Consider the following 45,629-nt stretch of genomic DNA (forward strand, 5'->3'; position numbering starts at 1 on the left):
CGCTGCAACGTCATCTACGCCATGCTCCGCGACGGCACCTACTACCAGCCACCGACAACCGCCCCTACCCCCGAGCCGACCGCTCTCGCGGCTTGACTCGAAACATAGGGACACCCCCCGGACAGCGTCCCAGGAAGGACCGATCGTGGACTCCTCCATCGTCCCCAAACTCGTCATTCCCACGCCTCCTGCCATGGCGAAGGCCATGGAGGACGGCATGTACGCCAAGGCCACCAAGCCGATCGGCGAGCTGTTCTGGCTCGCGCTGACCGGCGGCGCCTACATCGCCCTCGGCTTCATCTTCTTCGTCACCACCCAGCAGGGGGTCGGCCCCACGTCCGGCCTGCCGATCGGCGTCACGAAGCTCATCGGCGGCCTGGTGTTCTCCACCGGCCTGATGCTCGTGGTGATGTCCGGTTCGGACCTGTTCACCGGCACCACCATCTCCCTCATGCCGACGCTGTCGAAGCGCCTCAGCTGGGGGATGATGGCCCGCCACTGGGCCGTGTCCTACATCGGCAACCTGGTGGGCGCCCTCATCGTGGTGGCGATCATCGCACTGGCGAAGACTCCGCTGAGCAACGGCGGCGCCTGGGGCCTCGTCGTCGTGAACACGACCCAGGGCAAGCTGAGCCTCGGCTTCGTCCAGGCGATCGCCCTGGGCGTGATGGCGAACCTCGCCGTGTGCCTCGCTGTGTGGATGGCGTTCGCCGGCCGCTCCGCCACGGACAAGATGCTGGGCATCGCCGGCCCGATCGCATTCTTCGTCGCCACCGGGTTCGAGCACTCCGTGGCGAACATGTTCATGCTGCCGATGGGCTGGGTGATCACCCACGTGTTCGGTGCCGACTTCTGGGGCAGTGACGCCGTGCAGGCCGCGGGCGTGACCCAGGCGGACTTCTCCTCCGTCACGATCAGCAACATCGTGCTGCACAACCTGCTGCCGGTGACGATCGGCAACATCATCGGCGGTGCCCTGTTCGTGGGCGGGTACTTCTGGGTCGCGTACCGGCGGAAGGCGCTCGCTGAGGAGCGCGCTGCCGCACAGGCCGCGGCCGCTCCGGCGGAGAAGGCCGACGGAGTCGACCGCACCGACGGCGGCTCCCTCTCGGCACGCTGAGCCGCGTCCCACCGCCTCACGCGGAACCCTATCCGCACCGAGCGCCGGCCCCACGGGGTCGGCGCTCGGCTGTGCCGGGGCCGCCGGGGCTACCGGGAACCATGACAGCTGTCATGGCGGATCAGTGACACCGCCCCTGCACACCGCCCCTCCCCCAGCGGGATTCTGGTGCCATGAACGAGAACACACCCGCCATCAGCCTCGACGAGGTGCATCAGAGAGTCGGCCCCGGCGGCCGCGTCCACGCCGTCCGCGGCGTCTCCGCCACGATCCGCCCCGGTGAGATCGTCGCCCTTCTCGGCCCCAACGGTGCCGGCAAGACCACCCTCATGGACATGGTCCTCGGCCTCACCCGTCCCGCTCAGGGCCGCGTCAGCGTGCTCGGGCAGACGCCCCGGGCCGCGGTGAGAGCGGGGCGCGTCGGCGCGGAGCTGCAGACCGGCGGCCTCCTGCCGGACCTCACCGTCCGCGACACCATCCGAATGATCGCCGCGGCCTACCGGGACCCGGCGCCCGTCGGCCAGGTCCTCGAGGACGCGCAGCTGACCCAGATCGCGAACCGCCGCGTGAAGGCCTGCTCCGGCGGTGAGCAGCAGCGGATCCGGTTCGCGCTCGCGATCCTGCCGCAGCCGGACCTGCTGGTTCTGGATGAGCCCACAACGGGGATGGACCCGTCGGCCCGCAGGCGCTTCTGGAACGCGATGGCGTCGCAGGCCGAACGCGGGCGCACCATCCTGTTCGCCACGCACTACCTCGAGGAGGCGGAGAGCTTCGCCGAGCGGATCATCATGATGGGCGCCGGCCGGATCCTCGCGGACGGGCCGGTCGACGAGGTGCGCTCCCTCGCGCAGTTCGCACACGTCTCCTGCCGCCTCCCGGCGGGGATGGGGGCCGACGGGGCCCGCTGTCTCGTCGAGGCCCTCCCCGAAGCCCGGGAGGTGCACGTGGACACAGGCCGGCTCTCCCTCGCCACCGCCCACTCCGATGAGACAGCGCGGGTGCTCCTCGCGCACGACGGTGTGCACGATCTGCAGATCCGGCAGGCGTCGCTCGATGACGCGTTCGCCGCCCTCACCGATTCGGCCGCGGAACCCGTCGGCCCCTCATCCTCCACCACCGAGTCCAGGAGCGCAGCCGCATGAACCGCCTGACCTTCATCGCCCTCACCCTGAAGCGCCTCACCGCCGACTGGGTCGGGCTGTTCTTCACGATCGTTCTGCCCGTGGGCATGTTCATCATGTTCGGGGCCCTGCAGCCCTACGGGGAGATGCAGGCGGGGCACGGAAACGTCTCCGCGCACACGATGGTGTCGATGGCGCTGTACGGCGGCGCGACAGCCGCTGTCGCTGCCGCCGGAATGACCGTGGTGGAGCGCAGCTCCGGGTGGGGCCGCCAGCTGGCCCTCACGCCGCTCAGCGGTGGTGACCTTCTGCTGGCGCGCGGCGCGGACATCCTGGTGCGGGTGCTGCTGCCGGTCATCGCGGTGAACATCGCGGGCCTGGTGACCAACGCGGACATGCCGCTGGATCGCTGGCTCGCCGCTGCCGTTTTGTGCGCAGCGGCGGCGATCCCGTTCGGATTCTTCGGGATGATCTTCGGTCTGCTGTTCCGGTCGGATTCGGCGGTGTCGGTGGCGGCGACATCGCTGGTGATCCTCGCGTTCGCCTCCAACATGTTCATGCCGCTGAGCGAGGATCTGCTCGCGTTCGCACGCTTCACCCCGCTGTACGGCCCGAGCGTGCTTGCGCACTTCCCGCTGTCGGAGGGGGTGCAGCCGACCAACGGGGGCGCCCTGCACGAGGAGTCGCTCGGGTTCGCGCTGGTGATGACGCTCGTGTGGTTCGGGGTGTTCGCCGGCATATGCTGGGCGCTGGAGCACCGGCAGAAGGGACGCGCATGACAGGAGAGCGCACCGCCCCGGCGGCTGACGCGGACCGGCCCGGCACGGCTTCGGCCAGCGCCGCTCGGCCGGGGATCCGCGGCCCGCTGCACCTGCCTGTGATGGGGATGGCCGGGATCTGGCTGCTGTATGTCGCGTTCCCGCTGATCGCGCTCTTCACCACCTACCCCGACCCGGCGCGGCGCGGCATCGGCCTCGCCATTCTCACTGTGTTCGCGGTGGTGTACCTTCTCGGTTTCGGCCGTTCCCCTCACTGGGCGGAGGGCAACCGACGGGATCTCCTGTGGCTGTGGACCGCCCTGCTGACCGCGCTGATGATCGCGCTGTATCCGCTGCTGTTCGCGATCGCGTTTTCCCTGCTGACGTTCGTGGTGGCGTCGATCGCCTTCCCACACCCGCCGCGGATCGCCCTGCCAGTGGGCGGTGCAGTGGCGCTGGTCGGGACGGCGGCTGCGCTGCTGCTGGCGCCGGAGATGCCGAAGCCGGCGGTGCTGGGCTTCACCCTCGCCGGGTCGTCTTTCGTCCTGATCACGGCGGCGATGACGGCACGGATGGAGGCGGAGGCGGAGCTGCGGCACCAACTGGCGACCGCGCAGGACAGGGAGCGGATCGCCCGAGACGTGCACGATGTCCTCGGCCATTCCCTCACGGTGATCAACCTGAAGGCGGAGCTGGCCTCGCGTCTGGTGGCGGCGGACCCGTCGGCCGCGCAGGCGGAGATGCAGCAGGTGGCGGAGCTGTCGCGGGAGGCGCTGGCGCAGGCGCGCACCACGGTGATGCGGGGCCGCGAGTCGAGCCTGTCCGAGGAGCTGGCGGCGGCGCAGCGGGCGCTGACGGCGGCGGGTGTCGCGGTGGATGCACCGGACCCGTCGGCCGCTGAGCCTGCGGCGGGGCGTGACGCGGACCTGTTCGCCGCGGTGCTCCGGGAGGCGGTGACGAACACTGTGCGGCACGCGGAGGCGTCCCGGTGCACGATCACCGTGGCACCGGGACGGCTGCAGGTCGTCGATGATGGCCGGGGCCGCGGGGAGGCGGCCGACGGGAACGGGCTGCGCGGTCTGCGCCGCCGCGTCACCGAGGCCGGCGGCCGGGTGACGGTGGAGTCAGCGCCTGGTGAGGGGACGGCAGTGACGGTGAGGATGCGATGAGCGCCACCACGACCGCGGGCGCGGGTGCGGGCGCAGCCCCGATCCGGGTGGTCATCGCGGAGGACCAGGACCTGGTGCGGGCGGCGCTGACCGCCCTGCTGAACCTGCAGGCCGGGGTGGAGGTGATCAGCGGGGTGGGCCGCGGCGACGAGGTGCTCGCGGCTGTCCGCGACCTGCGCCCGGACGTGCTGCTGCTGGACATCGAGATGCCCGGCATGAACGGCCTGGATGCGGCGGCCGCGGTGCGGGCCGAGGCGCCGGGCACGCGGGTGCTGATCGTGACGACGTTCGGCCGGCCCGGCTACGTGAAGCGCGCGATCGCGGCGGGTGCCAGCGGCTTCGTTGTGAAGGACACGCCGCCGGAGCAGCTGAGCGACGCGATCCGCCGAGTGCACGCCGGCCTCAGGGTCATCGATCCGACACTCGCGGCGGATTCCCTTATGGCGCCGGACAATCCGCTGTCGGAGCGGGAGGTCGAGGTGTGCCGCGCCGCCGCGGACGGCTCGGGGCCCGCTGCGATCGCTGCGGCGCTGCACCTCTCGGACGGCACGGTCCGCAACCATCTCTCCAGCGCGATCCGCAAGACGGGGGCGTCGAACCGCTACGAGGCGGTGCGGATCGCCACCGACAACGGCTGGCTCTAGCCGACCCGGGCCCCCGTCGGCTTCCTGGGCCCCAACGGCCGCCCCTCCGCGGCGCCGCGCAGAGGAGGGGCGACGGTCAGCCGGTGTTCTTCAGACCGGCCGCGACACCGTTGATGGTGGTCAGCAGCGCCCGCTTCTCCATCTCGGACACGTCCTCACCGCGCGCCTGTGCTTCGCGGACGCGGCGCAGCATCGCCACCTGCATGTGGTTGATCGGGTCGAGGTAGCGGTCGCGCACGGACAGGGTGCGCTTGAGGACGGGATTGTTGTCCAGCAGCTCGACCACGTCGGTCAGGCGCTCCACTTCGGCGACCGTGAGGTCGTATTCGGCGCGGATCGCGTCGAACAGGTGGTGCAGGTGCTCGGGGACGAGGGCGTGCACGTACTGGGCGGCGATGTTCATGTCGGTCTTCGCGAGGGTCATCTCCACGTTGGAGATGACGGTGCGGAAGAAGTGCCACTGCTCGTACATGTCGCGCAGGTCCGCCCCGAGTCCGGCTTCGCGCGCGGCCTTGAGGCCGGAGCCGGCGCCGAACCAGCCGGGCACGATCTGGCGGGACTGGGTCCAGCCGAACACCCACGGGATGGCGCGCAGGCCGTCCAGGCCCTTCTCGCTGGTGGTGCGCTTCGAGGGGCGGGAACCGATGTTCAGTTCGCCGAGCTGCTCCACCGGGGTGGAGGCGACGAAGTACTCGGGGAGGTTCTCGTCGTCGATGAGGGTGCGGTAGCGGGCGAAGGCGGCATCGGACACCTGCTGCATGACGTCACCGAAGTGGGCGAGGCGGTCCTTGGGGGTGCGGGGTTCGCGGTGCAGCGCGGAGCCCTGCATGACGGCGGCGAGGGACAGGTCGAGGTTCTCCCGCGCCAGCACCGGCAGAGTGTACTTGTCGGAGATGACCTCGCCCTGTTCGGTGAACTTGATCTCGCCTTCGAGGACGCCGTTGGGCTGGGCGAGGATCGCGTCGTAGGTGGGGCCGCCGCCGCGGCCGACGGATCCGCCACGGCCGTGGAAGAGGCGCAGCGTCACGCCGTGCTTCGCGGCGACGTCGCGCAGGCGCCGCTGCGCCTGGTGGATCTCCCACTGGCTGGTCATCACGCCGGACTCCTTGTTGGAGTCGGAGTAGCCGAGCATGACCTCGTGGCGGTCGCCGCGCAGGCGCACGATCTCGCGGTAGTGCTCGTTGCTGAGGAGTTCGTCGAGGATGCGGCCGGCGCCGCGGAGTTCGTCCACGGTCTCCAGCAGCGGGGTGAAGCCGATATCGGCGCGGGGGTGCTGGCCGCGCAGATCCACGAGGCCGGCTTCTCGGGCGAGGAGGGCGACGGCCAGGAGGTCGTCGGCGCCGCGGGTCATGGAGACGATGTACGTCTGGATCGCGTCGGTGCCGTAGGTGCGGTGGGCGTCGCGGATCGCGGTGAACACGGAGAACACGGCGGCAGCGGAGTCGCTCAGCGGGGAGTCGTCGGTGCCGACCAGGGCGCCGGCGATGGGGCGGCCCCTGCCGAGCTCGCGGCCGAGGAGGTCGGTGCGCTGCTCACGGGTGAGGTCGGCGTAGGAGGCGCCGGAGCCGTCGAGGTCGTCTTCGCCCATCAGGGCGTACAGCTCGGTGAGGAGATCGTGGTGCTTCTCGGCGTGTTCGCGGACATCCAGGATGGCGAGGGTGAGCCCCACTCCTGCGAGGACGCTCTGGGCGATGGCGAGCTCACCGTCGGCAACGCGGTTCCCGCGGTGGGCGCGGAGGGAGTCGCGGACTTCGTCGAAGTCGGCCTGGATCTCGTCGCCGGAGGCATAGTCGACTCCCGGCTGGTGCGCGGAGCCGCTGCGGATCCGGTCGCGGGTGCGGTCCACTTTCACGCGCATGGCGACGAGCTTCAGGCGGTACTGCTCGCGTTCGAACAGGTCGCGGCGGACCGTGTCGCCGATGGCGGGGTTGGCGGCGAAGTCGGCGTCGACGGAGTCGCCGATCTCTTCGTCGACGCCGACGATGGTGGAGGACACAGAGATCGACTGGATGAGGCGGGTGAGGACCCCGCGGGTGATGTCGAGGGCGGTCTCGGCCTGCATGGCGAGGACATCGCGGGTGACGTCAGCGGTGACGTAGGGGTTGCCGTCGCGGTCGCCGCCGATCCAGGAGCCGAAGCGGAGGGGGACGCGGCCGACGGGGACATCAGCGCCGTGGCGCCGGGCCTCGTCGCGCAGGTCCTCGATGAAGCCCGGCATGGTGATCTCGTAGATCTGCTGCAGGTAGTACAGGGCGTTGCGCGCCTCGTCCTGCGGGGTGGGCTGGAAGTCGCGCAGTTCGTCGGTCTGCCAGATCAGTTCGATGATCTCGGCGAGGTGGCGGTCCTGCTTTTCGCGTTCCCGCGTGCCTTCGGCGGTGTCGATGTCGAGGAGGTCGGAAATGCGGCGCAGCTTCGTGAGGACGGCGCGGCGGGAGGCCTCCGTCGGGTGCGCGGTGAAGACGAGGCGGGTGTCGAGGGAGTCGATGGTCTCCTGCAGCGCCTCGGGTCCGAGTTCGTCGGCGATCTGGCCGATGGTGGTGGGGATCCACTGCTTGTCGGTGTCGGTGTCCTTGATGGCGCGGACGCGGTACACCTGTTCGGCGGCGTTGGCGAGCAGGAAGTACTGGGTGAACGCGCGGGTGAGCGCGGTGGCCTGTTCGATGGGGAGGTCGGCGAGACGCTGCTGGATGGTCTCGGCGCGGCGGGTGCTGTCGTCACCGTCGGCGGAGGAGGCGTGCTTGGACAGCTGGCGGACCTCTTCGACGAGGTCGAGCAGCTCCTGGCCGTGCTGGTCGGCGAGGGTCTGTCCCAGCATCGTGGACAGGCGGCGCACGGTGGCGCGCAGCGGGGCGTCGATGTGGGGGTCGTCGCCGACCACGGGGAACTCTGCCGTCAGGGTGGGCAGGTGCATGTTCTCAGGCATCCGGTCTCCTCGGTGCGCGCCGACGGGGTGCGCGCTCTAGCGGGCTGCCGGGGCCGTGCCGGGTGCGTTCGGATTCCCACAGCGGGGGCGGCGAAGCGGCCGGCTCAGCTCCGAACGGACGGTCCCCACTGTAGCCGGTCGTCCACCAGTTGGGGGTCGCGGTTCACATCATGAGCCTGCCCGGTTCGCGCGGGGCAGCTCCTGCACCGGCAGCTCCTTCAGCGGAGGATCTGGACGGCGATCACGCAGGATGCGAAAAAGTGCCGCTGATCCAGCGGTTCTGCTGGTCAGCGGCACTTCTTCGCGGCGGAGACGAGAGGATTTGAACCTCCGAGGCGGATCAACACCACCTACTCCCTTAGCAGGGGAGCGCATTCGGCCGCTCTGCCACGTCTCCTTGTACGGTTCGCACTGTGGGCGGTGGCCGCCGCACGCGCTGTCCGTACCGAGTCACCTTATCGGACGTCGGGCCCTGCGCACAAAGCAGGCGGACCGCTGTCACACCATTCACCCGTCGGCCCCTCGCGTGCCGTCCCCCGGAGGGATCCCGCAGCGGGGGTGGCCGGGCTCACGCGTGATCTGGTCAATGGTCTGATTCGCTCGGGCCGCCCCCACCGCATAATGGAGCGCATGTCGTCCAGCCGCACCGCCACCAGCCCCGTCCAGCCGACCCCACGCGCCATTGCCGGCGCCTGGGCCGTCCATGCGCTGACCCTGTCGGGGCTGCTGTGGGCGCTGCTGGCGCTGAAGTCGCTGTCCGATGGGAACATCGCCGCGATGTGGGGATGGCTCGGCGTCGCGCTCATCGTCGACGGGCTCGACGGCTCCCTCGCCCGCCGCGCCCGAGTGCGGGAGGTCATCCCCTGGTTCGACGGCACCACCCTCGACAACCTCGTGGACTACCTGACCTGGACGTTCATCCCGGCCCTGTTCATCGCCACCCACATCGACCTCGGCGGAGACACCTGGGCGTGGGCGGCGGCCGCCCTGATCTGCATCTCCTCTATGTTCTGCTACTGCAACACGGGGGTGAAGTCCTTCGACTTCTTCTTCGTCGGGTTCCCCGCTGCATGGAACGTGGTCGGCGTGGCCCTGTGGATCCTGCAGCTGCCCGCCTGGGGCGCCGGCGCCGCCATCGTCATCCTCGCGGCCCTCACCCTCGTCCCGTGGACGTACCTGCACCCGTTCCGGGTGCGCCGCCTCATGCCGTTCAACATCGTCGCAGTCACCATCTGGATCGCCACCACCGGCATCCTCGTGGCGGACCACCCGCACCGCTCGGCGGGCCTGCTGGCCCTGTGGTGGATCAGCGGGTTGTGGTTCCTGCTGGTGAGCGCACTGCGGACGGTGCAGGGCGGGTCCGCCCCAGCGGCGCCGACGGCTCCCGCAGCCGCCGACTGAGCCGCGCTGTCCGCACATACTTGGTGACCTCCAGCGCCACCCCGGACGCGATCAGCAGCACCACCACGACGATCACCGTGGGCGGATACTGCCTGCCGTGGAACCAGAAGTAGACGTACGGCGCCACGAACGTCCCCACCGTGACGGCGAGGCCCGCGATGCGCTGGCGGCGGCTCGTGCCGGACACGGCCGTGATCACGCCCCACGTGTAGGGGAACGCGGTGATCAGGTCGATCGCCCACAGAGTGAGGAGGGAGCCGTGGAACTCCTTCACCAGGGACACCGGCAGGGCGCGCAGCGCTGAGTAGACGAACACGATCGTGTACGCGATGACGGTGGCGGAGCGGGACCAGCGCTCCCACCGGCTGCGGTGACGGACCCGCACACCCGAGTCGGCGAGGTCGCGGGAGAGACCCACCGGCACTTTCAGGGTGTCGATGCCGTCCAGCCATCCGCGCAGCAGGGCGCGCTGCTCCTCACCGGCGCTGAGGAGGTGGCGGACGATCGCGGTGGGCGCCATGCCGACGACCAGCGCGCTGTCGGCGGAGGAGTGGTCGGTGAGGTCGCGCATCAGCGGCGCGAGGTCCGATGCCTGCCACGCTGCGTGCTCCTCAGGGGTGAGGGCGGTGACCCACAGCAGGACCCCGTCGGCCAGCGCGACACGCAGAGCGTTGCCGAGAGCGGTGAGCGTGTGGGGCTCGCCCCCGTCAGCCCCCGCGGTGCCCGCACTGCCGACGTCGGCCCCTGCGGAGTCGGCGCCGGCCAGCACAGCCGGGATTGCGCCGACGAGCGGCTCCTCGCGGACGGTGCGCGAGTTCAGCGACAGCAGCATGGGTACGCCAGCGGCTTCCCGCACGGCCGACGGGTCCACCGCGGCGTCGCGCAGGAGGGGGATGTCCGCGATCGACCCCATGCGTCAGAGGGCGAGCTTCTCGCGCAGGACAGCGATGTGCTTCGGGGTGCCGACACGGTACTTCACGAACGTGAGGCGGCCTTCGGCGTCGATCGCGAAGGTGGAGCGGATAGTGCCCTCCACCTGGCGGCCGTACATGTTCTTCATGCCCCACGCGCCGTACGCGGCCATCACCTCGTGGGACTCGTCGCCCGCCATGGTGAACGGCAGGTTCTGCTTCTCAACGAACGTCTCGATGTCCTCGATCGGGTCCGGGGAGATGCCGACGATGCGGTACCCGGCGTCGGTGAACATGTCGTAGTTGTCGCGCAGGTCGCACGCCTGCGTGGTGCACAGGGGCGTGTTCGCGGCAGGGTAGAACCAGATCAGGGCGGGGGCGCCGGCGAGGTCGGCCAGCGAGATGCGACCACCGCCCGCAGCGGGCAGGTCGAAGTCGGGGGCCATCTGGCCCACTTCCAGCTTCACATTCTGCGCGGACATCACTGTCTCCTTCATTCAGGGCGGTTGTGGGCGGCGGGGCCGACGCGGCGGGCGGTGTCAGGGCTCATGGGCTGAGCGTACTCGCGGGGGAATGAGAACGTCCCCGCGCCGCGCCCCTGCGGCGGGACGGACGGGGGACGTTCTCGGTGCGTGGTCCGCGGAGAGTAAGGGATTTGAACCCTTGGTACGGGGTTACCGCACAGCGGTTTTCAAGACCGCCACCTTCGGCCGCTCGGTCAACTCTCCTTGCACGTCAGCGGTGCCGACATGAATGTCAGCGGTGCCAACGGCGCCGCAACAGTCTACCAGCGGGCGCGATGCCCGCGGACTGTCAGCTTCCGTCGGCCACCAGCATCCGTTGGCCGCCAGCATCCGTTGGCGCATAGCGGCGCACCAGTGCCCTACGCGGATCGGCTTGCCTGCATACGCCGACGCGTGCGCGCGCCAGGGGCGACCGGGCCAGAGCGGCACGGGCGACCGGGCCAGAGCGTCAGCGCCGGGCACCCAGGTGGCGGAGCCGGCGCCCCTACGCTGGTGGCATGCGCACCTTCGGAATCTCCGACCGCTCCCTCCATCTGATCGACGCCCCCGAACCGACCCCGGCCGCAGGCGAAGTCCTCGTGGACGTCCACACCATCGGTGTGAACCGCGCCGACGTCGCCGAAGTCGCCGGCGCCTACCCGCCCCCGCCGTTCCTCACCCCGCTGAGGACCGCCGACGGCGCCGAGTTCTGCGCGCCTGGCGTGGAGATCGCCGGCACCCGGCGCGACACCGGCGAGGAGGTCGTCGCCCTGGTGGCCGGCAACGGGTACGCCGAGGTGGTCGCAGTGGAGGAGTCGGCGCTGCTGCCCCTCCCCCAGCAGCCCACCACCCCGGCCGACGGGATCGCAGACGGCGACGGGCCGGCCGACGGGAACCCTGAGGCGACGGGCACCGCGTCCGACCGCTTCGCGTTCGCGGCGTCCGTGCTCGAAGCCGCCGCCACGGTCGTCTCGAACCTGCACCTCGAGACGCAGGTCCGCGCCGGCGAACGGGTCCTGATCCATGGGGCGACGGGATCCGTCGGCCTCACCGCAGTCCAGTTCGCGAAGGCGCGCGGCGCCCACGTCACCGCGATCGCCGGCAGCGACACCAACGCGGCCCTCCTCCGCCGCATCGGTGCGGACGTGGCCTTCAACCGGCACGACGGCGACGTGTTCGAGCAGATCGCCGCCGGCGACGGGCCGCGCAACTTCGACGTCATCCTGGACGTCCTCGGCGGCGGTGACGCGCTCGAGAAGAACGTCGGCGCCCTCAGCGAATACGGCCGGCTCGTCATCATCGCCGTGCTCGCCGGCGCGACAGGCACCCTGCCGGTGATGCAGGTGATGCTGAAGAAGGCGCACATCATCGGCACCACCCTGCGGTCCCGCCGCGGCGAGGCGAAGGCCCGAGTGATGGAGGCGGTGCGCTCCCAGATGTGGCCGCTGATCCAGAGCGGGCAGATCCGCGTCCCGATCCGGGCGGAGGTGCCGTTCGAGGACGCTGCCGCAGCGCACCAGATCCTGCGGGACGGCGGGCACCTCGGGAAGGTCGTGCTGCGCCTTCGGTGAGGACGGACCGTAGCGTGCTGGACAGTCCGCCCGGCCGCCCGGCGCCCCTATGACCGAACGCGGTCACCGGAAGCGGTCAGCGGACGTAGCCAGAGGAGGCGGTCAGCGGAACCGGACGTACCCGCGCACGTCCGCGGCGTGCATCTCCGTGAAGCCGAGGGACTCGTAGAACGCCGCCTGCCGCGCCTCCGTATCAGTCATCAGCACGTTCTGCCGCACCGAGCGGTGCGGTTCGAACGCGGCGTCCACGAGCGCCGCCCCGAGCCCCCGACGATGGTGGTCCGGGTGCACGAGGACGTCCTGCAGGTACGCGATGGAGACGCCGTCGGAGATGACGCGCGCGAGGCCCACCAGGCCGCCCCTCCCATCGCGCGCTGTCACCACGGTGGTGGAGCCGGCGAGCGCGGACATGAGGACGTCCGGCTGCTGCGTGTAGGCCGCCCAGCCGACGGAGTCGTACAGCGCAAGGGTCTCCGCCCTCTCGGGCAGCACGCCGAGCGTCAGCGTGCAGCCGTGGCCGCTCACGGGTCGGTGACGTCAGCGATATCGGCGCTGACGAACTCGAGCATCTGCGCGCCGTTGACGAACACGGCGCGGCCGTGCTCCCCCGCACCCATCGAGATGCGGCCCCGGCCGACGGTCTCATCCGCCACCACGGGCAGCCCCGCACCGAACGGGGTGATGGTGCCGCGCTCGAACCCGGTCACCTCGAGGGCCTCCTCAGCACTCGGCATCGCCGCCCGGTTCGTCCCCAGGTGTGCGCGCAGCTTCTTCCACGAGATGGCGCGGTCACCGGGCACCAGCACGATCACGAACCGGTGCTCATCGGTGCCGGGCGCGGCCTGCGGGTACCGGTAGCGCACCACCATCGACTTCACCAGGTCATGCGGGTCGATGCCGCGCAGGTGCGCCGCCTCCTCGAGGGACGAAGCGCGCTGCGTCTCAGTGACGTCGTAGTCGATGCCGGAGGCCGCCAGCGCCGCGAGCGCCCGGTTGCCGTCGGCCCCGGAAGCGGAAGCGGAAGCGGGCTGCCCGGCCTGCTCAGCCAACGTGCACCCACTCCCCCACGCTGCCGGCCGACGGGTCCTGCGCGAACTCAGTGCCGGCCAGCAGCTCGTTGAGGACCGCGGCGGCGCCGTCCTCCTCGATCGGGCCGGTGACCGCATCCGCGGCGTCCTTCACGTTCCGGTTCGCCTGCCCCATCGCCACGCCGAGGTTCGCCCAGCGGAGCATGTCGATGTCGTTGGAGCCGTCGCCGATCGCGAGCACGTTCCGGGCACCGAGCAGGTCGATGGTGCGCGCCAGCGCAGTCGCCTTCGTGACGCCCGGCGCGGACATGTCCAGCCAGGACGAATACCCGACCGCGTACTCCACACCGTGCAGCCCGGCCTTCTGGACGATCCGGCGGAACTCCTCCCGCGGCATGTCCGGCTTCGTGACGACCACGCGGATCACGTCCTCGTGGTCGCACAGCTCCTCGAACGACACGACCTCCGCGTGGATGCCGAACTCCGCATCCTCGAACGACTCCGTGGCGAAGAAGTCACCCGCAGCGGTCTCCACCGCGTACCGGCCCTCCGGCACCACCTCGCGCATGCGGCGCAGCGCCTCATCGGGGTCGAAGGTGCGGGTGTCGATGATCTCCGCGTCGCCGCCCTGGATCCGGGCGGTGATGGCGCCGTTTGCGGCGACGGCGTACCCGTCGGCCACCTGGGCTGCGCGCACCACCGGCAGGGTCTTCGACAGGCCGCGGCCGGTCGCGATCACGGTGTGGTGCTGCGAGCGGGACAGGCGGGCGAGGACGTCCGCGATCGCGGGCGACATCCGCATCCGGTGATCCAGCAGGGTGCCGTCCACATCCAGGCCCACCACGGCGGGCTCGGACCGCAGCAGGTCCATCAGGCTGCGCGGCATCCCGGCGGGGTCAGGCAGGGCGCCCTGCACTCACTTCACCTCGAAGATCTCGCGGCCCCCGAGGTACGGACGCAGACCCTCGGGCACCACCACGGACCCGTCGGCCTGCTGGTGGTTCTCCAGCACCGCCACGATGAAGCGGGTGGTGCCGAGCGTGCCGTTGAGGGTGGCGGCGGGGCGCAGCTGACCGTCGTGGCGCTCCCGGATGTTGAGGCGGCGCGCCTGGAACTGGGTGCAGTTCGAGGTGGAGGTCAGTTCGCGGTACGTGTTCTGGCTGGGGATCCACGCCTCGCAGTCGAACTTGCGGGCGGCGGAGGTGCCGAGGTCGCCGGCGGCGGTGTCGATGACGCGGTAGGGGACATCGATCCGCTCCATCATCTCCCGCTCCCACTGCAGCAGGCGCTGGTGCTCCTCGTAGGACTCCTCCACCTTGCAGTACGAGAACATCTCCACCTTGTGGAACTGGTGGACGCGGATGATGCCGCGGGTGTCCTTGCCGTACGAGCCGGCTTCGCGGCGGTAGCAGGCGGACCAGCCAGCGTAGCGGATCGGGCCGCCGTCCAGGTCGAGCACCTCGTCGCGGTGGTAACCGGCGAGGGCCGCCTCCGAGGTGCCGACGAGGTACAGGTCGTCGCCCTTGTCGAGGTGGTAGACCTCGTCGGCGTGCTCACCGAGGAAGCCGGTGCCCTCCATCGTCTCCGGCAGCACGAGGGTCGGGGTGATCATCGGGGTGAAGCCGGCCTTCGTTGCCTGGTCCAGCGCTGCATTGAGGATCGCCATCTCCAGCTGCGCGCCCACACCGCGCAGGAAGTAGAACCGTGCACCGGACACCTTCGCGCCGCGCTGCATATCGATCGCCTGCAGCTTCTCGCCGATCTCCAGGTGGTCGCGCACCTCGAAGTCGAAGGTGGGGATGGTGCCGTTCTCCTCGAGGGTCTCGAAGTCCTCCTCCAGTCCCTCCGGTGCGCCCTCCGCGATGTTGGGAATGGCGCGCAGGGCGCTGTTGCGGGCGGCGAGCGCCTCGTCGGCTTCAGCGTCCAGGCGCTTGACATCAGCCGACATCTGCTTGCCCTTCTCCAGCAGCGCCGGCTTCTCCTCAGCGGAGGCCTTCCCGATCTGCTTGGAGAAGGACTTCTGCTCGGCGCGCAGGTCCTCGAAGGCGCGGGTCTTCTCGCGCCAGGCGGCGTCCGCCTCCAGCACGGCGTCCACCGTGGCGGGGTCGCGGCGGCGCGCCTTCTGTGCCTCACGGACGATGTCGGGGTTCTCACGGAGCTGGCGAAGATCAATCATGCGCTCATTGTATGTTGGCCCTGTGAACCACGTATCAAAGCCCACGAACATCGCCGTGGTCGTCAACCCGTCGAAGTTCGATGACCCCTCGGAGTTCACCGAGGAGGTCGCAGAGCTGTTCGCCGAGCACGGACTGCCGAAGCCGGTCTTCATCGAGACGACGGTGGAGGACGCCGGCACCGGGCAGGCGGAGCGGGCGCTGGCCGACGGGGCGGACATGGTGGTCGCCGCCGGCGGTGACGGCACCGTCCGCATGGTCGCCGGCGCACTCGCCGGAACCTCCACCGAATTCGGCATCATCCCCGTGGGCACCGGCAACCTCATGGCCCGCAACCTCGAGATCCCCGTGGATGATCTCGACGGGGCCGTGGCGGTGCTGGCCGACGGCGCCCGGGAGACCATTGACCTGGGCTGGCTGAGCATCGACCGCGGCCGCACCGAGGAGGACGAGCCCGCAGACACCGACGAGGAGCATCCGTTCCTCGTCATCTCCGGTGTCGGGTTCGATGCCGAAGTCATGGCGGACACCAAGTCCCGCCTGAAGAAGGTGGTGGGCGTGGCCGCCTACGTGCTGGCGGGCGCAACGCGCGTGCTCGGCAAGGCGATGCGGGTGTCCCTCACCCTGGACGGCCGCCGGGAGATGTCGATGCGGGCCCGCACCGTCATGATCGGCAACGTGGGCCGCCTGCCCGGCGGCGTCACGCTGATGCCCGGTGCGGACGCCACCAACGGGTCGCTGGAGATCCTCGCGCTGAACTGGCGCGGACCGGCCGGGTTCGCGCAGATCGCCACGGAGCTGGTGCTGCCGGACGCGCCGGAGCTCGCCCAGATCTCGTCCTCGCGGACCTTCCAGGCGCGCCGCGTCACCGTCAGCAGCCGCAAGTCGATGCCGGTGCAGGTGGACGGCGACACCCTCGGCCGCGCCACCGCGGTGTCCGCGCGGGTGCAGCCGCGGGCGCTCGCCGTGCGGATCCCCCGCGATCAGGCCTGACCCGCCGGGTACCTGACCTGCCGGGCGCCTGACCGGCGTCAGTCGGCGATCTGTGCGCGCAGGTGGGCGGTGAACTCCTGCGCCTCATCGAACGTGGTGTCGGAGACGGCGTCGTCCACGGTCGGTTCGGCGCCGTCGGCCCGCTGGTAGGAGCCGAGGAACACCAGGCGGGAGCAGATGCGATGCAGACTCTGCAGCGCTGCCTCCACGCGCCGGTCCTCCAGGTGCCCCTCCATGTCGATGGAGAAGGAGTAGCGGCCGAGCGCGTCCCCGAGGGGCCGCGATTCGATGCGGGAGAGGTCCACGCCGTAGGCGGAGAAGATCTCCAGGATCTCCAGCAGCGACCCGGACCGGTTGTGCGCCAGGTGCGCCACGATGGTGGTCTTGTCGGTGCCGGTGCGGGGAGGGATCTTCCCGTCACGGGCCACGAGCACGAAGCGGGTCTGGGCGCCGATGTTGTCCTCGACCCCGTCGGCCAGCACGTGCAGGCCGAAGCTCTCCGCCGCGAGCGGGGAGCAGAGCGCGGCGCTGGTGCGGGCGGCCGGGTCCGACGGGTCCATCTCCGCGATCGTGCGGGCCGCTTCCGCGGTGGACAGCGCGGGGATGGGGGCGGCGCCGGGCAGGTTGATGCGGACGAAGTCGGCGCACTGCGCCTGCGCGTGCGTGTGGGAGGCGACCGTGCGGATCTCGGAGAGCTCCACGGCTTCGCGGGCGGCGAGGACGAACGTGATGGGGACGATCTCCTCGGCGATGATGGTGAGGCCGGTGGTGGCGGCGAGGACGTCCAGGGTGCCGGAGACGCCGCCCTCCACGGAGTTCTCGATCGGTGCCATGAGAGCGTCGATGTCACCGGCCACGAGGTCGCCGGCGGCACCGGCCACGTTCGGGTAGGCGATCAGCTCCTGCCCGGTGGTCCTCAGCGCGTCCTGCAGCAGCGGCTGCTTCAGGACCTGAAGAAGTGCCTGATGTGTGAAGGTCCGTTCGGGACCGAGGAATCCAAAGCGCATGGCGCAACCCTATGCCCTACCATCGGGGCATGCGCCGCCTGCTCCACCTGATGGTCCTGTTCACTGCGGTCCTGCTGGTGGGCCCCGCCGCGGCGGCCGTCGGCGCCGCCCCGGTGGGCGCGGTGGGCGCCCTGGGCTCCTCGGGGCAGGGGGCCGACGGGGACCACGAACAGCTGGAGGCGCTCTACATCACCAGCGGCCTCACCTGGCCGGACATCACCGAGGCCGACGCCCCGAACCTCACCTGCTTCGCCCGCTCCTCCTCCGCCGGCACCGTCGCACTCACCTCGGACAGTGTCATGACCACGAAGCGGCAGGGCTGGACGTCGCTCGCAACAGGCAGGCGCGCACCCGTCGGCCCGCAGCCCTCCCCCACCCCGCAGCAGACGAAGGCCGGTGTGCCGATCCGCGACCTCGGCTCGGTCGCGAACGGACCGGGCGTGACGGACGCGCAGCGGCGGGCATCGATCCGCGCGATCGATGCCGAATTCGAGAAGCAGGCCGGCCGCTGCGGCGGCATCACCACCACGACCCCGCCCCATCGACCCGCGATCGCGGTGGCGAGCATCGGCATGACCGACCCGCCCGCCGACCGGGCCGACGCCGCCGAGGAGCAGCGCGACACGTTCAACCTGGAGGTGCCGCTGAACCTGCAGGTCGTGATGGACTCCCGCTGGGCCACGAACCGCTCCCTCACCTCCACGTCCACGCGTCAGCAGGGCCTCGTCACGAACCTCGACCTCGCCGAGGACTCGGTGCGGGCGGTGGAGCCGCTCGGCACGGACAGTTCCCGCGACCATGCCGAGGCGCTGACGCTGACGGCCCGCGCAATGGATGACCTGACGCCGATCCTGGTCGTGGTGATCGGCGTGATCGCCCTGGTCGGGGCGGTGCTCGCGGCGCTGGGCCGCACCACCGCAGTGCTGACGTTCGGTCTGCTCGCGGTGGCGGCCGGCCTGACCACGTCCACGGTTCCGTGGCCGCTGTCGCCGTGGCCGGCCGCGACGGTGCTCGGGTACATCCTCGTGGTGGCGACCGTCGGCCTGGTCGTGGTGGAGGTCTCAGTGCGGCGCCTCCTGCCGCGCCTCGCGTCCGCGCAGGGCCGGGGCCGACGGGTGCTGACGGTGCGCGGGCTCGACGCCGCGGCCGCCGGCGCCGTCCTCGCGGGCGTCATCCTGCTGGATTCGCTGACGGGGTCGCGGCTGCAGCTGGCGTCCCTGCTGGGGAATCAGCCGCTGTACGGCGGCCGGTTCTACGGGATGTCGAATCATCTGACGGCGTTCGTGCTCGCCGGGTGGGCGATGGGCCTGATCGCGCTGCTGCACGCCGCACCGCAGCTGTCGCGCCTGGTCCGCACCCTGGTCGTGGGTGTCAGCGGTCTGGTGGTGCTGGTGGTGTCCGCGGCGCCGCAGTTCGGCGCCGACGCCGGCAGCTCCCTGATCTTCGGACCGGTGCTGCTCCTCGCTGTGATGGCGGCGTGGGGTGTGCGGCTGCGGCCCGTGCACGTGCTGGTCGCGGGCGCTGCGGGTGCTGTTCTGCTCGCGGCGGTGGCGGCGCTGGATGCGTCGCGCGGTGCCGGTGCCCGCACGCACCTGGGGGACTTTGCGGCGCTGCTGGTGGAGGATCCGTCGGCCGCAGCCTCGATGGTGGTGAGCCGGACGGTGCGGATGCTGGAGCCGCTGTGGCTGTATCCGGTCGTGGCGGTGCCGGGCATGCTGATCATCGTCGCGCTGACGGTGCTCGCGGTCACTTCGCGGCGTGTGAGTGCCTGGGATGCACAGGCGCCGCTCGGTCGGGCGCTCAGGACCATTGCCGTGTTGGGTGCGTGGATCGGTGCGCTGACGAACGATACGGGCCTGGCGCTGCTCGCCGCGGCCTTTGCCGTCGGCACGCTCGTCCAGCTCGCGCTTCTGCCGCGTGTCAGCGGGAAAGGCCGCTAGTCCGTCTCGTCGGCCTGGTCGCCGACGGGCTCCTCCAGCGGGTCGTTCGGCGACAGGTGGCGGCGGGAGCGCAGCGCCCGCATCACGTCCCGCAGCTGCGCCGCACGGTGCAGCTGCGAGCGCATGTCGCGGCCCGTGGCGCGGTGGGAGAGCTCCGCGGGGATCTCCTTCACCCAGAAGCCCTTGTCCAGCGCGTCGATCGTCAGTCCCGTCTCCACACCCCAGCCCGGGGCGAGCGGCTGCACCGCGTCCCACGTCTCCCGGGTGATGCAGCGCGTGCCCGACAGCGGCTGCTCCGCCACGAAACCGGTCGCGCGCTCAATGCCGTTGCGGGCCGTGCGGACCACCAGGCCCATCCCCGCGGCACCCTCCTGCGGCGGCAGGGTCGCAATCGCCATGTCCACGCCGTCATCCAGAACCGCGTCGATCAGCGGGGCGGCGTTCGCCGCAGAGTCCTGCATGTCGCCGTCGATGAACAGGATCGGCCGCGCCAGCACCGGCGCGTCCTCCCCGTCCTCCAGCACCACGGGCAGTTCACCCGTGTGGCCCGGCACCGGCTCCTCAATGTGCTCGGTATTGTCCCCGGACCCGTCGGCCCGGTCGGCGTTCTCCCGCATCGCAATCAGGCGCGCACCGGTCGCCATCGCGGCCGCCTTGCCCTGGTTGACGCGGTGACGCACCACGAGGGCGCCCGCCCCCTGCGCGATCGCGGCAGTGGCATCGGTCGAGCCATCATCCACCACGACCACGAGGTCCACCCGCGGAATGGAGAACGCCGCCTGGACGGTCGCCTCGATGCGGGCGGCCTCGTCCTTCGCCGGGATCACCACTGCCGCGTGCTGCACGCGGGCCCCCTCGATGCCGGTCATCGCAGCGTGACCTGCCGGCTCAGGACGCCGCCGCGGGCGCGGCGCTCCGCACCCGTCAGCGGCTCATCAGTGTTCAGCGCCTCCAGGAACCGCTTCGAGAACTCCTCCGCGTGCTCGGCGACCCCGTCGGCCCCGAAGCCCTTCGGCAGGTCCCACACGGGGATGGTGAGGCCGTCGGCGCGGAAGGAGCCGACGAACTTCGTGCCGTCGGTGATCGCGGACTCGCGGCGGGCGTGCAGGCGGGCGATCGCGTCGATGACCCTGTCCTCGGGGGCGTCGAACACCCAGCGCAGGTGCTCCTTCGGGCCCGCGTCCACCCAGAAGCCGTGGTCGAGGCCGTCCACGGCGCGGGTGATCATAATGGCGTCGTTCGCCTGCTTCAGGCCCTCATCGAGCTCATCGGTGCGCTCCGCGCCCGCATCGATCCAGAACTCGAAGTCATCGTGGATCTCCAGGGGGCCGAAGCCTTCGGGGTCGAGGAGGTCCTGCAGGCGCGGCGACTCCTCCGTCATCTCCACCTGCGCGAACGACGTGCCCGGATCCGCCTCCAGCGCCGACAGCAGCGCCTGGCCGAGGCCGCGGGACACGTCCGACCCCGGAACGGTGGCCTGCATGCCGAGCAGCACGGTGCCGTCCTCACGCTTGCAGGACGGCCAGTTCATCGGCAGGATCGTCGCGATCTCCACCTCCTGGGCGCCGTGCTCGGCGGTGGTGCGCGCGGTCATGGTGGCCGACGGGATCAGCTGCCGCATCGCGACGAGGTCGCGCTCGACCGGCAGGCTGTGGAAGGGGCGGTTGACGAATTCAGAGCTGGAAGCCATGGGGTCATCCTACCGGCGGGAACCGCCCGAAACGGTCAGGACTGGGAACGGGGGCGGCGGCCTACTCGGCGCGGGGGCGCCGCTTGGGCGGCGGGGGCGGCACTTCCTTCACCGCGGTGATGATCGGCCGCGGAATCCGCGCGAAGCCCCGCTTCGTCTCCACCGTAATGGTCTCCTCGTCCACGGCGCGGATGTACCCGAGGGCGTCGGACGCTCGGAACGCGGCATCCGTCGGCAGGCGGTAGCGGGCGGTGACCCGCACCCCCACCTGCAGGAACGGCGCCCACCCGGGCCGTCCCGTCGGGTCCGGGGAGGCCGGCCGGGCCGACGGGTCCGGGCCAGTCGAGTCGGTGCCGGACACGTCAGTGAGCGGGCTCGTCCGTGCCGAACACGCGGCCCAGCGAGTTCATCACGTGGTAGATCACCAGCGCCGCCAGCGACCCCAGCGCAATGCCGTTGAAGGTGATGTCGCCGAACTGCCAGGTCACGTTCGCGATGCCCACCACGAGCGCCACACCCGCGGTGAACTGGTTCTTCGGGCGGGAGAAGTCCACCACGCCGTCCACCCACATGCGCACACCCACGATGCCGATCAGGCCGTACAGGATGAACGTGACGCCGCCGAGGACACCCGGGGGGATCGTGAAGATCAGCGCCCCCACCTTCGGGCTCATCGCCAGCAGGATCGCCGTGATGCCCGCCACCCAGTACGCGGCCGTGGAGTACACGCGGGTGGCGCTCATGACGCCGATGTTCTCGCCGTACGTGGTGGTGGGCGAGCCGCCGAACGTGGCGGACAGCGTCGTGGCGAGGCCGTCGGAGAACAGGGTGCGGCCCATCATCCGATCCAGCGGCTTCCCGGTCATCAGCGACAGCGACCGCACATGCCCCACGTTCTCCGCCAGCAGCACCAGCACCACCGGCAGGAACATCGGCAGCACCGACGGGTGGAACTCCGGGAAGTGGAACGGCGGAAGCCCCAGCAGAGGAGCCTCATTCACCATCGTGAAGTCCACCTCCCCGCGGACCACCGCAACCGCGTAGCCGATCGCCACACCGATCAGCACGGAGATGCGGCCCAGCAGGCCCCGGAACATCGACGTGCACAGCACCACCGCCGCCAGCGTCACCACCGCCGTCACGGTCGACTTCTGGAAGTTCTCGTATGCGGTGGGCGCCAGGTTGAAGCCGATCAGGGCCACGATCGACCCCATCACCACCGGCGGCATCAGCAGACCGATCCACCGGGTCCCGACCTTCTGCACCAGCAGACCCACCAGCGCCAGGATCACGCCCGTCATCAGGACGCCGCCCAGGGCCACACCGATGCCTCCGTCGGCCTTCGCGGCGGTGATCGGCGCAATGAACGCGAACGAGGACCCGAGGTAGCTGGGCACCCGGTTGCGGGTGATCAGCAGGAACAGCAGCGTGCCGAGACCGGAGAACAGCAGCGTGGTGGACGGCGGGAAGCCCGTCAGCAGCGGCACCAGGAACGTGGCGCCGAACATGGCGATGACGTGCTGGGCGCCGATGCCGATGGTGGCGAACCAGTTCAGCCGCTCATCGGGCGCGACCACGCGACCGGGTTCAACAGTGCGGCCGTTGCCATGCAGGGTCCAACGGAACATGAGTGCCTTCTTCGATCAGCGGGAGAGGGTGGGGAATGTGCGGCGCTGCCGGGTCTCGTCGCCCACATCCGGGACGCGGGCCCACAGGCCCGTGCCCGTCAGGTCGCGGTGGCGGAACTCGGAGAACCAGCGGTCCAGGCTCGGTGCGCCGTGCTCATCGCGCACCGGCGCCGGAACGGTCAGCATGAGGCCGGCCGCGATGCCGATGATGAGGGCCAGCCCGCCGTTCGTCAGGGTGCCGCCGGCGGAGGCGACCACGGAGTTCACGATCACGCCGAGGAACCCGAGGACCGCCAGCGCCACCGAGATCACCACCCCGGAGGTGCGGGCCCTGGCCGCATGGCGGCACATCAGTTCGTGGCGGGCCACAGCCGAGGCGACGGCGAACACCACCATGAACGCGGCGTTCATCGCGGCGATCGACAGCGGGGTGCCGTCGTCGTACCCGAGGAACACAGCGGCGATGAACGCGAGCGCGGACACGAACCCGACCACGTGCATGATCAGGGAGAACTCGAACGCGCGCACCGTGTAGATGATCCAGTCCGAGCGCCTGAAGCTCAGCGGCATCGAGCGGACGTACGCCCGGTTGATCACGATGCCGAAGCCGACGAACAGCAGCGGCAGCCACACGTACCCGGTGGAGAACGACTGCGGCGCCGCGTACTCCATCTCGAGGGACGAATCCATGATCGCGCCGGCGACCAGCAGCCCCACCGCGCCGACCTCGAACACGTACCAGGAGGGCCGACGGTGCAGAACCGCCTCGAGGAACAGGACGATCAGCGCGAGGCTCGGAACAGCATGCGACAGGGTCACCAGCGCGAACAGGTGCGCTCCCGCGAACGCCTTGCCGATCATCATCGCCACCGCGAGGGCGAACGACGCGTAGGCGAGCACGCGCATGACCCGCAGCGCCATCCGCGCCCAGCCCTTCTGCTTCTCACCGGGCGTGTGGCCCTCGTGACGGGGCGGCTCACCGCCGACGGTCGCGCCGAGCGCCAGCAGCGCGACCCCGGCGCCGACGCCGATCGTGGGCCCGTCGGGCAGGGGATGGAAGAGGTCCGGCAGTGAGGCACCGAAGTCAGCGCCGATGACGCCGAGCACCGCCACCATCGCTGGGATCTGGCAGAGCATGCGGACGTTCTGGATGACCTGGAAGTTCGTGTCCTTCGCCTTCCACCGCATCAGCGACGCGGCGGCCACTCCGACGATGCCGATGCCGGCGGCGATGCGGGCCGCGGAGTCCAGCACCACGTGCTCGGATTCGGTGACGGTGGTGGCGAACACGGCGATGAAGGAGACGACGGCGAGGGCGTCGCGCACGACGTCCCAGGGTGAGACGGTGCGGAACTGCACCGGCAGGGAGATCGACGCCTTCAGCTCTTCGGGGGCCACCGTGGGGGTGGTGCCGGAGCGGGCGTAGCTCTTCTGGATCGGTTCCTTCACCACGGCGTGCTCGGCGGTGCTCTCCCCGTCGAGGTCGTCATCGACGCGGCGCACCCGCACGGCGGTGGAGCCGCCGGGGCGGGTGGCTGCTTCTTCCTCAGCGGGCGACGCCGGCTGAGCGGGCGCAGCCGTGTCCGGCGCGGGCGCGAGGATCGGGATCTCCTGCGTGGAGGTGTCGGGCATGTCGGGGACGCGGACCGGGGCGGGGCGTTCAGGGCGCGTCAAACGGGGCTGGGCGGCAGCGTCGTCCTCCAGCTGCGCCTGCTGTGCACGCATCCGAGCGTAGTCCTCCGGGGAGGGCAGCTTTTCGGTGGGCACGAAGCCATCGTCGGTGGCGAAGAGCCAGTCGTCGTCCGACGCGTTCCTGTCCGAAGCCATATCTCCCTCACTGTCGAGTCCTTCGCCAGTGTAGGACCCGCACCCTGCTCGGCCATGGAGGCGCGGCGCGCGGGTGAACGCACATCACACGGGAGGTCGCGGGGACGGCCCCGCCGCCGGGGTCCGCGCGCGGCTGCGAGCAAAACCTGGAGCAGATCAGCCGATCCACCGGGTCAACGACCCAAAAGGGCGATTCTGCTCCATCTTCTGCACACGGCCTCGCTGCTGAAGGCAGCCGATGCGGACCGGGGGCGGGGTGGATCGGGGGCTGGGACCGGACCGGCTGCCGGTCAGACGATGTCGTAGTGGGTGCGGGAGAAGCGGATCGCGGGGCGCATCGCGGTGCCGTCCGCGAGCGCCACCACCCGACCCACGATCAGGCGATGCGTCGCGGCCTGGTGCACATCCGCCACCTCCAGAGCGAACGAGGCGATGCCGCCGGTGAGCACCGCGTTGCCGTTCGGGTCGCGCTCGTGCGCCACGCCGTTGAGCATTCCCTGCAGCGGCAGACCGGGGGTGCCGAAGCGGTCCGCGAGGTCCCGCTGGTCACTGGACAGCACGGTCAGGGCGCAGGTACCGGCCTCCTCGATCGCTTCGGCGAGGCGGGACTCGCCGTACAGGCTGAGCAGCATCGTGGGCGGGTCGTACGAGACGTCGAGGAACGAGTCGATGGTGGAGGCGATGTCCCAGCGGCCGATCCGCGCGGTGGCGACGGCGAGCCCGGAGGGGATGTCATCGCTGAGGCGTCGGTAGGTAACGGTGTCGACGGGGCGCATCAGGACTCCTTCGGGCTCGGCCGGCTGAGATGTGCAGTGCTGCGGGTGGCGATGGGGGAACAGTGGGACCGGACCGCTCGACACCCTACCTGGGGGTCCGCGACCAGCACGGCCACTGCTCCGTGCGCACCGCAGCCTGCGCACCGCTGCGTGGACACCGTTCCCCGGGCTCCCCCAGAACAGCGGTTCCGCCCGCGCCGACAGGCAGGCCGCTGCGCTGGCGGGGACGCCGCGTGACGGGAGGGGGTGACCACAGATCCCTTCCCCGCCCGTCCGGTGACTGAGACAATGACCCGGTTGCTGACCGGCGAGCGGGGAGTTGGAGTGGTCATGGCCGAGCGGAAGCGGACGAGCCTCCTGTGGGGAGTGGAGCGGCTGCTGCCGAAGCCCGCTGACTACAGGGAGCTGCCCACCAGCTGGCCCCGCGACATCCTCGCCGGCATCACCGTCGGCATCGTCGCCCTCCCCCTTGCCCTCGCGTTCGCGATCTCCTCCGGCGCCGACCCCGAAATGGGCCTGATCACCGCGATCATCGCCGGGTTCGTCGCCGCCGTGTTCGGCGGCTCCCACGTGCAGGTCTCCGGCCCCACCGGCGCCATGGTCGTGATCCTCGCGCCGATCGCCGCAACCCACGGCATGATCGCCCTGCCGATCGTGGCGGTAATGGGCGGGATGATCGTCATCGTCGCCGGTTTCTTCCGCCTCGGGCGGACCGTGTCGTTCATCCCCTGGCCGGTGATCGAAGGGTTCACCCTCGGCATCGCGGTCATCATCTTCATGCAGCAGGTCCCGTCGGCCCTCGGCGTGGAGCCGGGACCGTCACTGAACGCCCTGGTGGCGGCGATCCAGTCGCTCAGCGGGGTGCGGCCGACGGATGCCCTCCTCGGCCTGGTCTGCGTGGCGATCGTGGTGGCGTCGATGACGCTGCTGCCGAAGATCCACCCCCGCATCCCCGGCTCGATCATCGCAATCGTCCTGGTGACGATCGTGGTGGACCTCGCGGGATGGAACCTGGCGCGCATCGGTGAGCTGCCCACATCGCTGCCGATGCCGCACGCACCACCGTTGGACCCGGACATGCTGCGGTCCCTGATCGGCCCGGCGTTCGCGGTGGCGGCGCTGACGGCGATCGAGTCGCTGCTGAGCGCCCGCGTCGCCTCCGGCATGACCACCGCCGGCACCTATGACGGTGACCGCGAACTGGTGGGCCAGGGCCTCGCCGGCATCGCGTCGGGCCTGTTCGGCGGCATGCCCGCCACGGGTGCGATCGCCCGCACCGCCGTGTCCGTCCGGTCCGGTGCCCGCACCCGCATCGCCGCGATCGTGCACGCCCTGTTCCTCACCGCCGTGGTGTACTTCGCGACCGATCTCGTGGGCCGCATCCCGATGGTGGCGCTGGCGGGCGTCCTGATGATGACTGCAGTCGGCATGGTGGATCGCCGCACTGCCGGTGACATCATCGGCACGTCCCGCTCGGATGCGTTCCTGTTCGTGGTGACGGCGCTGATCACCGTCTCGTTCGACCTCATCTGGGCGGTCGCGATCGGCATCGCCATTGCTGCGGTGTTCTCCCTGCGCGCCATGTCGCTGAACTCTGTTGTGCACCGGGAGGAGCTGCCGGGTGAGGCGGAGCCGGGTGATGAGCGCATCGCCCTCATCGAGTTCGACGGCTCCCTGTTCTTCGGCATCGGCGACCGCATCCTCACCTCCCTCGACGATGTCGACGAAGTGGACGTGGTGATCCTGCGGCTGTCCCACCTGCGGTTCATGGACTCCTCGGGCGCGCGCGTCCTGTCCGAACTGGTGAAGACGTTCGGCCGCCGCCGCATCACCGTCATCGTGAAGGGGATCCAGGCGCGCCACCAGCGCCTGACGGACCGCACCGGCGTGCTGTCCTCCCTGCAGCCGGACGACTACGTGATCGCGTCCATGCCGGACGCGGTGAATCAGGCCCGTCAGATCGTGCGGGAGCGCGAAGCGAAGCGCGCCGCTGCCGCACAGGAGGGCGCCGCCGTCTGAGCCGGGGGGCGACGGGGGCCGACGGGGCAGGCTCCGACGCGCGCTCGCGCGGTCCTCCGGAAGTGCCGGGATGCTCCTGCGACCGCGGGACCGAAGACCCTCGCAGCGCCCCCGGATCGCCCGTAGTCTGGACCCAGGACGAGCAGAGAAGCGACCCTTCTTTCCTCGTCCTCTTTCTGTTCCGGCCCACGAGGCTCCTCGCAGGAAGACGCCCCCGGGGCACACACCGTTCCCGTGTCCCTCCAGCACGAAGGCATTCGCGTGTTCGACACACCCATGACACCGAAACTGTTCCTCGACCGCGTGCTGAACGGCGCTGCCGTCGGCATCGTGGTCGGTCTCATCCCGAACGCGATCACAGGTGAGCTGTTCAAGCTCCTGGCGCGACTTTTCCCCGACATCTCCCTGTTCACCACCCTCGGCCAAGTGGTCGTGGGCCTCCAGTTCACCGTGCCGGTGATCGTGGGCGTGCTGATCGGCATGCAGTTCGGCTTCACCGCCGTGCAGACGGTGATCGTCGGCACCGCGAGCTTCGTCGGCTCCGGAGCGATGAAGTTCAGCCCCGACGGGGTCATGCTCGTCGGCATCGGCGACCTCATCAACACGATGATCACCGCGTCCGTCGCCGTCCTCATCCTCGCGTGGGTCGGCAACCGGCTCGGGTCCCTGACGGTCCTGTTCCTGCCGATCATCGGCGGCGGCATCGCCGGCCTCGTCGGCATCCTCACCCTGCCGTACGTCACCTTCATCACCACGGCGATCGGCACGCTGATCAACACGATCGCGGCGTCCCAGGGCCTGGGCCTGGCCGCGTCGGTCCTGATCGCGATGATCTTCGCCGTCATGATCGTCTCCCCGATCTCCACGGTCGCCGTGGCCCTCGCCATCGGCATCACCGGTCCCGCTGCCGGCGCAGCCAGCCTCGGCATCGCCGCTGCCGCCGCCGTCCTCATGATCGGCAGCCTCCGCGTCAACAACGCCGGCGTCACCTGGTCCACGTTCCTCGGCGCCATGAAGATGATGATGGGCAACCTGCTGAAGTACCCGATCATGGTCCTCCCGCTCGTCCTGGTAGGCGGCCTGACCGGCCTCGTGGGCGGCATCCTCGGCATCCAGGGCACCCCGGAGACCGCCGGCTTCGGCCAATCCGGTCTCGTGGGCCCCATCGCCGCCGCCAAGCAGCTCGACCAGGGCGGCATCACCGCGATCCTCATCCTCGTCCTTGTCTACTTCGTGATCCCGATTGCGCTGGCCGCCGCTGTGCACGCCCTGTGCCTGAAGATCGGCGTGTACCAGGCCCGCATCTTCGCGTTCTCCCCGCAGGGCGCCCCGGTGACCGAGGGCGCTGCCGATGAGCCCCTCGACCCGGACGCATCCGTCTCCGGCGGTGCACCGACCACCCGATCCGCTGACACCGACGCGGGCGCCTCGCCCGCACGAGCCTGAAGGAGCTGGCTGATATGAAGATCCTGTTCATGGGAATCCGTGACGACGAACGCCCCGCCCTCGACCGCTGGATCCAGGAGCACCCGCAGCACAACGTCGAGGCCACGACCGAGATCCTCACAGCCGACACCGTCGGCATGGTCGACGGGTTCGACGCCCTCACCGTTCAGCAGGTGATCCCGCCGGAGCCGGAGGTGTACGCCGCGCTCGAGGCCGCGGGGATCCGTCAGATCTCCAGCCGCACCGCGGGCACGGACATGTACGACATCGCGCTCGCGCAGAAGCACGGCATCGTCATCACCAATGTGCCGGTGTACTCGCCGAACGCCATCGCCGAGTTCGCCCTCACCTCCGCGCTCTACCTGACCCGCCGCTTCGCCCAGATCGAGCAGAAGCTGCAGCACCGGGACTTCCGCTTCGGCGGCCTCCTGGGCCGCGAGCTCGCCACCCTCCGCGTGGCAGTGGTGGGAACGGGGTCGATCGGTCTGCAGACCGCGCGCCTGTTCTCAGCGCTCGGAGCCACCGTGGTCGGGTACGACCCGTACCCGACCGACGCCTTCGCACAGTTCGGCCAGTACGCGCCGAGCCTGGAAGAGGCTCTGGACGGCGCGGATGTGCTCACCCTGCACATGCCGCTGATGCCCGCCACCCACCACGTGATCGACCAGGCGGCGCTGGCGCGCCTCGCCCCCGGAGCGATCGTGGTCAACTCCGGTCGCGGCGGCCTGCTGGACACGCAGGCCCTGCTGGCGGCGCTCGACTCGGGGCACCTCAGCGGCGCCGCCCTGGACACCTACGAGAACGAAGCGCAGTTCTACCGGTACGACTGGAGCGACCGCGACCTGGGCGACCCCGTGCTCGAGCAGCTGCTGGACCGCGAGGATGTGCTGATGACCCCGCACGTGGCGTTCTACACGGAGACCGCCGTGGAGAACCTCGTGGTGGGCGGCCTGGAGAACGCGGAGCTCGCAGCCCGCACCGGCACCGCCCCGTCGGTGGTCTCGCCCGCCTGACCCCCGCCTGCGCCGAGCGCGCACTTCATGCCCGCGCCGAGCCCGCCCTGTGCGGCTCGGCGCGGAGCCGCGTCCAGGAGCGCGGCCGGGGTGACGCACCCCTCAGGCCATGACTACCCAGCGCCTTCGGGGCATGGCTACGCTGGATCTCATGACTGCACCGGATATCGCTCTCGCCTCCCGTTTCCAGGACGCCTTCGCCGCCGCCTTCGGCGAGGAGTACCGCGATGCGGATCCGATCATCCGGCCGGGCCGCTTCTCCGACTTCCAGTGCAACGCCGCGATGGGGCTGGCGAAGAAGCTGGGGCAGAAGCCGCGGGACATCGCCGCACAGATCGTGGAGCACCTGGACCTGACGGGGATCGCGTCGGCCCCGGAGATCGCCGGCCCCGGGTTCCTCAACATCACCCTGTCCACCGAGTGGATCGCCGGCGAGACCGCCGCAATCGCCGCGGATGAGCGCCTGGGTGCCGCCGTCCCCGCCTCCCCGGACACCGTGGTCATCGACTACTCCGCGCCGAACGTGGCGAAGGAGATGCACGTGGGCCATCTGCGCACCACCGTGGTCGGCGATGCGCTCGCCCGCACCCTGGAGTTCCTCGGGCACCGCGTGATCCGCCAGAACCACATCGGTGACTGGGGCACCCCGTTCGGCATGCTGATCGAGCACCTGCTGGACGTGGGCGAGGACTCCGCGGACGCGAAGCTGCTGGAGACCGACCCGAACGCGTTCTACCAGGCCGCCCGCCAGAAGTTCGACGGCGACGAGGCGTTCGCAACGCGCGCACGTGCCCGCGTCGCCACCCTGCAGTCCGGTGACGAGCAGACCCTGGAGATCTGGGGCCGCCTCGTGGACCTGTCCAAGCAGTACTTCCACCGCATCTACTCCACCCTGGACGTCACCCTCACCGATGACGACCTCGCCGGCGAATCCTCCTACAACGACCTGCTGCAGCAGACCTGCGACGATCTGAAGGCCGCCGGCATCGCCCGCGTCTCCGACGGCGCCCTCTGCGTGTTCCCCGACGGCTTCACCGGCCGCGATGAGCAGCCGCTGCCGCTGATCATCCAGAAGTCCGACGGCGGCTTCGGCTACGCCACCACCGATCTCGCCGCCATCCGCCACCGCGTGCGGACGCTCGGCGCGACCCGCATCGCCTACGTGGTGGGCACCGCGCAGGAACTGCACTTCCAGATGATCTTCCAGACCGCCCGCGAGGCCGGGTGGCTGCCGGAGTCGGTCGACGCCCAGCACGTGAAGATCGGCTCCGTGCTCGGTGAGGACGGCAAGATCCTCCGAACCCGCTCCGGCTCGTCCCTGCGCCTCATGGACCTGCTGCAGGAGGGCACCGCGAAGGCCCGCGGCGTGATCGACGAGCTCCGCCCGGACCTGCCGGAGGATGAGCGCGAGCAGATCGCGCAGATGATCGGCATCGGCGGCATCAAGTACGCGGACCTGTCCACCGCGCATGATTCGGACTACACGTTCGACCTCGACCGGATGCTCGCCCTGCAGGGCAACACCGCGCCGTACCTGCAGTACGCGGTGGCGCGGATCCGCTCGATCCGTCGCCGCGCCGCTGAGGCGTCGGGGGCCGAGGGGGCCGCCGTTGACAGCGCCGCCACTGACAGCGCCGCCGCGCCAGCTGCGGCACCCCGTGTGGTCGATGACGCCGAGCGCGCCCTCGCCCTCCAGCTGCTGGAGTTCGGGCCGACGGCGACCGCCGTGGCCGCGGACTACGCCCCTCACCGGATGGCCGCCTACCTGTTCGACCTCGCGCAGGCGTTCATGGGGTTCTACGAGCACTGCCCGATCCTGAAGGAGGAGGACGCCGAGGTCCGCGCCGGCCGGCTCGCCCTCGCCGACCTCACCGAATCGGTCCTCGTGACCGGCCTGGACCTGCTGGGCGTCAGCGCCCCGGAGCGCATGTGAACCTCGCGGTCATCGGCATCGCCACGGCAGGTCTGCTGGCCCTGTTCACGTGGCGGTTCCACCACGCGCTCACGCAGATGTCCGGCGGTCGGCGCTTCGACGGCGGCGAGTTCCTCCGCTCCATCGGCATGATCACCGCGCTGCTGGTGTACGTCCTGATCGTGACGCTGCTCGGCGGCGCCACCATGGGTGTGGTGCTGCTGTGCATGATGGGCTCGCTCGCTGCGTCCATCGGCCTCGCCTGGGTGCTCGCCTCCCACGGCTGACCCGGCGCACCCTGCCCGCGGCTGGCGCGGAGAACGCTGCCCGCGCGGCGGCGGGAAGGCCGACGGGTGCCGGATGGAGCGCCGGGTCAGGCGAGGACGCGGTCGATGAACTCCGCCTGCTCCTGCAGCAGGCGCTCCATATCCGCCCCGCGCGACATCCGCAGGCGGCCGTTCAGCTTCCCCGCCACCTCGCGGTAGTCCACGTGCAGGTCCTGGCGCTCGAACTGCATCCGCATGATCCGCGCGTCGGTCAGGAAGATGTCCTTCAGCCCCACCGACAGGTGGATCGACGGCAGCGCCGCCAGATCAGCGTTCACCGGCGACAGCGACGGATCATCCAGCGGCGTGCGGCCCGCGTACGCCGACGCAGCGGCCTGCAGCAGTCGGCGCTCATGCACCGGGTTGCGCTGCTCCGTCTCCGTCAGCTCCGTGTTGTTCAGCTCCAGGTCCCACCACGGCGACATGATCACCAGGCCGCGCGGCGCCGGAACGTTCGCCTTCTCCGCCTCCCCGGTGCCGAGTCGATCCGCAAGCGCCAGCGCCAGACCCGCCCCGGAGTTCTGCCCCGCGAGGATCCAGTTGAGGTCGGTGAGGACCCCGTCGGCCGACAGCCGCTTGATCACCGCCGCGGCATCCAGCAGACCCGTTGGGTGCTGGTAGTCCGGGGCGTAGCGGTAGTCGATGAGGACGGCGGCGCATTCACGGCGGTCAGCCTGGTCGGACAGCCACTGCCAGTCGAACGCGAACGGCCCCGACACATACGCCCCGCCGTGCAGGTAGACGATGACGCCGTTGTCAGCCTTGTGGCGGTCAAGCCACACGGTGCGGGTGCGGTTGATCATGGCGACGTCCACCGCGTGGCGCTTCAGCACCGCGCCCGTCGGCGTCGCCATCCGCGCCTTCCCGAAGCCGGTGGTGTACACCCAGCCCGGCAGGGGTGCCTGGCGGACGGCACGGACAGCGATCTTCGGGTACTCAACGAGGCGGCTCATACGGCCACAGTAGCGAACAGCACTGGATGATTGAATGGGTTCCATGCACATTGACCTGCTGATCCTCACCGCCATGCACGAAGAGGCCGACGCCTTCACCCCGCACCTGCAGCAGGTCCAGGAGGTGGAGTGCCCCCTGGCCGCCGGCTCCACCGCCACTACCGTCACCGCCCGCACCGGCCTGCTCACCACCGCCAACGGTCAGCAGGTCCGCTGCGCGCAGGTCACCACCGGCATCGGCACCGCCCCCGCCGCCACCGCCGCCACCTGGGCGATCCTCACGTTCGCGCCCCGCATCGTCATCTCCGCCGGCTCCTGCGGCGGCCTCGCCAGCGACATCAACGTGGGCGACGTCGTCATCGGAGAGACCTACAGCTACTCCCTGGCCGACGCCACCGCCGCCGGCTACGCCCACGGCCAGCTGCCGGGCGCACCTGCCGTGTTCGAAGGGCACGCCTCCGCCAGCGCCGTCGCCGACGCCGTCGCCGACACCGGGGCCGCGGTCCGCTGCGGCCTCATGCTCTCCGGGGACGCGTTCGTCACAGCCGACAAGGCCGAACCCATGCGAGAACTGCACCCGTCGGCCCTCTCGGCCGACATGGAATCCACCGCGCTGGCGCACACCGCCGAACGGTTCGGACTGCCCTTCCTCGCCGTGCGGGGCGTGAGCGACCTGTGCTCCCCGCGGGCCGACGAAGAGTTCTCCATCGGGCTGGACGCCGCCGCCGAAGCATCCGCTGCGGCGGTCCTCACAGGCGCTGACCTGCTGGTCTGACCAGCGCCGACACGCGGGTCACAGCGACATGACCGGGACGGCAGAGGGTTGATACGCGCGGGGGATCCCCCATAGCCTCAATAGGCACTATGCCATTCACGAGAGATAGGTCTATGGCTTCCTCCACTCCCGAATCGACGGCGACCCAGCCCGTCGACTCCTCCCCCGCGCCCGATCCCCAGAACCGTGAGAACTTCGGCCTCGCGAAGGTCGTCTTCGGCGTCGCCGCCGCCGTCATCCTGATCTCGGTCGGCTTCGCCCTCCTGCTGCCGAACCAGTTCAACGACTTCATCGGCACCATCAACGACAAGCTCGTCGGCGCCGTCGGCTGGTACTACGTCCTCGCCGTCACCGGCTTCGTCATCGCGGCCCTCGTCATCGCGTTCTCCCGCCTCGGCTCCGTCCGCCTCGGCGGCGACGACGAGCGCCCCGAGTACGGCATGTTCTCCTGGTTCGCGATGCTGTTCGCCGCCGGTATGGGCATCGGCCTCGTGTTCTGGGGCGCCGCTGAGCCGCTCACCTTCTTCACGAAGGACGGCGGCGCACCGCGCTTCGCGGACCTCGCCGATCCGGCCCGCGCCACCGAGGCGATGAACCAGGTGTTCCTCCACTGGGGCTTCCACGCCTGGGGCACCTACGTGGTGGTGGGCCTCGCCCTCGCCTACGCGGCGCACCGCCGCGGCCGCCCTCTGACGATCCGCTGGGCGCTCGAGCCGCTCCTCGGCCGCCACGTGAACTCGTGGATCGGCCAGCTGGTGGACATCCTCGCGATCGTCGGCACCGTGTTCGGTGTGTCGATGTCGCTGGGCTTCGGCGTCAACCAGATCACCGCCGGTCTCGACCATCTCGGCCTGCTCGACGGCACCCCCACGATGAAGATCATCCTGGTCGTCGTCATCACGGGTCTGGCCACCCTGTCCGCCGCCTCCGGTGTGGACAAGGGCATCAAGATCCTCTCCAACATGAACCTCGCCCTCGCCGGCGTGTTCCTCCTCCTCGTGCTCGCGCTCGGCCCCACCCTGTTCCTGCTGCGCGACTTCGTGGACAACATCGGCGGCTACCTCTCCAGCCTGCTGTCCAACTCGTTCCAGACGCTGCCGTTCTACGGTGAGGACGGCGCCGGCTGGCTGAACGGCTGGACCATCAACTACTGGGGCTGGTGGATGTCCTGGTCGCCGTTCGTGGGTGTGTTCATCGCCCGCATCTCCCGCGGCCGCACCGTCCGCGAGTTCATCATCGGCGTGCTCCTCGTGCCCACCCTCGTGACCATCCTCTGGTTCACGATCATGGGCGGCACCGCCATCTACAAGACCATGTTCGACGGCGTGGACTTCACGCAGGCCGACGGAACCATCAACGCTGACACGGCCCTGTTCGACATGCTGAACACCCTGCCCGTCGGCGGGCTCCTCGCCGGCATCGCCATCGTCCTGCTGTCGATCTTCTTCATCACCTCCGCCGACTCCGGTGCATTCGTGATGGACATGATCGCCCACGGCGGCAACCCGAACCCGCCGCGCATCACCCGCATCTTCTGGGCGATCTCCTCCGGCCTCATCGCCGGTGCCCTGATCGCCGCAGGTGCCGCCACCGGCACTGACGACACCGGCATGAGCGCCCTGCAGGCACTCGCCCTCATCGCCGCCCTGCCGTGGTCGTTCGTCATGATCGGCATGGTGCTCTCCAGCTTCAAGGCCCTGCGCATGGAAGTGGACCACATGGAGCACCTCGAGCTGCGGCTGCGCAAGCGCGAAATGGTCAGCGCCGTCTCCGACACCGTCACCACGCAGGTGATCGATGAGATCACCACGGACGAGGGCGCCCTCGACCACGAGGCCCTGCGCGCCTCCTCCATGCAGACGAAGGAGCGCAAGCGCCGCGAGGCTCCCCGGAACGCGAAGAGCCCGCAGACCCCGAAGGGCCAGCGGGCCCCCAAGGGCCGCTGAGGCCCCTCAGCGCTTCCCGACGAAGTCGCCGTTCCCGTCGAGCGCTTCGAGGTTCTCCAGCAGGCGGTCCTCAGCGCCGACGGGGCGGCCACCCGCCGCGTGCGGCGTGATCAGCAGGTTCGGGGCACCCCACAGGGGTGACTCGGCCGGCAGCGGCATCTGCTTGGTCACGTCGATGGCGGCACCCACGATCTCCCCGGACTCCAGGGCCCGGAGGAGATCGTCCTCGTTAAGGGCGTGTCCGCGGCCCACGTTGACCACCACGGCCCGCTTCGGCAGCGCGGCGAAGACGTCCGCGTTCAGCAGGTCCTTCGTGGAGTCGTTCGCCGGCAGCACGGAGATGAGCACGTCGGTGTCGGCGAGGTGGTCGTGGACGTCTTCGGTGGCGATGACGGGGAAGCCGGCGCGCTCCCCCGCCGTGGAGGCGACACCGGTGACGTTCGCGCCCAGTGCCTTCAGGATCGGAGCGAGGTGCTGGGAGATCTGGCCGAAGCCCCACACGAGCACGTTCGCGCCGATCAGGGTGGTGACGCGGTCCTCGGGGTGCAGCGGCTGGCCTTCGCCGAGCTCGCGCGACCAGTTCTTCTTCTCCTGCTGGCGGACCGATTCGTCCAGGCGGCGCAGCAGGTAGAGGGTGAGCGCGATGGTGTGCTCGCTGACGGTGGCGTCGTGCAGGTGCACACCGTTGGTGAGGATGACGTCGTCGGAGAAGCCGGCCTTCTTCACGGCGTCCACGCCGGCCATGAAGGTCTGCACCAGCTTCACGTCGGTGAGTCGCTTCGCGGCGTCCTCCACCAGGTTCTGCGGCTGCATCCACTGGACGTACACCTCGGCGTCCAGGTGCTCCTCCGGGATCGGTTCGTCGGTCTTCGTGGTGATGAACTGCCAGCGGCCATCGTCCGGCAAGTCGAGGTCGATGGAATCGGGGATCAGAACTTTTGTTGTCATGGCTCACACCATAGCCACGAACCCGTCGGCCGCCGCCCAGGGCGCTCGGCGCTCGTCTCGCGCCCAGTCCTACTCGTCCCGCTCCCAGCCCTCGAGGGCGATCTTGCCGACGGTGCGGCCGGATTCGACGCGGCGGTGCGCCTCCCGCAGGGTCTGCGCGCTGATGGGGCGCAGAACATCCTCCATCACGGGGCGGATGCGGCCCTCGTCGGCGAGGTCCGCCACCTGTTCGAGGATCTCGTGCTGACGGGTGATCTCCTGATCCGTCTGGAACAGGGGCCGCACGAACATTGACTCCCAATGCCATGTGATCGCCTTCGACTTCAGCGCCATGAGGTCGGTGACGTCTTCGATCTCATCGATCGCGACGATGTGGCCGCGCGGCTTCATCAGGTCCGCGAACACGTTGCCGCGGCCCCCGGACTTCGAGGTGAACATCCAGTCCACGCCGCCCGGGGCGACCTGGAGGACCTGTTCGGCCAGGTCGCCGGTGTGGTCCACGGTGTGTTCCGCGCCGAGGGAGCGCACGAGGTCCGCCTTCTCAGCACTGGACGCGGTCGCAATCACCGTGACCGTGGGGAACAGCGCCTCCAGCAGCTGCAGCATCGCGGTGCCGACACCGCCGGTGGCGCCGTTGACGAGGATGGTGCCCTCCGACTCCTCCGTGAGGCCGAGACTGTCGGTGAGCGCTTCGAACGCGGTGAGGCTGGTCAGCGGCAGGGCCGCGCGCTCCGCCCAGGAGAGGTCCTTCGGGGCGCGGCCCACGATGCGCTCGTCCACCAGCTGCAGCTTCTGGTTGGAGCCGTCGCGGTTGAGCTGTCCGGCGTACATGACCTCGTCGCCCACCTCGAACAGGCGGGCATCGCCGCCGACGGCGCGGACCACTCCGGCGGCATCGAAGCCGAGGACGCGGAAGCCGTCGGTCGGAGCGCTGCGGCGCTGCTTGACGTCGATGGGGTTGACCGAGACCGCGCGCACCTCCACCAGGAGGTCGCGGCCGACGGGGTCCGCGGTGGGCATGTCCTGTTCGACCAGCGCCGCATCGTCCTCGACCGGCAGGTTGTCGGTGCATCCGATGGCGCGGTGGCTCAGGAACGATTCGCCGTGGAGAACAGTCATGGAAGTCATGTCCTCATCCTCTCCGACATCCCTGGGCATGCGTCCAGGAACAGCGTCGGCCCCGGTCAGAAGGTCGTGATGCCGTCCCGGTTGAGGAACACGCCGTGACCGGACTTCGTGGACCAGCAGGTCATGCCGTTCGTCTCCGACGCGCACACGAACTCACCATGGCTCGCCTGCGTGCCGTACGGCATCTCCTGCGCAGCCACCGCGGCGTCATCGTTGGTGACGGCGCCGGAGTCGGTGAACTCGGGCTCACCGCCGGGCTTGATCACGATGCTCTGGTTCGGCGCCTTCCCGGTGATCTCCTTGACGGTGCACACGGCGCCGGTCCTCGGGTCGATATCGCACCAGATGTTGCCGGAGGGGGCGCGCACCCGCGCGATCTGCAGCGCGGGGTCATCACCCTCGACGTTCGTCATCGGCTTCGCGGACGCGGGCACGTCGCCCCCGGCGCCGCGGTACGCCTCGGCGGGCAGGATGATGCGGTCACGCGTCGGCTGCTCGGAGGCCGACGGGGACGCCGAATCGCTCGGCCCGGAGCCGTCAGTGGAGTCGGCGCTCGGCGACGGGGAGGCCCCGTCGGGCGCGTCGGCACTGGGTGACTCGGAGGCCCCGTCGGCCGGTGCGTCGCTGCTGTCCGAGGCGTCCTTGCCGCCGGCGGCGGGCGACTCGGTGGCCTCGAACGCCGGGTTGGAGTTCGCGGTGTCGGGGCTGTCGCTGCGGACGGCGTCCACCATGCCGCAGCTGCTGAGGGTGAGGACGCCGGCCGCAAGGGCGAGGATTCGGCGCTTCATCGGGTCTCCACTTCACGTTGGGGGTCAGCGGACCATTCGGAGAACGATCCGGGGAACAGGTAGCCGTGGCGCAGGCCCGCGTGCTCCATCGCGAGGACGTTCACGCAGGCGCTCACACCGGAGCCGCAGTAGTTGATGACGATGCGCTCCCCCGTCGCGCCCGCGTCCTCGAACGTGCGGCGGATCTGCTCCGGGCTGCGGAAGGTCCCGTCGGCCTGCAGGTGCGCGGCGTACGGGACGTTGACGGCGGTGGGGATGTGGCCGGCGCGCGGGTCCACCGGTTCCACGTCGCCGCGGAAGCGCTCCGGCGCGCGGGCGTCCACCAGCAGGGCGCTGCGGGAGTGGGCGGCGTAGGCGACCTCGTCGATGGACACCAGGCGCACCAGCGGCTCCTCCACCGTCTCCACCGGGGTCGGGTCGTTGTGGCCGGGCTCCATCGGCACGTCCGGGTGAGCGGCGCGGTAGGCGGGCAGGCCGCCGTCGATGAGGGCGGCGGCGATGCCGGAGAAGCGGAGCATGAGAACGAGGCGGGCGGCGCCGGCCGGGTCGTCGGTGCCGTACGCGTAGACGCGGGTGTCGGTGCCGATGCCGAGGCGGGCGCGGGTGGCGGCGAAGTCGTCCTCCCTCGGCAGGGGGTGGCGGCCGGCGCCGGTGACGGAGTGGTCGCTGAGGTCGTCATCGAGGTCCACGAAGACCGCTCCAGGAATATGCCCGGTGGCGTACTCCTCACGGAACGTCGCAGCGTCCTTCGGGCCGCCGAGGGACCAGCGGACGTCGGCGATGACGACGCCGTCACCAGCAGCCGGGACGTCACCGGCCGACACGATCGGCGGCAGAGCGGTTTCAGAATTCACCGTGTCAGGCTACCCCGGTCCGGAAGTCTGGTGTACTTGGCCCATGTCACGACAGGTCGTCCTCGGTTTCGCGTTCACGCTCGCGTCCGCGTTCTTCTTCGCCGTGTCCGGAGCGGTCGCCAAGACGATGTACGCCACCGGCTGGACCCCCGGGTCGGTCGCGTTCGTGCGCCTCACCGGCGCATCCCTCCTCCTCGCGGCGCCGACCCTGTGGCAGATGCGGGGCCGGTGGGGCGAGGTCCGCGAGCATTGGCGCACCGTCCTCATCTACGGCCTCGCCGCGATGGCGGGCTGCCAGGGGTTCTACTTCGTGGCGGTGCAGGAGCTGACCGTGACGGTCGCGCTGCTGCTGGAGATGACCGCGCCGATCATGATCGTCTTCTACCTGTGGGCCGCCACCAAGGTGCGGCCGGTGGCGCTGACGTTCCTCGGCGTGATCGTGTCCATGGCCGGTGTGGTGCTGGTGCTGGACTTCCGCGGGGCGCACCTGACCGGGTTCGGTGTGGTGATGGCGCTGCTCGCCGCGGTGTGCCTCGCCATCTACTTCCTCGTGTCGTCTCAGTCGAGCATCAGCCTGCCGCCGTTCGCGTTCACGGGACTGGGGATGACGATCGGCGCGGTGGTGATCGCGGCGCTGAACCTGCTGGGGGTTATGCCGGCGGTGTTCCGCACGGCTGATGTGGTGTTCGCGGGCCGCACCATGAGCTGGCTGTGGCCGCTCGCGATGCTCGTGCTGTTCACGATCGTCGCGTACGGGTTCGGCATCCTCGGCCTGCGCCTCGTGGGCGCAACGGTGGGCGCGTTCGTGAATCTGGTGGAGGTGCCGCTGGCGGCGCTCGCCGCGTGGTTCGTGCTGGGTGAGCTGCCGACGTCGATCCAGCTTGTGGGCGGTGTGTTCATCCTGATCGGCATTGCCCTGGTGAAGTGGGGCGATGTGCGCGCTGCACGTGCGGGGACGCCGGAGACGCGGGCGGAGCGGCGCGCCCGCCGCCGCGAGGCACGGGCTGCGCGGGTTGCCCGGGCTGCACAGCCCGCCGCGGGCGCCAGCACCGAGCCGCTCGCGGGCGAGGTGAGCGGCGGCCGCCTGCCGACCGGCGAGTTCAGCCTCCCGCCGGAGATGGTGGACGACTCCCCCGCCGAGTGGCAGCCGGAGTCCGGCCGGGGTGTGCAGATCATGGAGTGAAACCGCCCTGCCAGCCGCAGAACCGGGCCAGAAGGCGGATTTCGGTCGTTTTTTGCACATCTCGCTCCTGCGCCCGGCCCGGCCCTGGCCCGGCCACGGCCTGGTCCGGCGCGAGGTCATGGGTCGCGGCTCAGCCGCGCAGCACCTGCTCGATCGCCTGTGCCACGCCGTCCTCATCGTTGGACGCCGTGACCCCATCGGCCACGGCGAGGACATCGGGGTGGGCGTTCGCCACGGCGATGCCCATCCCGGCCCAGGTGAGCATGGGGATGTCGTTGGGCATGTCGCCGAACGCCCACACGTCCGAGGCTGTCATCTCCATGACCCGCACGAAGCGGCCGAGCGCTTCGGATTTGCTGACGCCGAGCGGGGCGAGTTCGGCGAGGCCGTCGGACGTGGAGACGTGCAGCGCGGCCCGGTCCCCCACGAGCTCCTCGATGCGGCGGTGGAACGCGGCGGGGTCGAGGCGGTCGCAGCGGGCGAGGAGCTTGCCGGCGACCTCGGTGATGTCCTCCAGCGGCGCGACGATGCCGCCGTCCTCGTCGGTCTGCCCGTCGGGCGGAGTGGAGGGGTAGGCCGCCTGGCGCCAGAAACCGGAGGGCAGTTCGGCGCTCATGGCGATGCCGTCCACGGTGGAGAGGTCCTGAATGATGGACTGCAGCAGGTCGGGTTCGAAGCCGAAGTTCTCGGTGACGGTGCCGCTGTTCGGGTCGTAGGTGAAGGCGCCGTTGGCGCAGTAGATGGTGCCGTGACTGCCGGCGAGGTCGGCGAGGCGGTCCACCCAGCGGGGCGGCCGGGCGGTGACGAGGACGGTGTGGAGACCGTGGTCCCAGGCGGCGTGGAAGGCGTCGCGGGTGCGGTCGGAGACGGTGCCGTCGGCGCGCAGGAGGGTGCCGTCGAGGTCGGTGGCGATGGCGGCGGGCCGGGGCACGTCCGCGCTCAGGCGGGTCATTCGCCGCCCGTGCCCTGGTCAGCGGAGCCTGTGCCTTCGGCGACGCGGCGCAGCCGCGCGATGGAGGCGGCGAGCATCTCCTCGGTGGTGGCGGCGGCGCGGCGGAGCCGACGCTCCGCGGAGGTGGCGGGATCGAGGCGGGTCGGGTCGTAGGTGTGGGTGACCCGGGTGGCGCTCTCGCGCCCGTCGGCGTCCAGGATCGGGGTGAGCTCCCACCGCCAGCGCTGCCCGAACGGTTCCCCGCCGACTTCGCCGGGCGCCCATTCGATGAGGCGCCCCTCCTCGAACGCGGTGATGCGGTTCTCGCGGTCGGCGCCGGTGGTGAGGCGCATGGTGAAGGCCTGGCCGTCGGCGGTGATGCGCTGGCCGACGCCTGCCTCGGCGAGGTTGTCGTTGCCGTCCCAGGTGGGCTGCTGGGCGGGGTCGGCGATGAGCTCGAAGATGGTGGCGGGGTCGGCGGCGATGTCGGCGGTGGCTGCGATCGGCGTCAGGGCGTTGTCCGTCATGCATCTCACCCTACGGCAGGTCGCTGCCGCCGATAAGGTGGACTGCTCCCGTCGGCCGATCCCTCGAGCTCTGGAGGATTCTGCGTGTCCACTGCTTCCGTCCCCGCGCCGCAGGCGCCCTCGCTCACCCCTGAGCAGCGTCAGTCGTGGGTGCGGGCTGTGCGCAGTCCGCGCATGCTGCTGGTGGAGGTGGTGGGTGGCCTGGTGACGGCGCTGGCACTGATCCCGGAGGTCATCTCGTTCTCCATCATCGCGGGGGTGGATCCGCGGATGGGACTGTTCACCTCGTTCGTGATGGCGGTTGCGATCGCTGTTCTGGGCGGCCGGCCGGCGATGATCACGGCCGCGGCGGGGTCGGTGGCGCTGGTGATCGCGCCGCTGGTGCGGGAGCACGGTGTCCAGTACCTGATTGCGACGATCCTGCTGGCGGGTGTTCTGCAGATCGTGATGGGCCTGTTCGGGGTGGCGCAGCTGATGCGGTTCATCCCCCGCCAGGTGATGGTGGGCTTCGTGAATGCGCTCGCGATCCTGATCTTCATGGCGCAGATGCATGAGCTGATCGGCGTGACGTGGGTGGTGTATCCGCTGCTGGCTGCGGGCCTGGCGATCATGGTGCTGCTGCCGCGGCTGACCCGGTCGGTGCCGGCGCCGCTGGTGACGGTGGTGGTGCTGACGCTGGTGACGGTGGGGATGGGGCTGACCCATGTGCCGACCGTGGGTGACAAGGGCGCGCTGCCGGATTCGCTGCCGCAGCTGCTGATCCCGGACGTGCCGTTCGACCTGGAGACGCTTCGGGTCATCCTGCCGTACGCGGTGGGGGTGGCTTTCGTGGGCCTGCTGGAGACCCTGCTGACGGCGACGCTGGTGGATGACATCACGGACACCGGGTCGGACAAGACACGTGAATCGTGGGGCCTGGGTGCAGCGACGGTGCTCGGTGGGCTGTTCGGCGGCATGGGCGGCTGCGCGATGATCGGGCAGACGATGGTGAATGTGCGCGCTTCCGGAGCTCGCACCCGCATCTCAACTGCACTGGCCGGGGTGTTCCTGCTGGTGCTGACGGTGTCGCTGGGCGGTGTGGTGGCCGAGATTCCGATGGTGGCACTGGTGGCGGTGATGGTGGTCGTCGCGGTGACGACGTTCGACTGGCATTCGGTGGCGCCGCGGACTCTGCGGATGATGCCGCGCAGCGAGCTGGCGGTCATGCTGGTGACCGTCGCGGCGACGGTGGTCACGAGCAATCTGGCGATCGGTGTGGGCGCCGGGATCGTGCTGGCGTGCATCCTGTTCGTCCGCCGGGTGGCGCATGTGGTGACGGTGGAGCGCGAGGAGGTGTCGGAGCGGGAGGTGCGGTACTCCGTGCGCGGGGAGCTGTTCTTCGCCTCCTCGAACGACCTGTTCGCGCAGTTCGAGTACGCGCGGGATCCGGCGTCGGTCGTGATCGACATGTCGGAGGCGCATATCTGGGATGCGTCGACTGTCGCGGCGCTGGATTCGGTGATCGAGAAGTACCGGAGGGCGGGGATCACCGCGCAGGTGGCGGGCCTGAATCAGGTGAGTCGGCGGATGCGGGTGCGTCTGAGCAGGCTGTCCTCCTGACGCCGACGGGTGCCGCCTCGGCCCGATTCCCCGAAACCATTACCCAATACTGGCAGTACCACTAAACTCGCGGTATGTCTTCCGATCTCTTCGCACCGCTGCAGGCGGGCCGCACCCGTCTGCCGCACCGCATCGTCATGGGATCCATGCACCTCGGCTTCGAGGACGATCCCCGCGGCGCTCCAGCCCTGGCGGCGTTCTATGCGGAGCGCGCCGCTGGCGGCGCTGGCCTCATCGTCACCGGCGGCATCTCCCCCAACGCCGCCGGTGCCCTCACATCCGGCGGTGCCCGGCTCGACTCAGCGGACCAGCTCCCCCAGCACCGCACCGTCACCGACGCGGTGCACGCCGCGAACCCGGAGGCCCGGATCGTCCTGCAGCTCCTGCACGCCGGGCGGTACGCCGCGCACGGTGAGCCGGTGGGCCCGTCGGCCGTGGACTCCCCCATCAGCCCCGCGCCCGTCCGCGCCCTCACCGCGGCCGAGGTGGAGCAGACCATCGAGGACTTCGGCCGCGCCGCCGCCCTCGCGATCGAGGCGGGCTACGACGGCGTCGAGGTGATGGGGTCCGAGGGCTACCTGATCAACCAGTTCCTCGCGCCCGCCACGAACCGCCGCGACGATGCGTGGGGCGGCAGCGCCGAGGCCCGCCGGCGGTTCGCGTTGGAAGTGGTCCGACGGGTGCGCGCATCGATCGGGCCTGAGCCGCTGCTGTCGTACCGGATCTCGCTCGCGGACCTCGTACCCGGCGCCCAGGAGACCCACGACATCCACGCCCTCGCGCGAGGCGTGGTGGAGGCCGGCGCGGACCTGCTGATGTCCGGGATCGGCTGGCACGAGTCGCGGGTGCCGACGATCGCGACATGCGTGCCGCGCGGGCAGTTCGCACCGCTGGCGGCGGACCTCGCGGCGGCGATCGACGGCGCGGTGCCGGTGATCGCCTCGAACCGCCTGCACACCCTTGCCGATGCTGAGCGCGCCATCGCCGCAACCGGGGTGGAAGGGGTGATGCTGGCGCGCCCGTTCCTCGCCGACGCCCGACTGGTGCAGAAATGGCGCGCGCAGGCCGACGCGCCCGGCGGCCCGCGCGACGAGTCCGCACCCGCCGACTCCCCGGTCGTCACGCCGTGCATCTCCTGCAACCAGGCGTGCCTGGACCGCATCTTCACCGGCCGCCCCGCCGGCTGCGTGGTGAACCCGCGCGCCGGCCGCGAACTGCAGCTGCCGATCATGCCGCGCGCCGCCCAGGCGCAGCGGATCCTCGTGGTGGGGGCGGGCCCGGCGGGCCTGGAGACCGCGTGCCTCGCAGCGGAGGCCGGACACGAGGTCACCCTCGTGGACTCCTCCGCCGAGATCGGCGGGCAGCTCGCGTGGGCGGCGCGCATCCCCGGCAAGGAGGACTACTCACTGCTGCTGGACTCCTGGCGGGAGCGCCTGGCCCGCGGCCGCGTGAACGTCCGCCTCGGCCGCCGATTCACCGCCGAGGACATCGCGGGCGTCGGCGCGGACCGCGTGGCGCTGGCGATCGGGGTGCGGCCGCGCGACCCCCAGATCCCCGTCCACCCCGATGCGGGCCCGGACGTCATCACCTACGCGGACGTGTTCGCGGGGGCACCCGTCGGAGGCCGGGTCGCGATCGTGGGCGGCGGCGGGATCGGCGTGGACGTCGCGCAGCTGCTCGCCGAGCGCGCCGACGAGGTCCACCTGCTGCAGCGGTCCGCCCACAAGATCGGGTCACGCCTCGGCGCCACCACCGGGTGGATCCACCGCGCCGCCCTCAGGCGCGGCGGCGTCATCGGCCACACGGGCGTCACCTACGGCGCTGTGGGGGCCGACGGGTTCTCCTTCACCGATCGCGACGGCGCCGAGCAGGTGCTGGATGTGGACACCGTGGTGCTGTGCGCCGGGCAGGAGGCCGCGGACCCCGTCGGCGCACTCGGTGAGGCGATCGGCGCTGAGGCGCTCGGCGCCGAAGTGATCGGCGGGGCTCGGAAGGCCGAGGGCCTGGACCTGGAGCGCGCGATCCGCGACGCCGACGCGTGGGTGCGCACTACACTCGCCGCATGAGCACCGGCACCACCGCCCGCCCCCAGCCGAC

40 protein-coding genes and 2 tRNA genes are annotated in these 45,629 nt (G+C 70.5%); 19 read left to right on the forward strand and 23 right to left on the reverse strand.

Annotation, left to right across the window (positions count from 1 at the left end; all coding sequences use genetic code 11):
• Positions 1–145: 145 nt before the first annotated feature.
• From focA to MHY20_RS08465, 5 genes are all read left to right on the forward strand, one after another.
• Complete coding sequence (gene focA, locus MHY20_RS08445; protein WP_239376160.1) at positions 146–1,120, forward strand: formate transporter FocA; 975 nt, start codon at positions 146–148, stop codon at positions 1,118–1,120.
• Positions 1,121–1,293: 173 nt separating this feature from the next.
• Entirely contained in the window at positions 1,294–2,262 is a 969-nt protein-coding gene (locus MHY20_RS08450; protein WP_239376162.1) for an ABC transporter ATP-binding protein, read from the forward strand.
• Positions 2,259–3,020, forward strand: coding sequence for an ABC transporter permease (locus MHY20_RS08455; protein ID WP_183375997.1), 762 nt, complete (start codon positions 2,259–2,261; stop codon positions 3,018–3,020). The genes MHY20_RS08450 and MHY20_RS08455 overlap by 4 nt, the downstream gene beginning before the upstream one ends.
• Positions 3,017–4,168 carry a histidine kinase gene (locus MHY20_RS08460; RefSeq protein WP_239376163.1) on the forward strand — a complete coding sequence of 384 codons (1,152 nt, stop codon included), beginning with the start codon at positions 3,017–3,019 and terminating at the stop codon, positions 4,166–4,168. Before MHY20_RS08455 ends, MHY20_RS08460 begins: the two co-directional genes overlap by 4 nt.
• Positions 4,165–4,812, forward strand: coding sequence for a response regulator transcription factor (locus MHY20_RS08465; protein WP_239376164.1), 648 nt, complete (start codon positions 4,165–4,167; stop codon positions 4,810–4,812). Before MHY20_RS08460 ends, MHY20_RS08465 begins: the two co-directional genes overlap by 4 nt.
• A gap of 76 nt (positions 4,813–4,888) precedes the next feature.
• On the opposite strand, the gene ppc is transcribed toward MHY20_RS08465, so the two are convergent.
• Together ppc and MHY20_RS08475 are read right to left on the reverse strand one after the other, a co-directional pair.
• Complete coding sequence (gene ppc, locus MHY20_RS08470) at positions 4,889–7,735, reverse strand: phosphoenolpyruvate carboxylase (RefSeq protein ID WP_239376165.1); 2,847 nt, start codon at positions 7,733–7,735, stop codon at positions 4,889–4,891.
• Between the two features lie 307 nt (positions 7,736–8,042).
• Positions 8,043–8,132 (reverse strand) — tRNA-Ser (locus MHY20_RS08475).
• Positions 8,133–8,365: 233 nt separating this feature from the next.
• Here MHY20_RS08475 and MHY20_RS08480 point away from each other — a divergent pair.
• Positions 8,366–9,136 carry a hypothetical protein gene (locus MHY20_RS08480; RefSeq protein ID WP_239376166.1) on the forward strand — a complete coding sequence of 257 codons (771 nt, stop codon included), beginning with the start codon at positions 8,366–8,368 and terminating at the stop codon, positions 9,134–9,136.
• Here the strand turns inward: MHY20_RS08480 and MHY20_RS08485 are convergent.
• From MHY20_RS08485 to MHY20_RS08495, 3 genes are all read right to left on the reverse strand, one after another.
• Positions 9,042–10,049 (reverse strand): hypothetical protein, encoded by a 1,008-nt coding sequence (locus MHY20_RS08485; protein WP_239376167.1) that lies wholly within the window; start codon positions 10,047–10,049, stop codon positions 9,042–9,044. The genes MHY20_RS08480 and MHY20_RS08485 overlap by 95 nt on opposite strands.
• Before the next feature lie 3 nt (positions 10,050–10,052).
• Entirely contained in the window at positions 10,053–10,529 is a 477-nt protein-coding gene (locus tag MHY20_RS08490) for a peroxiredoxin (protein ID WP_183375981.1), read from the reverse strand.
• A gap of 158 nt (positions 10,530–10,687) precedes the next feature.
• A tRNA-Ser gene (locus MHY20_RS08495) sits at positions 10,688–10,775 on the reverse strand.
• Between the two features lie 293 nt (positions 10,776–11,068).
• Between MHY20_RS08495 and MHY20_RS08500 the strand changes: the two genes are divergently transcribed.
• Complete coding sequence (locus MHY20_RS08500; RefSeq protein WP_239376168.1) at positions 11,069–12,121, forward strand: zinc-binding dehydrogenase; 1,053 nt, start codon at positions 11,069–11,071, stop codon at positions 12,119–12,121.
• Positions 12,122–12,223: 102 nt separating this feature from the next.
• Here MHY20_RS08500 and MHY20_RS08505 read toward each other — a convergent pair whose 3' ends face one another.
• The 4 genes from MHY20_RS08505 to serS are packed head-to-tail and all read right to left on the reverse strand — an operon-like array spanning position 12,224 to position 15,325.
• Positions 12,224–12,646, reverse strand: coding sequence for a GNAT family N-acetyltransferase (locus MHY20_RS08505; protein WP_239376169.1), 423 nt, complete (start codon positions 12,644–12,646; stop codon positions 12,224–12,226).
• Positions 12,643–13,170, reverse strand: coding sequence for a YbaK/EbsC family protein (locus MHY20_RS08510; protein ID WP_239376170.1), 528 nt, complete (start codon positions 13,168–13,170; stop codon positions 12,643–12,645). The genes MHY20_RS08505 and MHY20_RS08510 overlap by 4 nt, the downstream gene beginning before the upstream one ends.
• A complete protein-coding gene (locus MHY20_RS08515) occupies positions 13,163–14,065 on the reverse strand; it encodes an HAD family hydrolase (protein ID WP_239376172.1) in 903 nt (300 codons plus the stop codon). The genes MHY20_RS08510 and MHY20_RS08515 overlap by 8 nt, the downstream gene beginning before the upstream one ends.
• Entirely contained in the window at positions 14,066–15,325 is a 1,260-nt protein-coding gene (serS, locus tag MHY20_RS08520; protein ID WP_183375971.1) for a serine--tRNA ligase, read from the reverse strand.
• Positions 15,326–15,347: 22 nt separating this feature from the next.
• Here serS and MHY20_RS08525 point away from each other — a divergent pair, with 22 nt between their 5' ends.
• Positions 15,348–16,316 carry a diacylglycerol kinase family protein gene (locus MHY20_RS08525; RefSeq protein WP_239376173.1) on the forward strand — a complete coding sequence of 323 codons (969 nt, stop codon included), beginning with the start codon at positions 15,348–15,350 and terminating at the stop codon, positions 16,314–16,316.
• 38 nt (positions 16,317–16,354) lie between these two features.
• Here MHY20_RS08525 and pheA read toward each other — a convergent pair whose 3' ends face one another.
• Positions 16,355–17,323 carry a prephenate dehydratase gene (pheA, locus tag MHY20_RS08530; RefSeq protein ID WP_183375965.1) on the reverse strand — a complete coding sequence of 323 codons (969 nt, stop codon included), beginning with the start codon at positions 17,321–17,323 and terminating at the stop codon, positions 16,355–16,357.
• 29 nt (positions 17,324–17,352) lie between these two features.
• Here pheA and MHY20_RS08535 point away from each other — a divergent pair, with 29 nt between their 5' ends.
• Positions 17,353–19,263 carry a hypothetical protein gene (locus tag MHY20_RS08535; protein ID WP_239376174.1) on the forward strand — a complete coding sequence of 637 codons (1,911 nt, stop codon included), beginning with the start codon at positions 17,353–17,355 and terminating at the stop codon, positions 19,261–19,263.
• Here MHY20_RS08535 and MHY20_RS08540 read toward each other — a convergent pair.
• The 6 genes from MHY20_RS08540 to MHY20_RS08565 form a co-directional block, all read right to left on the reverse strand.
• Entirely contained in the window at positions 19,260–20,132 is an 873-nt protein-coding gene (locus MHY20_RS08540; protein WP_239376175.1) for a glycosyltransferase, read from the reverse strand. The genes MHY20_RS08535 and MHY20_RS08540 overlap by 4 nt on opposite strands.
• The gene (locus MHY20_RS08545) at positions 20,129–20,953 is read right to left on the reverse strand and encodes a DUF5926 family protein (protein ID WP_239376176.1); all 825 of its coding nucleotides are present in this window, start codon (positions 20,951–20,953) and stop codon (positions 20,129–20,131) included. Before MHY20_RS08545 ends, MHY20_RS08540 begins: the two co-directional genes overlap by 4 nt.
• Positions 20,954–21,014: 61 nt before the next feature.
• Complete coding sequence (locus MHY20_RS08550) at positions 21,015–21,314, reverse strand: acetyltransferase (RefSeq protein WP_239376177.1); 300 nt, start codon at positions 21,312–21,314, stop codon at positions 21,015–21,017.
• Between the two features lies 1 nt (position 21,315).
• Positions 21,316–22,581 (reverse strand): solute carrier family 23 protein, encoded by a 1,266-nt coding sequence (locus tag MHY20_RS08555; protein WP_239376178.1) that lies wholly within the window; start codon positions 22,579–22,581, stop codon positions 21,316–21,318.
• A 15-nt stretch (positions 22,582–22,596) separates the two neighbouring features.
• The gene (locus tag MHY20_RS08560) at positions 22,597–24,408 is read right to left on the reverse strand and encodes a hypothetical protein (protein ID WP_239376179.1); all 1,812 of its coding nucleotides are present in this window, start codon (positions 24,406–24,408) and stop codon (positions 22,597–22,599) included.
• 290 nt (positions 24,409–24,698) lie between these two features.
• On the reverse strand, positions 24,699–25,184 hold the full coding sequence (locus MHY20_RS08565) for a flavin reductase family protein (protein ID WP_239376181.1): 486 nt from the start codon (positions 25,182–25,184) through the stop codon (positions 24,699–24,701).
• Between the two features lie 330 nt (positions 25,185–25,514).
• Between MHY20_RS08565 and MHY20_RS08570 the strand changes: the two genes are divergently transcribed.
• The 5 genes from MHY20_RS08570 to MHY20_RS08590 all read left to right on the forward strand — a co-directional run bounded on the left by MHY20_RS08570 (position 25,515) and on the right by MHY20_RS08590 (position 31,861).
• Positions 25,515–27,203 (forward strand): SulP family inorganic anion transporter, encoded by a 1,689-nt coding sequence (locus MHY20_RS08570; RefSeq protein WP_239376183.1) that lies wholly within the window; start codon positions 25,515–25,517, stop codon positions 27,201–27,203.
• Positions 27,204–27,464: 261 nt separating this feature from the next.
• Positions 27,465–28,649, forward strand: coding sequence for a PTS sugar transporter subunit IIC (locus tag MHY20_RS08575; protein ID WP_239376185.1), 1,185 nt, complete (start codon positions 27,465–27,467; stop codon positions 28,647–28,649).
• Between the two features lie 14 nt (positions 28,650–28,663).
• Positions 28,664–29,662: a D-2-hydroxyacid dehydrogenase gene (locus MHY20_RS08580; RefSeq protein WP_239376186.1), complete on the forward strand. Its 999-nt coding sequence runs from the start codon at positions 28,664–28,666 to the stop codon at positions 29,660–29,662.
• Between the two features lie 151 nt (positions 29,663–29,813).
• The gene (argS, locus tag MHY20_RS08585; protein ID WP_239376187.1) at positions 29,814–31,595 is read left to right on the forward strand and encodes an arginine--tRNA ligase; all 1,782 of its coding nucleotides are present in this window, start codon (positions 29,814–29,816) and stop codon (positions 31,593–31,595) included.
• On the forward strand, positions 31,592–31,861 hold the full coding sequence (locus MHY20_RS08590) for a hypothetical protein (protein WP_239376188.1): 270 nt from the start codon (positions 31,592–31,594) through the stop codon (positions 31,859–31,861). Before argS ends, MHY20_RS08590 begins: the two co-directional genes overlap by 4 nt.
• Before the next feature lie 86 nt (positions 31,862–31,947).
• On the opposite strand, the gene MHY20_RS08595 is transcribed toward MHY20_RS08590, so the two are convergent.
• Positions 31,948–32,853, reverse strand: a complete 906-nt coding sequence (locus MHY20_RS08595; protein ID WP_183377286.1) for an alpha/beta hydrolase fold domain-containing protein — start codon at positions 32,851–32,853, stop codon at positions 31,948–31,950.
• Between the two features lie 43 nt (positions 32,854–32,896).
• Between MHY20_RS08595 and mtnN the strand changes: the two genes are divergently transcribed.
• Both mtnN and MHY20_RS08605 read left to right on the forward strand, forming a co-directional pair.
• Positions 32,897–33,628, forward strand: coding sequence for a 5'-methylthioadenosine/S-adenosylhomocysteine nucleosidase (mtnN, locus tag MHY20_RS08600; RefSeq protein ID WP_239376189.1), 732 nt, complete (start codon positions 32,897–32,899; stop codon positions 33,626–33,628).
• Between the two features lie 113 nt (positions 33,629–33,741).
• Entirely contained in the window at positions 33,742–35,574 is a 1,833-nt protein-coding gene (locus MHY20_RS08605) for a BCCT family transporter (protein ID WP_239376190.1), read from the forward strand.
• 6 nt (positions 35,575–35,580) lie between these two features.
• Here MHY20_RS08605 and MHY20_RS08610 read toward each other — a convergent pair whose 3' ends face one another.
• The 4 genes from MHY20_RS08610 to MHY20_RS08625 form a co-directional block, all read right to left on the reverse strand.
• Positions 35,581–36,522, reverse strand: a complete 942-nt coding sequence (locus tag MHY20_RS08610; protein ID WP_239376191.1) for an NAD(P)-dependent oxidoreductase — start codon at positions 36,520–36,522, stop codon at positions 35,581–35,583.
• 69 nt (positions 36,523–36,591) lie between these two features.
• A complete protein-coding gene (locus MHY20_RS08615) occupies positions 36,592–37,650 on the reverse strand; it encodes a zinc-binding alcohol dehydrogenase family protein (protein WP_239376192.1) in 1,059 nt (352 codons plus the stop codon).
• Positions 37,651–37,706: 56 nt separating this feature from the next.
• Positions 37,707–38,438, reverse strand: a complete 732-nt coding sequence (locus MHY20_RS08620) for a hypothetical protein (RefSeq protein WP_239376193.1) — start codon at positions 38,436–38,438, stop codon at positions 37,707–37,709.
• Positions 38,435–39,292 carry a sulfurtransferase gene (locus MHY20_RS08625; RefSeq protein ID WP_239376195.1) on the reverse strand — a complete coding sequence of 286 codons (858 nt, stop codon included), beginning with the start codon at positions 39,290–39,292 and terminating at the stop codon, positions 38,435–38,437. Before MHY20_RS08625 ends, MHY20_RS08620 begins: the two co-directional genes overlap by 4 nt.
• Before the next feature lie 43 nt (positions 39,293–39,335).
• Between MHY20_RS08625 and MHY20_RS08630 the strand changes: the two genes are divergently transcribed.
• The gene (locus MHY20_RS08630) at positions 39,336–40,475 is read left to right on the forward strand and encodes a DMT family transporter (RefSeq protein ID WP_239376196.1); all 1,140 of its coding nucleotides are present in this window, start codon (positions 39,336–39,338) and stop codon (positions 40,473–40,475) included.
• A 130-nt stretch (positions 40,476–40,605) separates the two neighbouring features.
• On the opposite strand, the gene MHY20_RS08635 is transcribed toward MHY20_RS08630, so the two are convergent.
• Entirely contained in the window at positions 40,606–41,427 is an 822-nt protein-coding gene (locus tag MHY20_RS08635; RefSeq protein ID WP_239376197.1) for an HAD family hydrolase, read from the reverse strand.
• The gene (locus MHY20_RS08640) at positions 41,424–41,933 is read right to left on the reverse strand and encodes an SRPBCC family protein (protein ID WP_183377295.1); all 510 of its coding nucleotides are present in this window, start codon (positions 41,931–41,933) and stop codon (positions 41,424–41,426) included. Before MHY20_RS08640 ends, MHY20_RS08635 begins: the two co-directional genes overlap by 4 nt.
• A gap of 84 nt (positions 41,934–42,017) precedes the next feature.
• On the opposite strand from MHY20_RS08640, the gene MHY20_RS08645 reads away from it, so the two are divergent.
• Positions 42,018–43,532, forward strand: a complete 1,515-nt coding sequence (locus MHY20_RS08645; protein WP_239376198.1) for a SulP family inorganic anion transporter — start codon at positions 42,018–42,020, stop codon at positions 43,530–43,532.
• 74 nt (positions 43,533–43,606) lie between these two features.
• Complete coding sequence (locus MHY20_RS08650; RefSeq protein ID WP_239376199.1) at positions 43,607–45,598, forward strand: FAD-dependent oxidoreductase; 1,992 nt, start codon at positions 43,607–43,609, stop codon at positions 45,596–45,598.
• The last annotated feature ends 31 nt before the right edge of the window (positions 45,599–45,629 follow it).

Origin of the sequence: Helcobacillus sp. ACRRO (genome assembly GCF_022347125.1) — a bacterium.
In the GTDB taxonomy this organism is placed as follows: domain Bacteria; phylum Actinomycetota; class Actinomycetes; order Actinomycetales; family Dermabacteraceae; genus Helcobacillus; species Helcobacillus massiliensis.

Bases quoted from the DNA above. Each gene is read 5' to 3' on its own strand.
- MHY20_RS08560 (WP_239376179.1), bottom strand. From the start codon at position 24,408: ATGGCTTCGGACAGGAACGCGTCGGACGACGACTGGCTCTTCGCCACC.
- mtnN (WP_239376189.1), top strand. From the start codon at position 32,897: ATGCACATTGACCTGCTGATCCTCACCGCCATGCACGAAGAGGCCGAC.
- MHY20_RS08500 (WP_239376168.1), top strand. From the start codon at position 11,069: ATGCGCACCTTCGGAATCTCCGACCGCTCCCTCCATCTGATCGACGCC.
- MHY20_RS08540 (WP_239376175.1), bottom strand. From the start codon at position 20,132: ATGACCGGCATCGAGGGGGCCCGCGTGCAGCACGCGGCAGTGGTGATC.
- MHY20_RS08450 (WP_239376162.1), top strand. From the start codon at position 1,294: ATGAACGAGAACACACCCGCCATCAGCCTCGACGAGGTGCATCAGAGA.
- ppc (WP_239376165.1), bottom strand. From the start codon at position 7,735: ATGCCTGAGAACATGCACCTGCCCACCCTGACGGCAGAGTTCCCCGTG.
- MHY20_RS08535 (WP_239376174.1), top strand. From the start codon at position 17,353: ATGCGCCGCCTGCTCCACCTGATGGTCCTGTTCACTGCGGTCCTGCTG.
- MHY20_RS08460 (WP_239376163.1), top strand. From the start codon at position 3,017: ATGACAGGAGAGCGCACCGCCCCGGCGGCTGACGCGGACCGGCCCGGC.
- MHY20_RS08630 (WP_239376196.1), top strand. From the start codon at position 39,336: ATGTCACGACAGGTCGTCCTCGGTTTCGCGTTCACGCTCGCGTCCGCG.
- MHY20_RS08620 (WP_239376193.1), bottom strand. From the start codon at position 38,438: ATGAAGCGCCGAATCCTCGCCCTTGCGGCCGGCGTCCTCACCCTCAGC.
- MHY20_RS08650 (WP_239376199.1), top strand. From the start codon at position 43,607: ATGTCTTCCGATCTCTTCGCACCGCTGCAGGCGGGCCGCACCCGTCTG.
- MHY20_RS08485 (WP_239376167.1), bottom strand. From the start codon at position 10,049: ATGGGGTCGATCGCGGACATCCCCCTCCTGCGCGACGCCGCGGTGGAC.
- MHY20_RS08565 (WP_239376181.1), bottom strand. From the start codon at position 25,184: ATGCGCCCCGTCGACACCGTTACCTACCGACGCCTCAGCGATGACATC.
- MHY20_RS08615 (WP_239376192.1), bottom strand. From the start codon at position 37,650: ATGACTTCCATGACTGTTCTCCACGGCGAATCGTTCCTGAGCCACCGC.
- pheA (WP_183375965.1), bottom strand. From the start codon at position 17,323: ATGCGCTTTGGATTCCTCGGTCCCGAACGGACCTTCACACATCAGGCA.
- serS (WP_183375971.1), bottom strand. From the start codon at position 15,325: ATGATTGATCTTCGCCAGCTCCGTGAGAACCCCGACATCGTCCGTGAG.
- MHY20_RS08490 (WP_183375981.1), bottom strand. From the start codon at position 10,529: ATGTCCGCGCAGAATGTGAAGCTGGAAGTGGGCCAGATGGCCCCCGAC.
- MHY20_RS08465 (WP_239376164.1), top strand. From the start codon at position 4,165: ATGAGCGCCACCACGACCGCGGGCGCGGGTGCGGGCGCAGCCCCGATC.
- MHY20_RS08605 (WP_239376190.1), top strand. From the start codon at position 33,742: ATGGCTTCCTCCACTCCCGAATCGACGGCGACCCAGCCCGTCGACTCC.
- MHY20_RS08480 (WP_239376166.1), top strand. From the start codon at position 8,366: ATGTCGTCCAGCCGCACCGCCACCAGCCCCGTCCAGCCGACCCCACGC.
- MHY20_RS08610 (WP_239376191.1), bottom strand. From the start codon at position 36,522: ATGACAACAAAAGTTCTGATCCCCGATTCCATCGACCTCGACTTGCCG.
- MHY20_RS08580 (WP_239376186.1), top strand. From the start codon at position 28,664: ATGAAGATCCTGTTCATGGGAATCCGTGACGACGAACGCCCCGCCCTC.
- MHY20_RS08545 (WP_239376176.1), bottom strand. From the start codon at position 20,953: ATGGCTTCCAGCTCTGAATTCGTCAACCGCCCCTTCCACAGCCTGCCG.
- MHY20_RS08555 (WP_239376178.1), bottom strand. From the start codon at position 22,581: ATGTTCCGTTGGACCCTGCATGGCAACGGCCGCACTGTTGAACCCGGT.
- MHY20_RS08455 (WP_183375997.1), top strand. From the start codon at position 2,259: ATGAACCGCCTGACCTTCATCGCCCTCACCCTGAAGCGCCTCACCGCC.
- MHY20_RS08595 (WP_183377286.1), bottom strand. From the start codon at position 32,853: ATGAGCCGCCTCGTTGAGTACCCGAAGATCGCTGTCCGTGCCGTCCGC.
- MHY20_RS08635 (WP_239376197.1), bottom strand. From the start codon at position 41,427: ATGACCCGCCTGAGCGCGGACGTGCCCCGGCCCGCCGCCATCGCCACC.
- MHY20_RS08640 (WP_183377295.1), bottom strand. From the start codon at position 41,933: ATGACGGACAACGCCCTGACGCCGATCGCAGCCACCGCCGACATCGCC.
- MHY20_RS08570 (WP_239376183.1), top strand. From the start codon at position 25,515: ATGGCCGAGCGGAAGCGGACGAGCCTCCTGTGGGGAGTGGAGCGGCTG.
- argS (WP_239376187.1), top strand. From the start codon at position 29,814: ATGACTGCACCGGATATCGCTCTCGCCTCCCGTTTCCAGGACGCCTTC.